Source organism: Thioflexithrix psekupsensis, assembly GCF_002149925.1.
In the GTDB taxonomy this organism is placed as follows: domain Bacteria; phylum Pseudomonadota; class Gammaproteobacteria; order Beggiatoales; family Beggiatoaceae; genus Thioflexithrix; species Thioflexithrix psekupsensis.
In genome coordinates this window covers 1-57,671 of the sequence record NZ_MSLT01000007.1, presented here as the reverse complement: position 1 = coordinate 57,671, position 57,671 = coordinate 1, and the positions used below count along the sequence as shown (strand labels likewise).

58 protein-coding genes and 1 pseudogene (1 of these 59 running past the window's edge) are annotated in these 57,671 nt (G+C 41.6%); 31 read left to right on the top strand and 28 right to left on the bottom strand.

Annotated features, from left to right (window positions below):
* Positions 1 to 252, top strand: partial view of a tetratricopeptide repeat protein gene (locus TPSD3_RS04665; RefSeq protein WP_217884382.1) — the 3' portion only. It extends 216 nt beyond the left edge of the window; the window shows 252 of its 468 coding nt (coding positions 217-468); its start codon lies beyond the left edge, outside the window; the stop codon is at positions 250 to 252.
* A 44-nt stretch (positions 253 to 296) separates the two neighbouring features.
* Entirely contained in the window at positions 297 to 1,424 is a 1,128-nt protein-coding gene (locus tag TPSD3_RS04660; RefSeq protein ID WP_086487432.1) for a CobW family GTP-binding protein, read from the top strand.
* Here TPSD3_RS04660 and dacB read toward each other — a convergent pair.
* The 4 genes from dacB to TPSD3_RS04640 form a co-directional block, all read right to left on the bottom strand.
* Positions 1,392 to 2,894, bottom strand: coding sequence for a D-alanyl-D-alanine carboxypeptidase/D-alanyl-D-alanine endopeptidase (dacB, locus tag TPSD3_RS04655; protein ID WP_086487431.1), 1,503 nt, complete (start codon positions 2,892 to 2,894; stop codon positions 1,392 to 1,394). The two genes, TPSD3_RS04660 and dacB, sit on opposite strands and share 33 nt — an antisense overlap.
* 93 nt (positions 2,895 to 2,987) lie before the next feature.
* The gene (locus tag TPSD3_RS04650) at positions 2,988 to 3,725 is read right to left on the bottom strand and encodes an HAD hydrolase family protein (protein WP_086487430.1); all 738 of its coding nucleotides are present in this window, start codon (positions 3,723 to 3,725) and stop codon (positions 2,988 to 2,990) included.
* Positions 3,726 to 3,732: 7 nt separating this feature from the next.
* Positions 3,733 to 4,578: a hypothetical protein gene (locus tag TPSD3_RS04645; RefSeq protein WP_086487429.1), complete on the bottom strand. Its 846-nt coding sequence runs from the start codon at positions 4,576 to 4,578 to the stop codon at positions 3,733 to 3,735.
* A 44-nt stretch (positions 4,579 to 4,622) separates the two neighbouring features.
* Positions 4,623 to 5,252: a biliverdin-producing heme oxygenase gene (locus TPSD3_RS04640; protein ID WP_086487428.1), complete on the bottom strand. Its 630-nt coding sequence runs from the start codon at positions 5,250 to 5,252 to the stop codon at positions 4,623 to 4,625.
* 125 nt (positions 5,253 to 5,377) lie between these two features.
* On the opposite strand from TPSD3_RS04640, the gene TPSD3_RS04635 reads away from it, so the two are divergent.
* The 10 genes from TPSD3_RS04635 to TPSD3_RS04590 all read left to right on the top strand — a co-directional run bounded on the left by TPSD3_RS04635 (position 5,378) and on the right by TPSD3_RS04590 (position 15,624).
* Positions 5,378 to 7,093, top strand: a complete 1,716-nt coding sequence (locus TPSD3_RS04635) for a GspE/PulE family protein (protein WP_086487427.1) — start codon at positions 5,378 to 5,380, stop codon at positions 7,091 to 7,093.
* A 147-nt stretch (positions 7,094 to 7,240) separates the two neighbouring features.
* Complete coding sequence (locus TPSD3_RS04630; protein WP_086487426.1) at positions 7,241 to 8,224, top strand: prohibitin family protein; 984 nt, start codon at positions 7,241 to 7,243, stop codon at positions 8,222 to 8,224.
* Positions 8,224 to 9,867 (top strand): ABC transporter substrate-binding protein, encoded by a 1,644-nt coding sequence (locus tag TPSD3_RS04625; protein ID WP_086487425.1) that lies wholly within the window; start codon positions 8,224 to 8,226, stop codon positions 9,865 to 9,867. The genes TPSD3_RS04630 and TPSD3_RS04625 overlap by 1 nt, the downstream gene beginning before the upstream one ends.
* 84 nt (positions 9,868 to 9,951) lie before the next feature.
* On the top strand, positions 9,952 to 10,845 hold the full coding sequence (locus tag TPSD3_RS04620) for an Rpn family recombination-promoting nuclease/putative transposase (protein WP_086487424.1): 894 nt from the start codon (positions 9,952 to 9,954) through the stop codon (positions 10,843 to 10,845).
* A complete protein-coding gene (locus TPSD3_RS04615) occupies positions 10,824 to 10,973 on the top strand; it encodes a DUF4351 domain-containing protein (RefSeq protein WP_086487423.1) in 150 nt (49 codons plus the stop codon). The genes TPSD3_RS04620 and TPSD3_RS04615 overlap by 22 nt, the downstream gene beginning before the upstream one ends.
* Before the next feature lie 84 nt (positions 10,974 to 11,057).
* On the top strand, positions 11,058 to 11,249 hold the full coding sequence (locus TPSD3_RS04610; RefSeq protein ID WP_086487422.1) for a hypothetical protein: 192 nt from the start codon (positions 11,058 to 11,060) through the stop codon (positions 11,247 to 11,249).
* Between the two features lie 146 nt (positions 11,250 to 11,395).
* Positions 11,396 to 11,917: a YcjF family protein gene (locus tag TPSD3_RS04605; protein ID WP_086487421.1), complete on the top strand. Its 522-nt coding sequence runs from the start codon at positions 11,396 to 11,398 to the stop codon at positions 11,915 to 11,917.
* 108 nt (positions 11,918 to 12,025) lie between these two features.
* On the top strand, positions 12,026 to 13,660 hold the full coding sequence (locus tag TPSD3_RS04600) for a cyclic peptide export ABC transporter (protein ID WP_176329732.1): 1,635 nt from the start codon (positions 12,026 to 12,028) through the stop codon (positions 13,658 to 13,660).
* Entirely contained in the window at positions 13,650 to 14,396 is a 747-nt protein-coding gene (locus TPSD3_RS04595; RefSeq protein ID WP_086487419.1) for a thioesterase II family protein, read from the top strand. Before TPSD3_RS04600 ends, TPSD3_RS04595 begins: the two co-directional genes overlap by 11 nt.
* A 13-nt stretch (positions 14,397 to 14,409) precedes the next feature.
* The gene (locus TPSD3_RS04590) at positions 14,410 to 15,624 is read left to right on the top strand and encodes a multifunctional CCA addition/repair protein (RefSeq protein WP_086487418.1); all 1,215 of its coding nucleotides are present in this window, start codon (positions 14,410 to 14,412) and stop codon (positions 15,622 to 15,624) included.
* On the opposite strand, the gene TPSD3_RS04585 is transcribed toward TPSD3_RS04590, so the two are convergent.
* Entirely contained in the window at positions 15,621 to 16,226 is a 606-nt protein-coding gene (locus TPSD3_RS04585) for a hypothetical protein (protein ID WP_086487417.1), read from the bottom strand. The genes TPSD3_RS04590 and TPSD3_RS04585 overlap by 4 nt on opposite strands.
* 233 nt (positions 16,227 to 16,459) lie before the next feature.
* Here TPSD3_RS04585 and lolA point away from each other — a divergent pair, with 233 nt between their 5' ends.
* The 3 genes from lolA (at position 16,460) to TPSD3_RS04570 (ending at position 20,156) form a co-directional block, all read left to right on the top strand.
* Positions 16,460 to 17,086, top strand: a complete 627-nt coding sequence (gene lolA, locus TPSD3_RS04580; RefSeq protein ID WP_140048482.1) for an outer membrane lipoprotein periplasmic chaperone LolA — start codon at positions 16,460 to 16,462, stop codon at positions 17,084 to 17,086.
* A gap of 95 nt (positions 17,087 to 17,181) precedes the next feature.
* On the top strand, positions 17,182 to 19,362 hold the full coding sequence (gene pbpC / locus TPSD3_RS04575; RefSeq protein ID WP_245391522.1) for a penicillin-binding protein 1C: 2,181 nt from the start codon (positions 17,182 to 17,184) through the stop codon (positions 19,360 to 19,362).
* Positions 19,363 to 19,397: 35 nt separating this feature from the next.
* Positions 19,398 to 20,156, top strand: a complete 759-nt coding sequence (locus tag TPSD3_RS04570; protein ID WP_086487414.1) for an MBL fold metallo-hydrolase — start codon at positions 19,398 to 19,400, stop codon at positions 20,154 to 20,156.
* A gap of 106 nt (positions 20,157 to 20,262) precedes the next feature.
* Here TPSD3_RS04570 and TPSD3_RS17875 read toward each other — a convergent pair.
* From TPSD3_RS17875 to TPSD3_RS04535, 6 genes and pseudogenes are all read right to left on the bottom strand, one after another.
* A pseudogene (locus TPSD3_RS17875) lies at positions 20,263 to 20,966 on the bottom strand (formate dehydrogenase subunit gamma).
* A 308-nt stretch (positions 20,967 to 21,274) separates the two neighbouring features.
* Positions 21,275 to 21,463, bottom strand: a complete 189-nt coding sequence (locus TPSD3_RS04555) for a hypothetical protein (protein WP_086487411.1) — start codon at positions 21,461 to 21,463, stop codon at positions 21,275 to 21,277.
* Complete coding sequence (gene fdh3B / locus TPSD3_RS04550) at positions 21,453 to 22,040, bottom strand: formate dehydrogenase FDH3 subunit beta (protein WP_086487410.1); 588 nt, start codon at positions 22,038 to 22,040, stop codon at positions 21,453 to 21,455. Before fdh3B ends, TPSD3_RS04555 begins: the two co-directional genes overlap by 11 nt.
* Positions 22,041 to 22,058: 18 nt before the next feature.
* Positions 22,059 to 24,929, bottom strand: coding sequence for a formate dehydrogenase subunit alpha (locus TPSD3_RS04545; protein WP_245391521.1), 2,871 nt, complete (start codon positions 24,927 to 24,929; stop codon positions 22,059 to 22,061).
* 24 nt (positions 24,930 to 24,953) lie between these two features.
* Entirely contained in the window at positions 24,954 to 25,145 is a 192-nt protein-coding gene (locus TPSD3_RS04540; protein ID WP_086487409.1) for a twin-arginine translocation signal domain-containing protein, read from the bottom strand.
* 61 nt (positions 25,146 to 25,206) lie between these two features.
* Positions 25,207 to 25,839, bottom strand: coding sequence for a TorD/DmsD family molecular chaperone (locus TPSD3_RS04535; RefSeq protein WP_086487408.1), 633 nt, complete (start codon positions 25,837 to 25,839; stop codon positions 25,207 to 25,209).
* A gap of 247 nt (positions 25,840 to 26,086) precedes the next feature.
* On the opposite strand from TPSD3_RS04535, the gene TPSD3_RS04530 reads away from it, so the two are divergent.
* Entirely contained in the window at positions 26,087 to 26,755 is a 669-nt protein-coding gene (locus tag TPSD3_RS04530) for a carbonic anhydrase (RefSeq protein ID WP_245391520.1), read from the top strand.
* 228 nt (positions 26,756 to 26,983) lie between these two features.
* On the top strand, positions 26,984 to 27,202 hold the full coding sequence (locus tag TPSD3_RS04525) for a hypothetical protein (RefSeq protein ID WP_086487406.1): 219 nt from the start codon (positions 26,984 to 26,986) through the stop codon (positions 27,200 to 27,202).
* A 76-nt stretch (positions 27,203 to 27,278) separates the two neighbouring features.
* Here TPSD3_RS04525 and TPSD3_RS04520 read toward each other — a convergent pair whose 3' ends face one another.
* The 11 genes from TPSD3_RS04520 to pap form a co-directional block, all read right to left on the bottom strand.
* Positions 27,279 to 27,614 carry a 4a-hydroxytetrahydrobiopterin dehydratase gene (locus tag TPSD3_RS04520; RefSeq protein ID WP_086487405.1) on the bottom strand — a complete coding sequence of 112 codons (336 nt, stop codon included), beginning with the start codon at positions 27,612 to 27,614 and terminating at the stop codon, positions 27,279 to 27,281.
* 25 nt (positions 27,615 to 27,639) lie between these two features.
* Positions 27,640 to 28,221, bottom strand: a complete 582-nt coding sequence (locus TPSD3_RS04515; RefSeq protein WP_086487404.1) for an anthranilate synthase component II — start codon at positions 28,219 to 28,221, stop codon at positions 27,640 to 27,642.
* Between the two features lie 4 nt (positions 28,222 to 28,225).
* Positions 28,226 to 29,707 (bottom strand): anthranilate synthase component I, encoded by a 1,482-nt coding sequence (trpE, locus tag TPSD3_RS04510; protein ID WP_086487507.1) that lies wholly within the window; start codon positions 29,705 to 29,707, stop codon positions 28,226 to 28,228.
* Positions 29,708 to 29,818: 111 nt separating this feature from the next.
* Positions 29,819 to 31,102, bottom strand: a complete 1,284-nt coding sequence (gene tolB, locus TPSD3_RS04505; RefSeq protein WP_086487403.1) for a Tol-Pal system beta propeller repeat protein TolB — start codon at positions 31,100 to 31,102, stop codon at positions 29,819 to 29,821.
* Between the two features lie 17 nt (positions 31,103 to 31,119).
* Positions 31,120 to 32,088: a cell envelope integrity protein TolA gene (gene tolA / locus TPSD3_RS04500; protein ID WP_086487402.1), complete on the bottom strand. Its 969-nt coding sequence runs from the start codon at positions 32,086 to 32,088 to the stop codon at positions 31,120 to 31,122.
* 140 nt (positions 32,089 to 32,228) lie between these two features.
* The gene (locus TPSD3_RS04495) at positions 32,229 to 33,122 is read right to left on the bottom strand and encodes a DUF4340 domain-containing protein (RefSeq protein WP_086487401.1); all 894 of its coding nucleotides are present in this window, start codon (positions 33,120 to 33,122) and stop codon (positions 32,229 to 32,231) included.
* 3 nt (positions 33,123 to 33,125) lie between these two features.
* Complete coding sequence (locus TPSD3_RS04490) at positions 33,126 to 34,499, bottom strand: GldG family protein (RefSeq protein WP_086487400.1); 1,374 nt, start codon at positions 34,497 to 34,499, stop codon at positions 33,126 to 33,128.
* Between the two features lie 10 nt (positions 34,500 to 34,509).
* Entirely contained in the window at positions 34,510 to 35,253 is a 744-nt protein-coding gene (locus TPSD3_RS04485) for an ABC transporter permease subunit (RefSeq protein WP_086487399.1), read from the bottom strand.
* Between the two features lie 6 nt (positions 35,254 to 35,259).
* Positions 35,260 to 36,183: an ABC transporter ATP-binding protein gene (locus tag TPSD3_RS04480; protein ID WP_086487398.1), complete on the bottom strand. Its 924-nt coding sequence runs from the start codon at positions 36,181 to 36,183 to the stop codon at positions 35,260 to 35,262.
* A gap of 20 nt (positions 36,184 to 36,203) precedes the next feature.
* Entirely contained in the window at positions 36,204 to 36,704 is a 501-nt protein-coding gene (gene sixA, locus TPSD3_RS04475; protein ID WP_086487397.1) for a phosphohistidine phosphatase SixA, read from the bottom strand.
* A 14-nt stretch (positions 36,705 to 36,718) separates the two neighbouring features.
* On the bottom strand, positions 36,719 to 38,278 hold the full coding sequence (pap, locus tag TPSD3_RS04470; protein ID WP_086487396.1) for a polyphosphate:AMP phosphotransferase: 1,560 nt from the start codon (positions 38,276 to 38,278) through the stop codon (positions 36,719 to 36,721).
* 170 nt (positions 38,279 to 38,448) lie between these two features.
* Between pap and gspK the strand changes: the two genes are divergently transcribed.
* Entirely contained in the window at positions 38,449 to 39,366 is a 918-nt protein-coding gene (gene gspK, locus TPSD3_RS04465; protein WP_176329730.1) for a type II secretion system minor pseudopilin GspK, read from the top strand.
* Between the two features lie 17 nt (positions 39,367 to 39,383).
* Here the strand turns inward: gspK and TPSD3_RS04460 are convergent, their stop codons facing one another.
* Entirely contained in the window at positions 39,384 to 39,881 is a 498-nt protein-coding gene (locus TPSD3_RS04460) for a hypothetical protein (protein ID WP_086487394.1), read from the bottom strand.
* Positions 39,882 to 39,969: 88 nt separating this feature from the next.
* Positions 39,970 to 41,109 (bottom strand): DNA-methyltransferase, encoded by a 1,140-nt coding sequence (locus TPSD3_RS04455; protein ID WP_086487393.1) that lies wholly within the window; start codon positions 41,107 to 41,109, stop codon positions 39,970 to 39,972.
* Between the two features lie 576 nt (positions 41,110 to 41,685).
* On the opposite strand from TPSD3_RS04455, the gene gyrB reads away from it, so the two are divergent.
* From gyrB to TPSD3_RS04410, 9 genes are all read left to right on the top strand, one after another.
* Positions 41,686 to 44,109, top strand: coding sequence for a DNA topoisomerase (ATP-hydrolyzing) subunit B (gene gyrB, locus TPSD3_RS04450; protein ID WP_086487392.1), 2,424 nt, complete (start codon positions 41,686 to 41,688; stop codon positions 44,107 to 44,109).
* Positions 44,110 to 44,130: 21 nt separating this feature from the next.
* Positions 44,131 to 44,502, top strand: coding sequence for a hypothetical protein (locus TPSD3_RS04445; protein ID WP_086487391.1), 372 nt, complete (start codon positions 44,131 to 44,133; stop codon positions 44,500 to 44,502).
* 19 nt (positions 44,503 to 44,521) lie between these two features.
* Positions 44,522 to 45,547, top strand: a complete 1,026-nt coding sequence (locus TPSD3_RS04440) for an aminopeptidase (RefSeq protein ID WP_176329729.1) — start codon at positions 44,522 to 44,524, stop codon at positions 45,545 to 45,547.
* A 149-nt stretch (positions 45,548 to 45,696) separates the two neighbouring features.
* A complete protein-coding gene (locus TPSD3_RS18110) occupies positions 45,697 to 46,527 on the top strand; it encodes a peptidylprolyl isomerase (RefSeq protein ID WP_086487389.1) in 831 nt (276 codons plus the stop codon).
* Between the two features lie 156 nt (positions 46,528 to 46,683).
* The gene (gene rlmB, locus TPSD3_RS04430) at positions 46,684 to 47,433 is read left to right on the top strand and encodes a 23S rRNA (guanosine(2251)-2'-O)-methyltransferase RlmB (protein WP_086487506.1); all 750 of its coding nucleotides are present in this window, start codon (positions 46,684 to 46,686) and stop codon (positions 47,431 to 47,433) included.
* A 58-nt stretch (positions 47,434 to 47,491) separates the two neighbouring features.
* Positions 47,492 to 48,430, top strand: coding sequence for an NAD-dependent epimerase/dehydratase family protein (locus TPSD3_RS04425; RefSeq protein WP_086487388.1), 939 nt, complete (start codon positions 47,492 to 47,494; stop codon positions 48,428 to 48,430).
* A complete protein-coding gene (locus TPSD3_RS04420; RefSeq protein ID WP_245391519.1) occupies positions 48,431 to 49,729 on the top strand; it encodes an NAD(P)/FAD-dependent oxidoreductase in 1,299 nt (432 codons plus the stop codon).
* Complete coding sequence (locus tag TPSD3_RS04415) at positions 49,726 to 50,142, top strand: GtrA family protein (protein ID WP_086487387.1); 417 nt, start codon at positions 49,726 to 49,728, stop codon at positions 50,140 to 50,142. Before TPSD3_RS04420 ends, TPSD3_RS04415 begins: the two co-directional genes overlap by 4 nt.
* On the top strand, positions 50,132 to 50,797 hold the full coding sequence (locus tag TPSD3_RS04410) for a class I SAM-dependent methyltransferase (RefSeq protein ID WP_086487386.1): 666 nt from the start codon (positions 50,132 to 50,134) through the stop codon (positions 50,795 to 50,797). The genes TPSD3_RS04415 and TPSD3_RS04410 overlap by 11 nt, the downstream gene beginning before the upstream one ends.
* A gap of 344 nt (positions 50,798 to 51,141) precedes the next feature.
* On the opposite strand, the gene TPSD3_RS04405 is transcribed toward TPSD3_RS04410, so the two are convergent.
* The gene (locus tag TPSD3_RS04405; protein ID WP_086487385.1) at positions 51,142 to 52,818 is read right to left on the bottom strand and encodes a hypothetical protein; all 1,677 of its coding nucleotides are present in this window, start codon (positions 52,816 to 52,818) and stop codon (positions 51,142 to 51,144) included.
* A 216-nt stretch (positions 52,819 to 53,034) separates the two neighbouring features.
* Between TPSD3_RS04405 and TPSD3_RS04400 the strand changes: the two genes are divergently transcribed.
* Together TPSD3_RS04400 and TPSD3_RS04395 are read left to right on the top strand one after the other, a co-directional pair.
* Positions 53,035 to 53,853, top strand: a complete 819-nt coding sequence (locus tag TPSD3_RS04400; protein WP_176329728.1) for a protein kinase domain-containing protein — start codon at positions 53,035 to 53,037, stop codon at positions 53,851 to 53,853.
* On the top strand, positions 53,846 to 54,031 hold the full coding sequence (locus tag TPSD3_RS04395; RefSeq protein ID WP_140048481.1) for a hypothetical protein: 186 nt from the start codon (positions 53,846 to 53,848) through the stop codon (positions 54,029 to 54,031). Before TPSD3_RS04400 ends, TPSD3_RS04395 begins: the two co-directional genes overlap by 8 nt.
* A gap of 56 nt (positions 54,032 to 54,087) precedes the next feature.
* On the opposite strand, the gene TPSD3_RS04390 is transcribed toward TPSD3_RS04395, so the two are convergent.
* The gene (locus TPSD3_RS04390; RefSeq protein ID WP_176329727.1) at positions 54,088 to 54,939 is read right to left on the bottom strand and encodes an IS630 family transposase; all 852 of its coding nucleotides are present in this window, start codon (positions 54,937 to 54,939) and stop codon (positions 54,088 to 54,090) included.
* 7 nt (positions 54,940 to 54,946) lie between these two features.
* Positions 54,947 to 55,117: a hypothetical protein gene (locus TPSD3_RS17445; RefSeq protein WP_176329726.1), complete on the bottom strand. Its 171-nt coding sequence runs from the start codon at positions 55,115 to 55,117 to the stop codon at positions 54,947 to 54,949.
* Positions 55,118 to 55,386: 269 nt separating this feature from the next.
* On the opposite strand from TPSD3_RS17445, the gene TPSD3_RS04385 reads away from it, so the two are divergent.
* Together TPSD3_RS04385 and TPSD3_RS04380 are read left to right on the top strand one after the other, a co-directional pair.
* Positions 55,387 to 55,875 (top strand): hypothetical protein, encoded by a 489-nt coding sequence (locus TPSD3_RS04385; RefSeq protein WP_086487381.1) that lies wholly within the window; start codon positions 55,387 to 55,389, stop codon positions 55,873 to 55,875.
* Positions 55,876 to 56,049: 174 nt separating this feature from the next.
* Positions 56,050 to 56,841: a hypothetical protein gene (locus TPSD3_RS04380; protein WP_140048479.1), complete on the top strand. Its 792-nt coding sequence runs from the start codon at positions 56,050 to 56,052 to the stop codon at positions 56,839 to 56,841.
* An 85-nt stretch (positions 56,842 to 56,926) separates the two neighbouring features.
* Here TPSD3_RS04380 and tatC read toward each other — a convergent pair whose 3' ends face one another.
* Positions 56,927 to 57,667, bottom strand: a complete 741-nt coding sequence (gene tatC / locus TPSD3_RS04375; RefSeq protein ID WP_086487504.1) for a twin-arginine translocase subunit TatC — start codon at positions 57,665 to 57,667, stop codon at positions 56,927 to 56,929.
* Positions 57,668 to 57,671: the final 4 nt, after the last annotated feature.

Below are 57,671 nucleotides of genomic sequence, written 5' to 3'. Positions count from 1 at the left end.
CAAGCCGCTGAACAAGGGCATGGCTTCGCCCAACATGGCTTGGGTTTTATGTATATGACGGGTGAGTGTGTAGAACAAAACGACGAGCAAGCCGCGTATTGGTTTCGTCAAGCCGCTGAACAAGATTTAGTCGGGGCGCAGGCCACATTGGCTTCGTTTTACGAACAAGGGCGCGGCGTACCACAAGACTTGGAAGAAGCCAAACGTTGGTATCAACGCGCTGGTTTTAGTGAAAGCGAAAGTGAAAATTAAAGTTAAAGTTAATAAATCCTTCTCAAATATCATGGTCTTAAAAAATGGCTGAATTACTGGAATTTAACGCTTATTCTCAACGCATTCCTTTAATGGTAATTACAGGTTTTTTAGGCAGTGGCAAAACCACGTTAATTAACCATTTATTACGACAAACTGCCTTGCAAGATACCGCAGTTATTGTCAATGAATTTGGGGAAATTGGCGTGGATCATTTGTTGGTACAAGCCGCAACGGAAGATGTGGTGGTGATTGACGGGGGGTGTGTGTGCTGTACCATTCGGGGGGATTTATTAGAAACATTAGTGCGTTTATTTGAACAACGCTGCACAGGAATTATTCCTATTTTTAAACGGGTCATTATCGAAACCACAGGCTTGGCTGATCCCGCTCCCGTGATTCATACTTTATTAAGAGATCAACAGCTCAATCGTTACTTTTATTTAGCGGGAGTCATTACCACTGTTGATGCGTTATATGGATTAGAACAATTAGATCAGCATTATGAAACCGTGAAACAAGCGGCTATGGCAGATCGTTTAGTTTTAACTAAAGTTGCTTTATCGCATTCGCTTTCTTTACAGCAATTACAGCAACGATTGCAACAATTAAATCCCGCCGCTGTACAATTATTGTCTGATGAAAAAATAGGCGTTAAAGCTGAGGAATTGTTAAATATTGGCTTTTATCATTCTGAAGATAAAAGTATCGATGTCGGCCAATGGCTACAAGCTGAATCGTATGCCGAAAATGGCATTGTTCCCCTAGATAACTTATACAAAAAAACGGAATCAACGGAAATTCGACATGATCGCTACATTCGCTCATTTTGCATTGAACGAACGCAGCCATTAAGTTGGAAGGTGTTAAATCGTTGGTTTCAGCAATTGGTGGCGTTGCGGGGGCGGGATTTATTACGGGTAAAAGGTCTGGTTTACACCGAAGAAACTCCCCTGCCCATCTTGGTGCAGGGAGTACAACATGTGTTTCAATCGCCCACCACTTTACCCGCTTGGCCGAAACAGCCGCCTGTGTCGCAAATTGTCTTTATTACCCGCAACATTGAACAACACATTGTCGATCAAATGCTGGATATATTAACCCACAGCCGCACGCCACAAGAAATGTGTCAAGCCGCTTTAATATTGCTGGGTTGCCAGCGGACTATTTAATGGCATTTGTTGCTGGGTAAAATTGTAAATAGCAGCAATCATTCGATCTTCAATTTTATCTGCACCCGCATAACCACAATCGTTACTATTTAAAAAAAATGCAAAGGCAAAAACTTGATTTTGCGGATTAGAAACGTAGCCCGCTAAGGTGCTGACACGGTTTAGCGTGCCTGTTTTAGCACGGACGCGAGCGCGAGCAGGCGAGTTATTTAAGCGTCTGGAATGTGTGCCATACGCGCCCATAACGCGCAATGAGGCAATAAAATCAGGTCCAATATCAAAGCGGCCAAACATGCGTTGCAATAAATCGGTCATGGCTTCGGCGGTGAATTGATTACGGCGCGATAATCCCGATCCATCCGCTAGCATAACTCCACGAGTATTTACGCCTATTTCGCGTAAAAATTGCGCGATCAATTCCAAACCATCTAAATGCGTGGCAGATTTGCCCGTGTAATGAAAGGCGGCAATGGTTTTTAATACTTGTTCGGCAATAAAGTTATTAGAAAAAGTATTGAGTTCTTTTAAAATAAGTGATAATGGTTGCGAAACATGTTCATATAATAATTGTCCTTGTACGCCCATAGGTACAATTTCGCTAGAACCCAATACGCGAATTCCTGCTTCGTTTAATAAACTGCGAAATGTTTCAATCGCATAGCGGGCGGGATTTTCGACATTAATAAAAATAACCCGCTCGCCACTGCCTACGGGCAATTGTCCTGTCACACGAATTTGTACGGTATCCTCTCCAGAAGTACGACGTGCGCTAATGGTGTCATTGCCGCGGTTGACGGTTTTGGCTTGGTTGGATAATTCAAAGTAATTCGGAGCGGGGTCTAACCACGCGTTCACCGCACTCCCAGCTCGTTGGCCGGGCAAAACGCGCACCGCGATGGTGTTAAAATTGACCGATAACGCGCCAATATTTGCGTCGTAAGCGCGCTGGCTGCGGTCAGTTTCCCATGAAGGCGCACTGATTTGTTGGTCGAAAAAACTGTTGTCGGCTAATAATCGTCCCTGAATTTCCGTGATACCACTAGCTTTAAGACGGCGAACTAAATTGGCCAGCGCATCGGTTGTCAACGTCGGATCGCCACGGCCGCGTAATACTAAATCACCAAAGATAGTATTTCCTTCGCGCTGTCCTGTATGTAACACTTCGGTGCGAAAACGGTATTCTGGACCCAAGTAATGGAGAGCTGCCGCCGTCGTGACAATTTTCATAATCGACGCAGGTAACAACGGCGTTGCCCCATTCAAGTCATACAGTGTTCGCCCATCGGACAATGAAGTAATATGAATCGAGGTTTCATTGCGATTTAAACAGCGACTGTTCAAAGCCGCATCAATTTCTTGACGTAAAGCCGCTAAATCCGCTTGTGCTTGCACGAATTGCGTCTGAAATAGGGTGGTTAATAATAAAAAAATAACGCCATAAATGACGGGAGATAACGCGAAAAACTTCATTGTGGTATTTCCGTTTTTATGTTTTGGGTGAATGAAAGGTTGAGTAGGTGAAAAATGGGTTGTCACCAGTAAACGTAACGCAAAAATCGTGCGCTAAAGGTTGGAGTTAAACAAAAGCGTGTCAATTTGCGTATTTTTTGGAATCAAGCGCACATCACATAATTGCATAAATGATAAATCATTTAAACTGTCTCCCATCGCTAAATGAAGATTTGCACCTTGTTTTTCTAATAAAAATTTAACCGCATAACGCTTATCAATAAACTTAGGCAATAACACTAAATTACGTCGTTGATAATGGTGTATATATTCACCACTCGATAAGCCAATCATTTCTTGAAATAAAGCCGCTTGATCTGAAGCAGGAGTTTTTGCATCAGCGCGTACGGTGAGATAATAACCATCGGTATTATTCAGGGTAAATTTTAATTGATGTACATGTAAAAATTGTTTAATCTCGCTACTTAATTGCTGAATGGATTGGGATAATTGTTGAAAAGAATGATACACGTGATGTTGCCAATCGGGATTGGGTTGATTTTCTTCCCAAATTAATCCACCAAAATATAACACGGCAATGTTAATGCGCGGTAAATGACTGAGAAAAGTATTGTGATATTGCCGCAAACTTCGTGCAGTGACGGGAATAATTGTGACATGATTTTGCTGATAAAATAACTCGAATAATAGCTGTTGAGAAACCGTCTGGTAAGAAATATGTTGTTGGGTCGGGGTATGCGTGGCCGGATAAATGCCCGCTGAACGATGTCGCTGTAATTGAAACAACGTATCGTCCAGATCGGTAAACAGCACAATAGTGGTATTAGACATGGCGCAATTAGCCAACCCATTTCCAAACTTCTTCTAATTCAGTTTCGATTAAATCATCGACTAAAATAGTGTCGTAATGGCGGAATAATATCCGTTTTTTCTCAGGTACAATGCCATAATTCCATGCCACGCTTTTTACGATATAATAAAACAAGGCTACACTGCTTAAAATATTCGGTGTTTCTAAACCGACATCAAACGGCGCAGGCGGATTTAATTGGCGTAACGCGATACGATAGAAAATAGGCATTATTTTGGCAAAAGGTAATGTTTTACCTTGTGATAAAAAATGGACAATTTCTTTTTCTGCTTTTACCAAACTGAAAAAGTTAGCATCTAATTCTGTTTCTTCTGAAGTAGGAAGGGGAGAATCACCGCGTTTTTTCTTACTGGTTTGGGGAGTGTGTTTAATTTTGGTTTCTGGCGCGTTTAAATAGTCCATTATGGCCTGCGGTGGAATCGCGCCCGCTTGCAATTTTAATTGTGCAGGAAATCGCAAAATCGCAATGCCATCACAACGACAAAAATCAATAATATCTATTAGTACCGCTTGTCCTGAAATGGAAGTAATAATAGTCTGTTCTCCCAAAGCATAAGGATGAGTATAATCAATTTTTGCCCATTGCCTTAAATGGCTTTCATTGACATTGCCTAAATAAAAACCAATGTCTTGAAAAGTAGAAGGAAAGAAACGACGATGATTGGATGCGGTAAAAACACGCAATAACACATCACCCGGTTGCACCAGTGTCATGATGTCTCGTGTATTTTTTCCATTCAAGGCGAAACGCGCCAATGGAAACAAACGAGAGAGTAGGGTCAATAAACCCTCTTGCCAATCATTTTGTCGCATAAAAAAATCCCGTAATAACTTGGAATCTACTTGTGATTAGATTACTATTGGCTTTTCCATAAAGCCACTAATAGCGCATGAACATGGTGAAATGTTTTTATGGCGGCTTCAAGCACACTATTTTGTTGATGGGCATCGGTAATGGTGGCATTCATGCGTTGAGAAAATTGTTTCCAATGTTCTAACGTTTCTTCTTGATAAGCTTGATAATAACGCACACCTTTATCGCTTAATTGATAGGCAGATTGCAAACGCGGTGTAATTAATCTCGCACCTAAAGTAGAACCTTCAAATACGTAGAGAATGCCCAATAATCCCACCGAATTTTTTAAGGCCATGTCTTCGATAAAATGCACAAAATTAGTTGTGGCTAATTGTACGGCTGCGGTGGGCATTTCTGCATTGAATTGGGCTAAATCGTCCATTAATAATGGCACGCGACACATGTTGTCTTGCCATACGGCACGAATGGCTGAATCGCTGTGCGTTTTTCCGTGTTTTTCTAAAGCGCGGTGAATCGGTAAATAAGCCTCTAATTGTCCCACGTAAAGCGATAACGGCAAGGTTTCAGCCAATAAAGCCTTACTAAACGGTAATGTTTCTAACTGCTCGTGTGCAGAACGGGTTTCTGCCCGCAAACGCGCCATAATATCCGAATGATGAGAATTAGACATAATTTATTCCTAAAAAATTTTTTTATCCAACAATCCCGCCTGAAAAGCCAAGCCTCGCCCTTGTTTTAGAAAGGCATTTTTATAAACTATAACAGAATTGCGCGATTAACTGCCAGTGAGCCTTTATGACAGACAGCATTGTTTCCCCTCATTTTACTCCACGCATCGGCGAATTGCTGATGGCACAAGGACTTATTTCAGAAGGTGAATTGCAACGGGCTTTAGAATTTCAGCAACGTTTGGGGGGGCGTTTGGGTGCAATTTTGGTGCGAATTGGGTCGATTTCTGAAGATGTGCTGTTGACTCATTTGGCAAAACAACTTGACTTACCGGTATTTGACCCGCAACAAATTCCTTTAGATGCCCATGTGTTCTTAGAAACCATTGAAAAAACAAAAATTGATCGAGAATGGTGGTTAGATCAAGAAATTGTCGCTTGGACGGATGAACAAAACCCCCAACAGATTTATTGTCTGGCACGTGATCCCTTATCGGATTTTATTCGAGAAGTGTTGTATCGCGTTTTTCCTGAACAGACATTGGTTTGGTATTTGGCGCGTAATCAAGATTTGGATCGGGCGTTAGACAGTTTGTCACGGGTGGCGAGCCGCGATGAGTCGTTGTATGGGGATGATGTCAGTTTACTGCGCGAACTGGCTGAAGGCGCGCCTGTGGTGGAATTTGTCAATAATATGTTGTCGCAAGCGATGGATCAACGGGCTTCAGACGTGCATCTTGAGCCTGAAGAACATACGTTTTTCGTGCGTTATCGCATTGATGGGATTTTGTATGAACATTTAAATTTGCCACGTGAGCGGTTTAATCCGATTGCTTCGCGTATTAAATTAATCTCTGGATTAGACATTGCTGAACGACGTTTGCCGCAAGATGGACGCTTGAATGCGCGGGTCAGTGGACAGGAATTGGACATTCGGGTATCGTGTTTGCCCGGTGTGCATGGGGAATCGATTGTGATGCGTTTGTTGCCCAAAGAACGCCAAACCAGTCGCTTAGATCGTTTGGGATTTGCGCAAGATCATTTGCGTTTATTTTACAAATGGATTCAAGAGCCGCATGGGATCATTCTGGTCACGGGGCCAACGGGGTCGGGAAAATCCACCACTTTGTATGCCGCTTTGGATCACATTAATAACCGCACGCAGAAAATTATCACGGTAGAAGACCCTGTGGAATACCAGCTAAAAGGAATTACACAAGTTCAAGTTCACAGCGATATTGGTTATACATTTGCTCATGCTTTGCGTTCTATTTTGCGCCAAGACCCGGATATTGTAATGATTGGGGAAATTCGGGATTTGGAAACGGCAGAGATTGCGATTCAGGCTTCTTTGACGGGTCACATGGTGTTATCGACGCTGCACACGAATGATGCAGTGAGTACGTTTAACCGTTTGATTGATATGGGTGTGGAGCCGTTTTTAGTGGCGACATCGGTGCGAGCGGTACAAGCGCAACGTTTAGTACGGCGATTGTGTGCGTCGTGTGCGGAAACGTCGGCAACACCGAGTAGTGCAATTTTGGCGGAAATTGAGCGCGTTTTACCCGAAGAATGGCGTGCTACTACGCCCAGTTGGCGGACTCCTGTGGGTTGTGCGGCGTGTCAAGGAACGGGTTATCAGGGGCGAATTGGCATTTATGAGTTGGTTTATCTTACGCCCGAATTACAAGCCCAAGTTTTAGCCCGTGCGCCAATCAGTGCCATGCGTCAATTGGCGATCAGTCAAGGTTTTCGTAATTTGCGCCAAGATGGTTTTTTAAAAGCGTGGCAAGGTTTAACCAGTATTGAAGAAGTGTTACGAGTAACCGAATCGGGGGCTTAATTTCTGTTATTGGTGTTGCCCAGTGCCGAAAATTGGCGACTTGGGTGATATTCTCAACTTAATTTGGACATTTCAACAAAAGACTGATGACATGATACAACCCATGACTTAGAATAGCAGTCAACATCACGTGATTTTTCCAACTAAATGATTATGACGACGGTCGGCACGCCTACAGAACCCTCTACGCTTTCCCATGCCCAATCTTGGTTTACTCGCCTCACCGGGTTACTCGGCACGATGTGGCGATGGACAATCAAGATTGTGCGCGCTATTTTGGCCATTCCGCGCTATATTCTTCGCAAGATAGCTGATTTTATTTTGGATAAATTGCCCTATTTTATCCTGCTATTTTTACTGTTATTCTTACTGATTGCTTTCTTTTGGCCGCGGATTTTTGTTTCAATCCACGCGGGGGAAGCGGGAGTTTTATACGATAGATTTGGCATTGGTACTGTGGTTGATTACGTTTATCCTGAGGGATTTCATGTGGTAAACCCATTTAACCAAATGAATATCTACAATACCCGCGTCCAAATTATTTTACACGATTTCACCGTGTTGACTAAAACCGGCTTGCCCATTGAATTAAAAATTGCTGTACGTTTTCAACCCATTTACGAATTAGTTGGCGTGTTGCATCAAGAAGTAGGGCCGGATTATCCGGATAAAATTATTTTGCCCCAAATTGAATCTGTTTTGCGGCGCAATATCGGACAATATACCCCAGAAGATATTTATACCAATAAACGCGGTATTTTGACGAACATTATCACTTTGGCGTTGGAAGAAGTGGGACGAAAATATGTTGTCGTTGATGACATCATCATTCGTACCGTACAATTGCCACGAACAGTGGAAACATCCATCGAACAAAAATTAATCGAAGAGCAGCGTTATAAAACCTACGAATTTATTATCGCCCGCGAAAAAGAAGAAGCACAACGCAAACTCATTGAAGCACAAGGAATTCGAGACTACCAAGCTGTCATTTCCGAAACGTTGTCTCCTGATTTGCTGCGTTGGCAGGGCATTCAAGCCACACGCGCCATTGCCGAATCAGAAAACGCCAAAGTGGTGGTGATTGGGAATGGAGAGCAAGGTTTGCCCATCATTTTGGGAGCGCAGTAATGCAACGGAGTATTACCGTTGTTATCCTATTGCTGGGAATCTCGCTGCTGTTCACGGGGTGTGGCGATGTACAATATGAAGTGTCAAAACAGCAACGGGCGGCTTTGGCAGAAGAAAATCGTTACAATCCGGATGTGGATATTGTCATTGGGGTGGCATGGCCGTTTGATCGTCATTCCTATCTGCGCGGCGCACGGTTGGCAGGCGATGAAATCAATGCCAAAGGCGGATTGAACGGGCGCAAAGTTCGTTTGGTCTTCAAAGATGAAAGTGTTTACCGACAAGCAGCAGGGTTGGGGACAAATCGTATCACTCGAAGTTCCGCCCAAGAGGCAGCGGTGGCGGTGGCGCGTGAGTTTGCGGCGGATTCAAATGTAGTTGCCGTAGTCGGACATCAAGGTTCAGCCGCTGCGGTTCCAGCCGCTACCGCTTATAATTATCATGGTATTTTGTACATTGCATCCACATCAACCAGTCCTACATTAACCGTCGCCGGTGGCCAAACCACATTTCAATTGCTACCCGATGATCGTGAAATGGTAAGACAAGTGGCAGGTTATGCGGCTTTCCCCGGTTACAATAATAAAATCTCTTACGAGCGCATTGTTATTTTAAACGAACGCACTAAATACGGTAATGACATTGCCTCATTTTTTGACGAAGCGGCCAACGAATTTAACCTTAGAATTATCTCACGGGCTTCTTTTTTCAGAGGTACGGTTGAGAAGCGGTTAGATTATCGTTCGGTGTTGTTTCCTTTGCGTTCGTTAGAATTTGATGCGATTTTTCTCATAGCCAGCCGCGAAGATGCCGGAAGAATCATTGCCCAAGCGCGTGAAATTGGTTTAAAACAACCTTTTTTAGGCATGGATACTATGGAACATGCGGAGTTTCTACGCATCACCGGCAAAAAAGCCGCCGAAGGAACAGTAGTACCTTCATCATTTAATGAAAATTTTAACTTAGCACAGCCTTTTATCCAAAATTTTCGCCAAATATATGGACAAAATCCAGACACTTGGGCAGCCTTAGCTTATGACAGTATTTATCTGGTGGCGCATGGGATAACGCTTTCGCACTATTCCACGGTGCCTGTCGTGGTGGCCAATAGTATACGTTACATGGACACGTGGTTTGGGGTTACGGGGGCTTATCGGTTCAAGTTAGACGGTACGAATTTGGGACGGGCTTACATAATGAAAGCGGTAAAAGAGGGGGAATTTCGTTCTTTGCCGGGGGGACATGTGCCGTATATGTTGCATCGTCACAAACAGCGTCAACGTTTAGAACGCCATCGTTCGGCGGTGGAGGATGGTATGCGGAGTGCGGCTTCCCAGACGACGACAACACCTTCCGTCGCAACGATAGTTCCCACTTTGCCTGATCCTCCTGCGCCAGAACAGACGGCTGCTGCGTTGTTGGAGTTAGCAGATGAAGAGGTAGCAGAGACAGTGGGCTTGCTTGATGCGTTGGGTCATGCGAGCAGTCGCGGATCGCTTCGTATAGGGGTTGAAGAAAAGTACGGTGAGAGCCATATAAAGCTGCCGTCTCCTCCGCTGCGCGGAAGCGGTGAACTTCCTCCGCACAGTCTTTCAAACTATCGTTTGCAACAATTACAAGAACTGCAAAAAGAATCTCAATAAGAGATTAAATCAAGCTGTCATTATTGGTGTTTAGAATGGTCTTTTACCTCATTGAATAATTGTTACAGAATTCAGAATTGACTCATGAGCCAAGACCACGACCATAGTTATAAAAACCTATTTTCTCATGTTGAATTGATTAAAGACTTATTACGAGGTTTTATTCATGAGCCGTGGATAAGTGAGCTTGATTTTGACAGTTTAGAGCGAGTTAATAGCCATTTTGTTACCGATAAATTGGATCGTCGGGAAGAGGATGTGGTTTGGCGGATAAAATGGCAAGATCGTTACTTGTATCTTTACTTGTTAATTGCTTTTCAATCCACAGATGATATTTATATGGCTTTACGGGTCATGGTTTATGTGGGTTTATTGTATCAATATTTAATCCGTGAAAAGCAGATTAAACATGGCGAGTTATTACCTCCTGTTTTTCCGATTGTCCTTTACAACGGACAGACCACTTGGAAAAGTACGTTACAGGTGCAAGACTTAATTCAATCGGTGGCAGGATTTGAAAAATATAAGCCTCAATTGTCTTATTTTTTATTAGACGAACGCCATTATCAATTTTCAGGTCAATGGGACGAGTTAAAAAATCTGGTTGCTGCTATTTTTGAATTAGAGAGAAGCAAAACGCCACAAGATATACAAAAAGTGGTATTGGAACTTTTAAAATGGTTAAATCAGCCAGAGCAAGAAAGTTTGCGTCGTGCTTTTGCGGCATGGTTGAATTACGTGCTATTACCGAGACGATTACAAGTTCATGTTCCAATAGTTCATTCCTTAAAGGAGGTTAATGCCATGTTAGCCGAAACAGTACAAGGTTGGTATGCCGAAGCCGAAGCTAAGGGCATAGCCATAGGTGAGGCTAAAGGCGAAGCCTTAGGCCAAGCCAGAGGTGAGGCCAGAGGTGAAGCCAGAGGTGAGCCAGAGGTGAAATTAGAGGACAACGTATGGTGCTTATTCGCCTTTTAAAAAAGCGTTTTGGGGAATTATCTCAACCCATTCAAAACAAAATTGATAACGCCACAGGCGACCAATTGGAACAGTGGGCTTTAAATGTATTGGATGCAAAGCATTTAAATGAGGTTTTTGAAGATTAAGCAGTTAATTATCTAAAATTATTTTAATATTTTGCGTCTATTTGCTATAGTTATTTAACTTTAATATGCTTATAGGAGAATGCTGTGTTTTTACCAATTGCTTTGTGGATTCTTGCGTGTTTATTGATTGGCTATTTTGGTCGCCATAAAAAATTGGGATTTTGGGGATATTTTTTTGGTTCAATTGTGTTGACTCCCATTATTGGTTTAATTCTTTTATTTGCGTCCGATTCCAAAAAAATTGAGAAAAACACGGAAAAAACCAGTGTTGCTTAGAATTTAAAAAATCCGTCCTTAACGGAAAACGTATGTCTGCTCAGTACACGCCAACTCGTTGCCAAGCAGACCTCAGCCAAACTACGATTCATGCTGGCTTTGGCGTTCCTTAACTTTGTATAATTAAACTAAAAGGAGTTCCATTTATGGAAGCTGTTGCAGAAAAACCTGTTGATTTACAAGCACGTACCGAAGAAGCAGGCCGTACCGTTAGAAACTACACTTTGGGTGCAATGGGTGCGAGTTTGGTGCCAATGCCCGTCGTTGATTTGGCCGCTATTACCGCGATCCAATTAAAAATGTTGCATAGCCTGTCTAAATTATATGGCGTGCAATTTAGAAAGGATTTGGGTAAATCTTTGATTGCCTCGTTAATTGGGGGTTATATTCCCTACATTACTGCCACGACATTAGCCAGCAGTTTTATTAAATTTGTGCCATTTATTGGCCATGGTTTAGCGTTGGTGAGTATGCCGATTTTAGCGGGCGCAACCAGCTATGCAGTGGGTAAAGTGTTTATTCAACATTTTGAAGCGGGCGGCACTTTCTTAGATTTTGATCCTGAAGAAGTGCGTGAATATTTTGCGCAACAATTCAAAGAAGGTGAAAAACTTGCGGCTGAATTGCAAGCTAATGGTGCTGTAAAAGGCAATGATGCGGCTGCCTAATTCCGTGTTTTTGCGACCGATGATTTATCAGGTTTAGAATTTACTAATAGTAACGCAATGGATGTTAAATTCATTGCGTTATTCTTTTACCTCTTTCATGGATATGTTGTGAATTTACTCAACTTTATTAATCGAGAGTCGGAACATCCTAAAACGCGAATTATTATTTTTGCCAGTGTAGCGGGTATTTCCAGCAGTTTATTATTAGCCACAATTAACACTGCGGCACATGTGATTGCGGAGGATGATTTTCAAATTCAATACTTGTTTATTTATCTGATTTGTTTGAGCTTATTTGTGTATGCAAAACGCTACACATTAAGCCAAGCCACCATTGCGATTGAGGGCATGGTGCGGCGTGTGCGAATGCGCATCACGGATAAAATTCGCCATACTGAACTGCGTTATGTGGAAGATACGGGATATTCCGAAATATATAACCGACTTTCTCAAGATACCATTACCGTTTCTCAATCAGCAACATTACTGGTTTCTGCGGCGCAATCTGCAATTATGTTATTGTTTTGTTTGATTTATATTGCGTGGCTTTCGGTTTCTGGTTTTTTAATCATTGTGGTTGCGGTGATTTCTGGCATTATTATTTTTTTAGGGCGACAACGGGTCATTGCCGATGATTTGCAACAAGCAGCCAGAACAGAGCGTTATTTCTTTGATCGTTTAGGGCATTTATTGCGTGGTTTTAAAGAGGTAAAATTAAATGGACGTAAAAGTCACGATTTATATCATCATTTAGAAAAAGTTTCGCGTGAAACCGAGCAACATAAAATTAATGCAGGTTTAAAATCTGTATTGATTTTAATGTTTTCTCAAATCTTTTTTTACACTTTGCTGGCAATTATTATTTTTGTTTTGCCCAAATTTTCTCCCACTTCTACCCATGAAGTCATTAAATTAACCACCGCAATTTTATTTATTGTGGGACCTTTAGAATCTATTGTGGGAAACATTCAAGTTTATATTAATTCTAACGTTGCCATTGGCAATATTTATCAATTGGAAGCCACCATTGATGCAGCCACTAAAGGCATTCGCGTAGGAGAAACGCAATTAGCCGAACAGCCCGCACCCTTTGAGCGTTTAGAATTGCAAGAGGTGAATTTTTATTATTCGGATCGAGAAGGCAAAGCCTTATTTTCCGTGGGTCCCATTAATTTAACTTTGCGCATGGGAGAAATTTTATTTCTAGTGGGTGGAAATGGTAGCGGTAAATCCACATTATTGAAAATTTTAACAGGATTATATTATCCTCATTCGGGAAAAATTCTTTTAGATGGCGTGGAAATTACGCAACATGATTATCCCAGTTATCGGGAATTATTTACGACAATTTTTACTGATTTTCATTTATTTGATCGTTTCTATGGCTTAGATGATGTCAATGCCAACGAGGTGATAAGTTTAATTAAATTAATGGAATTAGAAAAGAAAACTCGTTTTATTGACGGTCATTTCAGCAATATTAATTTGTCCACAGGGCAACGCAAACGTTTGGCTTATATCATTTCTTTAATGGAAAATAAGCAAATTTATATTTTTGACGAATGGGCAGCGGATCAAGACCCTGAATTTCGTCGTTATTTTTATGAAGTTTTATTGCAAGATTTGCGTAATCAAGGTAAAACCATTATTGCGGTCACTCATGATGATCATTATTTTGACAATGCAGATCGAGTTTTAAAAATGGATTATGGTCAATTAAAGGAATATCGCCATGTCACCTGATATAAATACTAAAATTCGTTTATATTGTCTGCATTTTGCGGGCGGCAATAGTTATTCTTTTCGGGCTTTTAAAGGGCAATTTCCAAATTTTATTGAGCCTGTTTTTTTAGAATTACCGGGGCGTGGTTTGCGTTTGCGTGAACCATTATTACATGATGTCAATCAGGCAATTAAAGATTTATTACCCCGTTTGCAAACACAACAGCCTTATGCAATTTATGGCCATAGTATGGGAGGGTTATTGGCTTATCAATTAACCCAACAATTAATGGTAAAAAAACAAAATTTACCCTTATATTTAATGATCAGTGGTTGTCGTGCGCCGCGTTTTATTCCGCGAAGTGATGCCCGTCATCTTTTATCTAAAGCTCAATTTTTCAATATGTTACAAGCACTAGGTGGGCTACCTAGAGATATTTTAGCGCATCAAGAATTAATGGAATTCTTTGAGCCAATGTTACGCGCTGATTTTCAGATTGTGGACACTTATCATTATCGCGCTTCTCCCATTCGTTTATCGATGCCTGTGAGCATTTTAGGTGGGCAACAAGATAAAGAGGTGAGTTATGCTGAATTAAATCATTGGCAAGAAGAATGCGAATTGCCTATTCGTTTGCATCATTGGGCAGGAGACCACTTTTTTATTTTTGAAAAAATAAATGAAATGATGCAAGAATTAAAACAACTTTCTCAAGCCACTTGGATGCCGACATTAGCCCATCAATTGGCTTCTTAAAAAGAGAAAAATAATGGATATTTATCGAGTCGGTGGCGCGGTGCGGGATCGACTGTTGGGACGGGACAGTCAAGATAATGATTGGGTAATCGTTGGTGCAACCGCAGAACAGTTGTTAAATCAAGGATTTACCCAAGTGGGTAAAGATTTTCCTGTATTTTTACATCCAAAAACTCAAGAAGAATATGCGTTAGCCCGCACCGAACGTAAGACTCATAAAGGCTACAAAGGTTTTGCCGTCACCGCTGATAATAGTGTGACATTAGAACAGGATTTGCAACGCCGCGATCTCACGATTAACGCCATGGCGGAAACAACAGACGGGCAACTGATTGATCCTTATGGGGGTTATCAGGATTTGCAAGCAGGAATTTTACGGCATGTGTCGCCTGCGTTTGCGGAAGACCCCGTACGTATTCTTAGAGTGGCACGCTTTGCGGCGCGTTACAATTTTACGATTGCCCGTGAAACGCACGCCTTAATGTGTGACATGGTGCAGCAAGGGGAAGTGAATGCGCTTGTGCCTGAGCGTGTGTGGCAAGAAACGGAGAAGGCTTTATCAGAGCCTTATTGTTGGCGATTTGTCACCGTGTTGCGGGATTGCGGCGCGTTGGCGGTGCTTTTTCCTGAATTGGATCGTTTATTTGGTGTGCCACAGCCTGCGACTTATCACCCTGAAATTGACACGGGAGAACATATTTTATTGGCTTTGCAACAAGCGCGGCAATTAACTGAAGATTCCGTCATTATTTTCGCGGTATTAACCCACGATTTAGGCAAAGGAATAACCGATCCAACACAATGGCCACATCATTACGGTCATGAGCAATTAGGGGTGAATTTAATTATTCAATTATGCAAACGTTTTAAGATACCTAAAGCCCATGAAGAACTCGCTAAATTAGTCGCAGAATATCACACACATTGTCATCAATTATTACAACTTAATCCTAAAACAATTTTAAAAACATTATTGGCGGTGGATGCTATCCGTCGGCCGCATCGATTTGAGCAATTTTTGCAGGCATGTGAAGCAGATGCCCGTGGACGCACGGGATTTGAGGCGCGAGACTACCCCCAAGCGCGTTTATTTGCCAGTGCATTGAAAACGTTACAAACAGTTGATTATCACGATTTGCTTGAGAAAGAATTGCAAGGAAAATTATTTGCCGAAGCCTTGCATAAAAAACGTTTACAAGCATTGGTTGATTGGCGCAATTCGGTTTAATGCTTGGTTTTTGTTTCGTCAAAAACGCGCTCTTGTTGTTCTCGAAAGATACGCAATTGTCCCCCTTCATCGCGCAACCAAAATTTATTGCTGGCTTTTAATTTTTTTACACTGGATTTAGACGCATCATAAGCAGAAAAATCAATATTAAAAATAACCAACTTTTCCTTGTCCACATTAGTATCTACAATACTGATGTAGCTGTCAATTTTATTAACAGGCCGTTTCCATTTTTTAAAATAGTTTTTTTTATCTAAAAGAATATCTTTATGCTTAACATTTCCTGATGTGAAATAATCCACTTGTTCACTATAATAGCCTAAAATTTTCTCTATATTTTCTTGATGCACTGCATAAAAAAATGACATCAAGAAAAAGCGCACATTTTCTTGAGAAAAAATATCTTTTGAAGCGATTGACGGGGAAATCGGTAATGGCTGCTCTAAAGTAGTCCAGGGTTCAGATAAATCTGTTTTTATTTGCAGCGGCTGAGATCGTTCTTTATAAAAACGATCCAAAAATATTAAACTCAACAAAACCAATATCATTGACAAAATAATGATCACAATTTCGACGATAATAAGCGGTTTTACGGGTTGCATGTTTTGAAGTGTTGACACCAAACTTTTTTAGTTGCGCCATTCTCAGCGAGGAAGTTTCCATGTGAGAAGGAAGAGAGTCACATGATGTGCTATTATAGTGGTTAGTTTCGTAAACACAATTGTTTCGTTTTTCTTTTTACGGATTATAAAAAATAACTGATTGATTTATTCGGAAAATTTTCGCGGTGAGCATTAAAACACAAGCCCACCTATTTTTTCTCAACGCAGAGGATATGATGAAACATTATATTATTTTAGGCTTATTATTTGGAATATTGGGTTTGAATCAAGCCGTATTGGCGAATGAAACGGCTTTATTAAACCAATTCTTAGATCAATTAAACACATTACAGGCGCAATTTCAACAGAAATTGTACAATGAACAAGGCGAATTATTAGAAACTTCTGCGGGGCAATTGTCTTTAAAACGTCCCAATCGATTCCGTTGGCATTATCAAAATCCTTACGAACAATTAATTGTTGCCGATGGCGAATATGTGTGGATTTATGACACTGATTTAGAGCAAGTGACGCAACGCGAATTAGCCCAAGCATTAGGCAACACTCCTGCTTTTTTAATTAGTCCTGTGCATCAGGTGGATCAGGATTTTACGGTGGCTTTATTAGAGAATAGCGAAGTGGTTACTCGTTTTTTATTAAAACCAAAAAACAGTGAAGCACAATTTTCTAGCATTGAAATCTGGTTAAAAGATATGCAATTGCAAGGCTTGCGTTTACAAGATAATTTGGGGCAATTCACGGCGATTGATTTTTCTAATCAAGTTTTAAATCAGGCATTAGATGAAAAATTATTTATTTTTACGCCGCCGCCTCATGTTGATGTGATCCAAGATATGTGATTTTTTTAATGGGCTGGTCTATGGATTGAGTATTTATCATGAAACGGTTTGTGTGGCGAAGTTTATTTTTTTCAGTGTTAGCAATAGGCCTATTCATGTTTTTGACTTGGCAAGATTTGCAACCATTTCCTGATGATTTAATGCTGCGGGATTCGGAAGTTAAAAAGGTGCAAATTCTGGATCGCGCTAATCATCCATTAACGGTGACTTATCAAAATGATTGGAATCTGCATGATAGGGTTTCTTTACACCAAATTCCAGAAACATTACAGCACATTATTATCCTATCTGAAGATCAACGTTTTTATGAACATTCGGGGGTAGATTGGTCGGCGCGATGGCACGCTTTATTGCAGAATATAAAAGCAGGGAGAATTGTGCGCGGTGCCAGCACCATTACCGAACAAGCGGTGCGAATGCTGCACCCGCGCCCGCGCACGTTTTGGTCGCGTTGGGTGGAGGGATTTGAGGCTTATCGTTTAGAGCAGCAATTTTCTAAAGCGGATATTTTAGAATTCTATTTAAATCAAGTGCCTTACGCCAGTAATCGGCGCGGCGTGGTGCAAGCGGCACGACATTATTTTGACCGCGATTTGGAAACTTTAAATTTAAAAGAAATGGTGGTTTTAGCGGTTTTAGTGCGCTCGCCAAGTCGTTTAGATTTGCGATATGGTAATAAAGACATTAGACCTTCGTTAAAAGGATTAACCGAACGTTTATTGGCTCAGAAATTAATCACTGAAATAGAATATCAAGCCATTCTTAATTCCCCGCTGCAATTAAATGATCCACCATTACCTGTTCAAGCCACTCATTTTGCTAATCATTTATATCGCCATTCATCCGATTTTATCACAGAAAATCAAGCTAAGTTACACTCGACTTTAGACGGCCAATTACAACAAAAATTACAAGCTATTCTGGATCAACGTTTACGCAATCTTGTTAATCGTCAAGTAAAGCATGGGGCAATTTTGGTGGTAGATCATGCGCAAAATAATGAAATATTGACATGGGTGAATTCGGGAATCTTTTCTGCAAATGGGCGCGCCGCCAGTCAAATCGATGCGATTACCACGCCTAGACAGCCCGGATCGACTTTAAAACCGTTTTTATATGCGATGGCATTGGAGCGCGGCTGGCACGCGGCAACGTTAATTGACGATGCGCCTTTGGCTGAAGCGGTGGGGACAGGGTTGCATCATTATCGCAATTATAGCCGTACTTATTATGGTTTGTTACGTTTGCGGGATGCGTTGGGGAATTCTTTAAATACACCCGCTGTTCGCACAGTACAATATGTGGGTACTTCTGCTTTTTTAATGCAGTTGCGCGAATTGGGTTTTAATAGTTTAGGTGCGGATGTAGATTTTTATGGCGATGGTTTGGCATTAGGCAATGGTGAAGTGACTTTATTAGAATTAGTTCAGGCTTACACTGTGCTGGCGAAACAAGGTATTTTTACGCCATTAAAATGGTTGAAAAACGCGGATAATTCTAAAAATAATCGCTTTTTATTTACGCCAGAAGTGAGCAGTTTAATTGCGGATATTTTATCAGACCCTGATGCGCGTCGTTTAGAATTTGGTCAAGGGGGATTATTGCATTTTCCCGTACAAACGGCAATAAAAACAGGAACTTCAACAGATTATAGAGATGCGTGGGCAATTGGTTTTAATTATCGTTATACGGTAGGAATTTGGTTAGGAAATTTGGATCAGCAGCCGATGTTAAGCGTATCGGGCGCGAGTAGTCCTGCATTAATTTTGCGGGCAGTATTTGCGGAATTAAATCGCCATCAAGATACGCAAGCCTTGCCATTAAGTCCGCAATTAAGTGCGGTTGAAATTTGTCGAGAAACGGGACTTATTAAAAAGGGTCATGATGATTGTAATAGTCGTTTAGAATGGTTCACAACGGATCATTTAATTGCTTTACAAGAAACGTCGAATAATCACGTTAATCAAGCCGAAATAAAACAAATTCATTTAAAGCAACCTGCTGAATATGTGCAATTGGCTCTTGATCCTAGGATTCCTGAGCAGCAAGAGGCTTTTGCTTTAATATTAGCCGAGCCATTGCCGAAAGGAAAAGGCAAAATTGAGTGGTTAATTAATCAACAAATTGTCGGGGTAACGGATTTAAATACGCCGCGTTTTTTATGGCCTTTACAACGCGGTTCTCACCACGCCCAAGCCCGCGTTATTGCGCTGTCAGATTCTCATGGAGACAGCAAAGAATGGCTTACGCCTGCGGTGGGGTTTTTGGTGAAATAGGGGGGTTGGTATATTAATAACCGTGAGTGGATAACATGATTTTTAAACAATTATTTGAACCTGAATCTTGCACTTATACCTATTTAATTGGCTGCGAAGAAACAGGGGAATGTGCATTAATTGATCCCGTTTTAGAAACCGCAGAACGAGATTTAACGTTAATTCAACAATTAGGCTTAAAATTACACTATACCATTGAAACGCATATTCATGCCGATCATTTAACAGGCGCACGCAAATTACGCCAATTGGCAGGCAGTCAAATTGCGGTTGCTGCAATGGATAATTTACCGTGTGCTGATATTGGTATTGAAGATGGTAAAGTGATTCATGTGGGTCATTTGTCTTTATTGCCGCTTTACACGCCCGGACACACCGACACGCATCATGCTTATTTATTCACTAGCAATGCCCATCAGTTATTATTCACGGGCGACGCGCTGTTAATAGAAGCCTGTGGCCGCACGGATTTCCAATCAGGCGATGCCAGCCAATTGTATCAAAGCATTCACAATCGATTTTTTAGCTTACCTGATGAAACGCTAGTTTATCCCGGACATGATTATGAAGGGCGTTGTGTCAGTACGATTTTGCAAGAAAAACAACGCAATCCACGGTTAGGAAATAATAAATCATTAGCCGAATTCGTCGCCATAATGAACGGGTTAAAACTGAGTTATCCGCGTAAAATTGATTTTGCCGTACCGGGCAATCGCTTATGTGGTGAATGTCCGCCTAATGTACCAGAAGAATTGCGCACCCGTTGCGATGTGCAAGATCATCAACAGGGATAAGGTTATTTTTTAGAATAAACCAGTTTTTATAACTTCTGATTCCCCCAAAAAAAAGGGACAATCTCCAACCGAGATTATCCCTTTTTCCACTCGCAAATTGATTTGCTTAAAAGCGAGAATGTTTCACTTCTTCAAACCACAGATCATGGTGTTGTTTCGCCCAACTTTCATCGACATCACCGCTGACCATGCCTTCTAACGCGCCTTCTGTGCCGAGGGTGGCAATGTAAATATGCCCTAAGGTAAACGCCATCCACAGAATGCCCACGCCCGCATGAAGTAAATGAGCCAATTGCATATCACCACGAGATTGACCGAAAATCGGTAAATATAAAATCAGTCCCGTGATCGCCACCGTCAAACCCGCAAAAAACACCACCCAATACCACACCTTTTCCCACCGTTCATAAATTCGGCTGAAGGGTGTCCCTTGCCAATGATGCCACCACCACGCGCAAACCAACGCACGTCAATATGGGTAAAAAAGTTATTTTTTAACCACACCAACAGCATAATCACCAAGAAAAATACGAAAAACGGCCCCACCCAATGATGCACTTGATGCGCCACTTGCGCATAGGCCGCAAACGCTTCTTTACCCAATAACGGAATCAGTACCGCTCGCCCAAATAACAAACTTAATCCCGTCACCGCCAGTAGGAAAAATCCCACCGTCACAATCCAATGCAACCAACGTTCTAACACATGCCAACGTTGAATTTTTACGCCCGTGCGCGGATGTTCTAGCTTAATTTTGCCGCGAATCAGGTAAAACAATAAAATACCCACAAATGCCGCTATTAAACCCATTGCGCCATAAGTCGCTAAAGGGCCATTACGCAACTGTCGCCAATTCTGACCGCTAGAATTGATCAGAACCGTACCCGCTTCATGCGCATTTAACGCCGTATAAGCCGACTCAGATTGACCTTGACGCACATCACGCCAATAATCTGACCGCGGATTGCTTGACGTTTCAGCGGTAGCAACAGGCATCCACGCAGACAGCGCGTAAAAACCACTCGGCAGTAACACCGATAAAGCCAATATGCTCCATAAAGCCCAAGCCATAATTCGCCGAGCGCGTGGATTCGATCTCAATGCCATTTTTTCACTCCTTAACGATCCGTTTGCACCTGATGAAAACGGTCTTGTAACATAACTGCACGTTCAGAGACGGAAGCCAAATCATCCGTTTTTCCACGATATTGACCCGCATCGTGTAGAACCATTTCCTGAGGGTCTTCATAACAAGCGGTCAGTAACACACTGGCAGCAATAAGGATTAATGATGGATTAACCTTCATAAGCAGTATTCCATCCCCACACCTGAGGACGGCCTCCGCGTCGCGCAATCCGTTCCCGATAGACCTTAGACACCAAATCGCCATCGCCCGCTAACAAAGCTTTGGTAGAACACATTTCTGCACATAAAGGCAATTTGCCTTCAGCAAGGCGATTGCGGCCGTATTTTTCCCATTCGGTTTGAGAATGGTTTTCTTCGGGTCCGCCGGCGCAGAACGTACATTTATCCATTTTGCCGCGTGCGCCGTATTGACTGGTTTGCGGGTATTGTGGCGCGCCAAATGGGCAAGCGTAAAAACAATAACCACAACCAATACATAAATCTTTGTCGTGTAAAACAACACCATCTTCTGTCGTATAAAAACAATCGACAGGACACACCGCCGCACAAGGCGCATCACTACAGTGCATACAGGCGACGGATAACGACCGCTCACCGGGTTGTCCATCGTCTAAGGTCACAACCCGCCGACGGTTAATGCCCCAAGGCACTTCATGCTCATTTTTGCACGCAGTGACACACGCATTACATTCAATACAACGTTCGACATCACATAAAAACTTCATTCTAGCCGTCATAGTAAACCGTCCTTAAACTCAAGCGGAGTGAATTTGACAAATGGAAACTTTAGTTTCCTGCATTGCGGTGACTGCATCGTAGCCATAGGTAAATGCAATATTACAGGATTCGCCAGAAACGTAAGGCTCTGAACCTGTGGGATATTTATGACGGCGATTTTCTCCTTGGAAATGACCCGCAAAATGGAACGGCATAAAAACCACACCCGGTGCCACGCGCCGCGTCACCAAAGCCATCACTTTGACTTTTCCGCCTTCGGGACTGTGCAACCACACCATATTGCCATCTCGAACACCACGGTCTGTGGCATCTTTCGGATTGATTTCGACGAACATGTGCTGTTGCAATTCGGCTAACCACGGATTAGAGCGGGTTTCATCGCCACCGCCTTCGTATTCGACCAAACGACCGCTGGTCATGATCAAGGGAAAATCTTTTGAATAATCCTTAGCTTGCACGGAACTGTATCGCGTTGGCAAACGATAGAATGATTTGCGATCTTCGTAAGTCGGGTATTTTTCCACCAAATCCCGCCGAGTAGTGTATAACGGTTCACGATGCAACGGCACTGGATCAGGGAAATTCCACACCACACAACGCGCTTTACCATTACCAAAAGGCGCGCAATTGTGATCAATCACCACCCGTTGAATACCACCCGATAAATCCGTTTTCCAATTTCGGCCTTCAGCGGCTTTTTGTTCTTCCGCAGTTAAATCTGACCACCAGCCCAGTTGTTTTAACAAATCAGCCGTGAATTCGGGATAACCGTCTTTGATGGCAGAATCTTTACTGTAAGAATTTTCAGCCAGCAAATTCACACCATTGCGTTCTACACCAAACGCCGCACGGAACGGTAAACCCCCACGCGCCACCACTTCACTGGTGTCATATAATACATGGGTGCCGGGATGTTTCATTTCCGGCGTTCCCCAACACGGCCACGGTAATCCGTAAACTTCACCATCCAATGTGCCGCCTTCGGCCAAGAGTGACGTGGTATTGAAATCACCCCAATGTTGTTGATGGGCTTTTAAGCGTTCGGGACTTTGTCCTGTATAACCAATAGTCCACATGCCGCGATTAAATTCGCGGGTAATGTCTTCGATCAGCGGCTCATCTTGATTCACCGCGATGTGTTTACATAATTCGTCGGCAAAACCGAACTTTTTAGCAAATTTGTAAATGATCGTGTGATCGGGTAAAGATTCAAACAGCGGCTCCATGACTTTGTCGCGCCACTGAATGGAACGATTAGAAGCGGTTACAGAACCATAGGTTTCAAATTGCGTACAAGCAGGCAGCAAATATAAATTATCCGTGCGATCTTGCATGACCGCGGTGGCTGTGGGATAAGGATCGACAACCACCAGTAATTCTAATTTTTCCATCGCCTCTTTCATTTCAGGGCCGCGAGTTTGGCTATTGGGCGCGTGTCCCCAGAAAATCATGGCTTTTAACTGATCTTTTTGCGCAATATTCTCCGCGCTCTCTAATACCCCATCAATCCAACGTGATACAGTAATTCCATCAGAATTCATAGGCGACAATTCGCCTTCATAACGTGCGCTGTCAAAACGCGCTTTGAGCCATTCGTAATCCAAATCCCACACTTCAGCCCAATGTTTCCACGCGCCTTCGTTCAAACCGTAATAACCCGGTAAACTGTTAGACAACACGCCCACATCGGTTGCGCCTTGCACGTTGTCGTGACCGCGGAAAATATTCGTTCCGCCACCAGCCACACCCATGTTGCCTAAAGCCAATTGAAGAATACAATAAGCGCGGGTATTGTTACTGCCTGTCGTATGTTGTGTTCCTCCCATACACCAGACTAATGTTCCCGGCCGGTGTTCAGCCATGATTTTAGTGGCTTCATACACTTGTTTTTCGGGAACACCCGTGACACGCTCCACTTCGGCCGGTGGCCATTTCTCGACCTCGGTGCGAATCTCGTCCATACCGTAAACGCGCTGTTGTAAGAAACTTTCATCTTCCCACTTGTTAGCAAATACGTGCCATAACATGCCCCAAATCAAAGCCACATCACTGCCCGGCCGCAAACGCAAGTAATAATCCGCATGAGCCGCTGTGCGAGTAAAACGCGGATCAACCACGATCATTTTCGCACCCCGCTCTTTGGCACGGAAAATATGCAAAAGTGATACAGGATGCGCTTCTGCGGGATTCCCCCCGATAATCAAAATCGCCTTACTGTTGTGCATGTCGTTGTAAGAATTGGTCATGGCCCCATATCCCCACGTACTGGCAACGCCTGATACGGTGGTGGAATGGCAAATGCGCGCTTGATGATCGACGTTATTCGTTCCCCACAAGGCAGCAAATTTACGGAATAAATAAGCTTGTTCGTTACTGTGTTTGGCTGATCCGAGCCAGTACACGGAATCAGGGCCTGATTTTTCTCGAATGGCTAATAATTTTTCGCTTAATTCATCAATGGCTTGTTCCCATGTTAAGCGTTTCCATTGGCCATTTTCCATTTTCATGGGATATTTTAAGCGGCGGTCGCCATGTCCATGTTCTCGAATGGCCGTGCCTTTGGCACAGTGCGCACCGAGATTAAACGGATGATCAAATGCGGGTTCTTGTCCTGTCCATACGCCCTCTTGGACTTCGGCAATAATGCCGCAACCGACTGAACAATGGGTGCAAATGGTACGGACTTCTTTGACAGGAGATGTGCTGGCAGGATTGGCGGCGGGGGTCGCGTCGGCTTTTTTCATCACCACTTGTGATCCAGCCAACACCGCAGCTATCCCTCCCACCGCTAATCCTGAACGTTGTAAAAAAGTACGGCGATCAATGGCTTCGACGTGAGGCGTGTCGTTGGTTTTTTCGCTCGATTGGCGTTTGACTAATTTCATCATCACTGAATTTACCTTTTAATAGAATTAATCTTGTAAGGTGCGATAATAAGCCCGAATATGCGGCGTTTCGTGATAGCCCGTTGGCTCCGCGGCGGGTACGACGGCGGTGGCTGTATCGGATTCTGCTAAGGCAGGCAATGCCGCACTGACCGCAGTGACTCCGCTCAAGGCGGCGATATTTTTAAGAAAATCCCGACGATTAACAGTTGAATTCATAAGAAATTCTCCAATGGAGTGGTGAAATAATGCGTTTTTAACAGGCTTCGCGTCGTTTCACTCACTGATGTAACATTGAAAACGCTTGGCGTTCCAGATTAAAAAATTGTTCGCCCAAATGGCCGACACTGCGATAAAAACGGGCATGTTGTGCGTGTTGCAATTCGTTGAAAAAACGCCCAACCCATGAGGCTAAATAATGCTCAAAAAATTGTTGTTGGGTGTCGTAGGTGTAATCTTCTGAGTGTTGAATTAATACACTCATGGTTTGACACAATAAAGCAATGTGATCTTCGGGTTCGCGTAAGGTTTCGCTGCGCGTCAGTCCCAATTGTGCCAAGTCACTGCGTAAACGCGCTAAGGGTTTATCCATTAACATGCCCGTCAAATACCAACAGGCATACGGGATCAATTCTCCGCGTCCTAACCCGATGAATAAGCCGTTATATTCCAACTCAATATCACTGGCTTTGGCACGCAACGCAGCCAGTTTTAACTGCGCCCAAGCCAATTGCATGGGTTTGATGGCGTTGTGATCGAGTTGTAATTGACTCAACTGCTCCAATCTATCGGCATCGGGGGGAGACAGCAGCAGCGTAGAAAGCAGCAAGTATACGTCAGCACGTTGCCACTCTGGGTTATTATCTTCGGGAAGGTGCAATGGTTCGGTGGTGCGCAGGGTGATGGCGATCATGGTCAGGTTTCCTCACTCATTATTCTGTCTGAACATTCTGAAATTCTTGATTCAGACAAAGGTATCCTTTGGCAGTTTTTTTTAATCATTGCCTGAGCTAAACGGCAATGCCGATAAACGAAGGCAATTTTGAGTCCGTATCTTTTTGAAAAAAAAGCAAGGAATCGCGTTAATGAGCGCGCAACATGGAAAGTGTTTACAATAACTGGGTTATTTTAACCCTCTTATTAACCCACATAGGGTCATTTTGACTCACCAACACCATTTCACCGCGGAGGGACGAGGTGTGGATTTAGAACAGATTTTTAAGAATAACGAGGCATGGATTGCTAAAAAGTTGGAAGTCGATCCCGACTATTTCCAGCGACTGGCACAACCGCAAACGCCTGAGATTTTGTATATCGGCTGTTCAGACAGTCGCGTGTCGGCGGAAGAGTTGATGGGTTTGGAGCCGGGACAGGCGTTTGTGCATCGTAATATTGCCAATATGGTGGTGAGCATTGATGTCAACTTGATGTCGGTGTTGAAATTTGCAATACGTCATTTGCATGTTAAACACGTGATTGTTTGTGGGCATTATGGCTGTGGGGGTGTGCGTGCGGCGATGCGGCAGGAAGATTTAGGGATTTTAAACCCGTGGTTGCGCAATATTCGTGATGTTTATCGCTTACATAAACTTGAATTAAATGCGATTAGCGACGAAACCGCCCGTTATAACCGCTTGATCGAATTGAATGTGCAGGAACAGTGCATTAATTTGATCAAAACCGCAGCAGTACAACAAGCCTATAAACAGCGTTTGTTAAAAGTACATGGCTGGGTATTTGATATTTATACGGGAAAATTGATCGACTTAAAGATTCCCTTTGACGATATTTTAAAGCAGATTATGGAAATCTATGATCTAGGCGTGTAAAAAAGAGGGTTGAATCAGAAACTAAGGCCTATCAGATTCAACCCTCTGTCGATTAAAAGCCGCAATAAAAATGTAACAAAAATGTCATGAAATTGACATAAAACTATTTTGCTAATAAATTCTTAATGTTAAAGCTAAAAAATCATTTTCTGACACAGAACCAATGTTGCATTGCGATAAGAAATGTTTTATTTTAAGGACGTGTTTAACATGACAGGAGAACACGTGATGACAAATGTAAAATTAATTAATATTTATCTGGATGGTTTTCGCGCCAGTCATTATGGCAAATTGACTTCTTGCGCTTGTCCTTTTCCAGAGAATACCGAGATGGCGACCCATTGGCTGCGTGGTTTTGATTGTGGCTGTAAGGTCGATGATGTGCTTGATGTGGCTTTAAGAAAACTCATTACCCCCTCCTCTTCTAGCGTTGCCCAGTTGAATTAGTGCAAGGCAACACGCGATGGATGCGCGTAGGCGAACGTGCCTAGCGCATCCTACAGTAATACCTAAACTAAAACAATTAAGCCACTAGCGCATCTATTTTAGCCGCACAAATAAAATCATTCTCAGACAAACCGTTTAACGCATGAGTGCTGTAGTGAATGACACAGGTTTTATAGCCGACGGTTAATTCAGGATGATGATCTTCGCGGTGCGCGATCCACGCCACGGCATTGACAAAAGCCATTGTCTCGTAAAAATTTTTAAACTGAAACGTGCGCATAATCTCGCGTCCGTCATCGCTTAACTGCCATTGTTGGGCTAATTTGTTCAGCAAACGGCTGGCTTCTTGTGGCGTTAAAGGAGACACTCCGCCTTCGCATACCTTGCAATGTTGACTGGCTAAATCGCTCATATTGTTATCCTGTGCTTTGGTGATCTCAATGACGGCGCAAAAAGTTTTGTAATAACTGATGACCGTGTTCTGTTAAAATCGATTCGGGGTGAAACTGTACACCTTCTACGGGCAGCGTTTTGTGTTTCACGCCCATAATTTCATCACGCTGTCCTGCGTCATTTTGCGTCCATGCCGTGACTTCCAAACAATCTGGAACTTGTTGTGGATCAATCACTAAAGAATGATAGCGCGTGGCTCTAAACGGATTGGGCAGCCCTGAAAATACGCCGACATTGGCATGATAAACCAAAGATGTCTTACCGTGCATCAATTGCCGCGCATGAACAATTGCCCCGCCATACGCCTGCCCAATACTCTGATGTCCCAAACACACGCCTAAAATGGGAATTTTCCCTGCAAAGGTGCTGATTGCCGCAAGCGAAATACCTGCTTCTGTGGGCGTGCAAGGGCCGGGTGAAATCACTAAATATGTCGGTTGTTTGGCTTCAATTTGCGCGATATTAATCTGATCATTACGGAAAACTTCAACCGTTTCTCCCAATTCACCAAAATACTGCACTAAATTATACGTAAAAGAATCATAATTATCGATCATCAGTAACATGCTGTTATCCTTGATGTAAACCTGCCGCAGCGAGAGCTAAGGCGCGAAACATAGCGCGTCCTTTATTCATGGTTTCTTGCCATTCATTTTCAGGAATCGAATCCGCTACAATTCCCGCACCTGCTTGAATGTGCAATTGCTGATCTTTAATAATTGCCGTGCGAATGGCAATGGCTAAATCCATATCTCCTTGCCACGATAAATAACCCACTGCTCCGCCATAAATTCCGCGTTTTACGGGTTCTAATTCGTCAATAATTTCCATCGCCCGAATTTTAGGTGCGCCGCTTAATGTGCCAGCGGGAAACGTGGCACGCAACACATCCATCGCGGTCAAATTATCGCGCAATTGCCCCGTCACATTAGACACAATGTGCATGACATGGGAATAACGTTCAATTAACATTTTCTCAGACAAATGCACACTGCCAATTTCCGCCACTCTTCCCACATCATTTCGTCCCAAATCAATTAACATTAAATGTTCGGCTAATTCTTTGGGATCGTTTAATAAATCTTGTTCATACTGCACATCTTCCTCTGGCGTTTTCCCTCGCGGGCGCGTGCCAGCAATAGGGCGCACGGTGACATGATTACCTTGCAAACGCACTAATATTTCTGGCGAAGAACCCACAATGTGAAACGCATCTAAATTGAAAAAATATAAATAAGGCGAAGGATTTAATCCGCGTAAAATTCGATACACATCCAACGGCGGCACATCGCAAGGAATAGATAAACGCTGCGATAAAACCACCTGCATAATGTCGCCTTCAACAATATAGGCTTTGGCACGATTCACCGCTTGTTCAAATTTTTCTTGTGTAAATCCTGAAATAAAATCCGTTTCTGCGATATGTTGTGGTGTGGTTTCAACCAAAGGTAAAACTAAAGGTTGTCGTAATTGCTGAATTAATTGGGTCAAACGCGCTTGGGCATGAGCAAATGCGTCTTTCTCATGGGGATCGGCATGAACAATGACGTGCAAACGCCCTGTTAAATTATCAAAAACTAAAACTTCATCAGAAAGCATCAGTAAAATATCAGGCGTTTTTAATAGATCAGGTAACTGATTCTGCGCTAATTTTGGTTCAATATAACGCACCGTATCATAACCAAAATATCCCACTAATCCTCCCGTAAAGCGAGGTTGATCCATTAATACAGGAACACGGAATTGTTGCTGATAATGTTCAATCCAATGTAGCGGGTCTGTGACAGTGAATTGTTCCACACATTGTTTATCTAAGAAAATCGCAATATCATACCCTGAAATGTGGATAATGCGCCGCGCAGGTAAACCGATAATGGAATAACGCCCCCATTGTTCGCCGCCTTGCACCGATTCTAATAGATAAGAATAAGGGGCATTCGCCACTTTTAAATAAGCACTTAATGGTGTATCTAAGTCAGCTAATATTTCTCGACACACAGGAATACGATTATATCCTTGTTGAGACAATCGCTGGAATTGTTCAAAATTCATCATGTCACATTATCCATAAAATTCGTATTAATTCATGTGATTTTTTTCACAAATCCCATGACTTTTAAAAGGACAGTATTAATCTGTCCTTTTTTATCCTGCCTTTATTTTTTAATCGGCAAAAGGCGACCATGCGGGTTCGCGCACCTCCTGACCCGCACCGACCGCTAAACGTTGATGCACACGTCCATCGCTGGAAACCGCAGCCAAATCGCGTCCTGAACCGTATAAAATCATACTGCCATTGGGAGCGAAGGTGGGCGATTCGTCAGAAGAACTACGAGATAAGGTGGTAAATTGCCGTATTTGTAGATCGTATAAGGCGATACGATAGCCATTTCCGCCGTTATGTAAAACAGCCAATTGTGTGCCGTCGGGAGAAAAACGCGGACGGGCATTGTAGTTACCTGTAAAAGTAAGACGCTGCGGCGTACCACCAGAGGCAGACATTTGATAAATTTGTGGATTACCACCGCGATCTGAAGTGAATACGATAGAGCTGCCATCAGGAGACCAATCCGGTTCCGTATCAATCGCAGGATGATTGGTTAAGCGGGTAAATTGGCTAGAACGGAGACTTAACACATAAATTTCTGGATTACCGTCCTTAGACAAACTCATGGCAAGACGAGAACCATCTGGCGACCACGCGGGCGCACTGTTCAATCCCGCACTGGATGAAACAATATTACGCCGTCCCGTGCGCACATTCTGCACATAAATCGCAGTGCGTTTGCCTTCAAAAGAGACATAAGCCACGCTTTGCCCATCGGGAGACCATGAGGGGGACAAGATGGGTTCTCTGGATTCGAGCATAATTTGTGGATTGCCGCCGTCGGCATCGGCTACATTGAGACGATAAATTCTGCCTCCTGATCCGCGAGTCATGGTGACATAGACAATGCGGGTAGAAAATACGCCACGTTCGCCCGTGATGGCTTGGTAAATGGCATCGCTGATTTGGTGGGCGACTTGGCGTAAAGTGCTACTGGTGGCACTGTAGCGTAAACCTAATAATTGCACTTCTCGGAAAACGTCGAATAATTGAAATTCAACCGTATAACCTTGCGTGGCACTTCCAGAAATACGTCCAATCACCAAATGTGGCATACTGACCTGTTGCCACACGGGAAACTGCACTTGGCTGTTATCAACGGGTAAAGCAGGTAAACGTGCCGTAGGCATGGGATCGAAGCGGCCGCTACGGTGCAAATTGCTGCTAATGATACCTGCCATGTCAATGGGAGAAGTAGCCATTCCCGCTTGTATCCCAAACGGCACAATGGCAATGGGTAATCCACCTTGTCGTCCGCCCGTGATTTCAATGGTGAGCATATCTTGAGCAAATGCAGGGCTGGTTAAGTAAAACAGTAAAAAAATAATGAATTTTCTCATCTTGGTTTCCTAAAAATTTATTGGCTTGCGTCAAATTTAAAACGAAATTGGCGAAATTTATCAAAGACATCTGCATTTTGCGAAATGGAAACGGGTAAAGGCGATGCACTGCGAATGGCTTGTTCGGCAGAGCGGTCAAAAACAGTATTGCCGCTGCTTTTCACCACCGAAGCAGAACCCACTGTGCCATCAGGCAATAAACGTACTTCAATAATGCAACTCAGTGCGTTAGTTGTATTAGGAGGGCGAATCCAGCGTTGTTTGACGCGCTGTTGGATTAACGCCATGACTTGGCCGACTCTTTGCGTCATTCGCGCCTGATCGGCCGCACCTCTGGCCGCGGCGGCATCGGCTTGGGCTTTAGCGGCGGCGGCTTCTTTGCGTTTACGCTCGGCTTCTTCTTTTTCCTTGCGTTTTTGCTCTTCGGCGCGTTTACGTTCGGCGGCTTCTTTGCGTTTACGCTCGGCTTCTTCTTTTTCCTTGCGTTGTTGCGCTTCGGTGCGCTTGCGTTCGGCGGCTTCTTTGCGTTCTTGTTCTTTGATGCGTTTGCGTTCGGCTTCTTCTTTTTCCTTGCGTTTTTGTTCTTCGGCGCGTTTGCGTTCGGCGGCTTCTTTGCGTTTTTGTTCTTCGATGCGTTTGCGTTCGGTTTCGGCTTCGATTTTAGCCTGTTCTTGTTTTTTCAACTCTAATAAGGCTAATTGTGCCGATTCGTCGGGTTCTTCTACAATTGGTTCTGGTTCTGGCTCTGGTATAACAACAGGTTCCGGTATAGGTTCTACAACAGGCGTTTCCACCACGGGCAGCGGTGGCGGTGGTTCTTCCAAGTCAAGCTCTGGATCAATCAGTAATTCTGCCTCAATCACTTGATAATTTTGCGAAGCAGGCAAAACAAACACTAGGGTATTTTTTGAAAAAAGCCAGTATGAAACCGCTAACATCAAGTGAAATAATACCGCAAAAAATACGGCAAAAAAATCGTCACGCATTTAAAATGACTCAAGGCATCAGGAAAATAAAATGGTTTAGGCCAATCGACAAAAGACAGGGATAATACCGCTCACGATGGCGATGTTATCCCTGCCTAAAGATCATGAATGAGGCATTATAAGGCGAGTCGCGCTGATTTTCAGCGATTCAAGGCCAATATATCTGCCTGCGTTGCTGAAAAATGATAGCGAACCCCACGCTCAGGTGCCGCAAGAATCAGTTCAGGATGGGTGCTGACCTGATAAAGCAACCATGGCGACTCTTCCCCTGTGGATTTCTCCAAATAAATTTGTACCATAGGAAAAGTTGACCATTCCACCTCATTTTCCGTCTGAAGGGAAACATTCAAAGCCTGCAAACTTTGCCAGCGGGTGGCTAATGCCGTGAGATCGTGGGTTTTAAGGGCTTGGGTGTGGTCTTTGGTTTCAGTCAGTTGCCATTGTCCATCAATCTTTTCTAAGGTGAATTGCGGTAAAACCAATTTCTTAAAAGAAGCCTGTTGTCCGAATGGAAAAAGACTAGAAAAATCTGCCGCAGACTGACCCAATATCATATCAAAATGATCGTCTAATAAATAAACCATTCTACCAATTAATACATAACGTTGTTGGGTGTTAATTGGCGTGCTATCTCCCAAACTGATATTAAAATCATCAAACCAAATTCTCGCTATCGGCGGATTTAATTTTAAAGCGGCTAAATCAGGAATTTCTTCATTCAAGGCCACATAGCGGTGAGTGGTTAAAATGTCTAATAACTTATTCACCCGAAAAGTGCGGGCGGGTAAGTTAAGCGGTTTCAACAATTGCCATTCATCGGCATTCAGGCGGGTTAAATGAAGTTCATCATGTCCATGGCGTTGAATGCGGATATTTTGTATCTCATTGGGTTTTCGATGGGTTAGGGGAGGAGTTTCACACGGCTCACCTTTTTCACATCGCCCACCATTACCGCGGGCAATCACCACCGCAATCACCAAAAGAAAGATGATCAGTAATAGGACGAAATTAACCCACCAGCGGTGTGACAACATAAGTTATACACTCCTTTTACGATAAGCATAAATAATAAATCCCGTGCTAAATAAAGCAATCGGTAAAATAACCAAGAAAAATAAACCCAATAAACTGGCTTGTAATGAATGTAAAGATAAGGTTTTATCTAAATCCATTCGTGCGGGAATCGTAATAAATTGCTCATCGCGCACCAGCCAATTTACCAAACGCAGTCCCAAGTCCAAATTGCCGCCGTTATTTAAATAGGTATTGGACAAGAAATCACCATCGCCAATCAATACCACACGTTGTTCTAATAATTCCGTGCTGTCATCGGCTAATGTCACTTCATAATGACGTGTTAGCACTAAACCCAGCGCGAGGGGGCCAGAAATGTCTTGGTCTGCATCAAATTGCGGTGGTTTTTGTTGCGGGGACTGCTCTAACCACGTTTGTGCAGGGGTTAATAAAAAAGGAGATTGTGACCAATTTTCGGGCGGATTGGCAGTCAATCCAATCGACTCAGGAAATAAAGTGGTATAAGCAAAATCAGCCACAATAGCATGTCTTGTATAGCGATTTAATGTAATTAATGTTGGGTTATTCACACCCAATATCTGGCTATTTAAATCAACCATTATTCCTGATTGTTTCTCCACGCCCAAATAAGCCAATAATTCAGCCGAATCTCCATGACTGTCTGGGTCTAATAACCACAGTAAATTGCCACCTTGCTGCAAATAATCCTTAATCGCCGCCATTTCGCCCGCCAATAAAGATGAGCGAATACTGGCTAAAACCAATAAACCCGTTTCTTCAGGCAAATCACCTTGCTGCGCAAAATGATGGGTATCGACAACAAAACCCCGTGAGCGCAAATGATCCGCAAAATCAGTGACATCATGATGACCAAACTGCTCTGGGCTGCGTTCGCCGTGTCCAGTGAGAAAGGTTAAATAACGATTCTCAGGGCGAATTAAACGTTGCAAGGCATTGGTAATTGTCTCTTCGCTAATCTCACGCAATTGTTCATAACGACCTTGATAATGAATAAATAATTCACCATCATTTTGAATCTCTAATTCTCTGACTTCCATTGGCATGGTGTGGGGATTAACCCATTCCGTTATCAGCGGCGAATAAGCCCGTTGATAGGGTGCAATAATTTCTTGCATCAATGTTTTTAAAGATTCGTTTTCAGTGACATAGATACGAAATAATAATTCTTCTTTAAATTGCGCTAATATCGCTTGGCTGGCCGCTGATAAAGTATGACGCTGGGGTTTCGTCCAATCACTTTTAATCGAATAATGCACACTTAACCAAGCCAATAATCCAATGAGTATTGTGAATATTATCACAAAAATCCAGCCACTGAATCGAATAAACCAGCGATTTTTATTATTAATAAACATAAGAAAATTTTTAATTGGCGCGTTCGCTGTCTAATTGATGATAACTCAGTCCTAAAAAAAATAAACTCACCCAAATATAATAAAGAATATGGGTGCTATCCACTAAACCTGTAATTAAAACTTGATAATGGGTTTGTAAGGATAGGTAATGAAATAAAGCCGATTCATCGCCCCCCGCCCAATCCAATATCCATAATAACAGTAAAACAACTAGAGTCGTCATGGCCGCGACCAACGGTTGATGATTTCGGATAGATAAGTACAAACCCACCGCAATCAACGCCGCCGACAACAACCACGCCGCTAAAAAAGCCGCAGCCAATTGTCCCATATCTAACGTTGTCCCAAATAATAAAGATAAAGGCATGAGCATGGCGATTAATAACAATAATGTGATAAATCCCCATATTCCAATAAATTTACCTAAAACAATTTGCCACGTCGATAATGGTGCCGATAACAGTAAAATTAAGCTGTGTTGTCGCCGTTCTTCTGCAATTAAACGCATGGTTAAAAACGGCGTAATAAACACCAAAATAAAACCCAGCCAATTAAACCACGGCGTTAAAATTAATTCACTCATACCGGGCATTCCTTCCTGTTGCAACAATTGCGCTTGCACGTCGGATTGAGTAAAAACATAAACCAATACCGCAAAAACCCACGCTAAAATAAACTGTACTAAGGCTAAAATACTCCAACCCAATAAACCAGTTAATAAACTGCACCATTCACGTCCAGCAATAATCCACATAACGACCTACGATAACTGGGTTAATTCGATAAATAATTGTTCTAATGTGCGATATTCGGGAGTTAATTCAAATAATCCCCATCGTTCTGCCGCGGCGGCTTGCACAATCGCATCTGTGGGCAATTGGCCGGGGGAACAGTGTAAACGCCACTTGTTGGGCGTTATGCTTTCGACTTGTTGCACATTTGGTAATATTTTCAAGCGGGCAAGACTGGGCGCGTGATGTAAACCTAAGGTGAGGGTGGTCACGGGTTGATGCAATAAATCGCGTAGCGCACCTTGTAAAACACAACGCCCCGCTTGTAAAATTTGCACATGGGTACAAATGCTTTGTACTTCGTTTAATAAATGCGTCGATACAATCACAGCCCGTTGTTGTCCCAATTTTTGGATCAACTCGCGTACACTGTGACTTTGCACCGGGTCAAGTCCCACCGTCGGCTCGTCTAATACCACCACCGAAGGCGAATGAACAATAGCCTGTGCAATACCGACGCGCTGTTGATAACCCTTTGATAAGTTAGCAATTAAACGACGATAAACGCCTGTCAATCCACAAGTATTCAGCACTTCATCTACGGCTTGATGGGTTTCTGTTTTCGATAAACCATGTAAACGCGCACAAAAACGCAAATATTCGTCCACACGACATTCAGGATACAACGGGGGATGCTCCGGTAAATAGCCCAATTGGGACTTTGCGGCTAAGGGCGAATCCAACAAATCAAACCCCGCCAAACGAATTTGTCCCGACGTAGGAGCTAAATTCCCAGTGAGCATTTGCATGGTGGTGGTTTTTCCCGCGCCATTGGTGCCGAGAAATCCCACCACTTGCCCCCGTTTCACTTCAAAACTCAGTGCATCCACCGCACAAAAATGACCGTAAAAACGAGACAATTCCACCGCAGAAATTAAAGGCAATTCGTCCATATTTTACTGTTCAATTCGCCTTATAATTCTTGTAATTGTGATGCGGTTAATAACCACGCCAATTTGCCTTGTCCCACGATCACTTGTTCATCCCATTTTAATAAACACGCGCCACCTTTCTTTAAAGGCAACCATAATCCCACATTCCCTGTTAATAACCAACTGGCCAACGCTCCCAAATCAGGCGCATGACCAATTAAAGCTAAACATTCTTGACGCGGATGTTGTTGCAACCATTCTAAAACATCTTCGCGTTCTCCCCGCGGCGATAAAGCCGGTAACAAAACGCGAGAAGATTGACCATAAACATCCATGACAATATCAGCCGTCTGCACCGCTCGCACCAACGGACTGCTGGCCAAAGCGTGCAATGACGGCACTAATTTTTTTAAGCCCAACGCCACATCGCGCATTTTTCGCTTACCCTTGGGGGTTAATTCGCGCAATTCGTCGGCTTGTCCGCGCAAGGCAAAATCTTCACGGTCTTGCGCAATGCCATGTCGTATTAATAAAATATCCATCCTTATTTATCCTACTATTTGGACTTGGATTTAGGCTTTAATTTACTCTCTGGACAAGGTTTTTCTTCTTGATGCAAACCCAGTTCTTTTTCCAAATGCAAGCACACTGTTTGCAGCACTTTTAACCGCGCAAAACGTTTGTCATTTCCCGCGACTAAAATCCATGGCGCAAATTCCGTACTGGTTCTGGCCACCATGTCATCAATTGCCGTGACATAATCATCCCATTTTTCCCGATTACGCCAATCTTCTTCAGTAATTTTATGGCGTTTATAAGGAACGGCTTCGCGCTCTTTAAAGCGTTTTAGCTGCTCATCGGGATCGATGTGTAACCAGAATTTTAAGACAATAATTCCGTGTTTAGCCAGATTTTCTTCAAAACCGTTAATTTCTAAATAAGCGCGTTTCCATTCCATTTCCGTTGCAAAACCTTCTACCCGCTCCACCAGAACACGCCCATACCATGAACGGTCATAAATGGTGACTCTGCCTGCTCGTGGAATATGTCGCCAAAAACGCCACAAATAATGATGATTACGCTCTTCATCGGTGGGCGCGGAGGTAGAAATAACGCGATACAAACGCGCATCCATCGCTTGCGTCATGCGGCGAATACTGCCGCCTTTTCCTGCGGCATCCCAGCCTTCTAGCACCAGCAAAGTAGAACGTTGTTGCCGGTGTGCTTCCCACGCCAAGCGGTGCAATTGTCCTTGATACAGGCTTAATTGTTTTTCATATTCTTTATCGGCAATGGTTTGGCTGAGATCAACGGTGTCTAATACGGTACGGGTTTTTTTACCCGCATTAAAATTGCTAATGGCAGCGGTTGCGGGTCGATTTTTTCTTGAGAATTCATCGGCTTGTTGTTGTGCTAAGACTTGATTTAGATTGTCTAACACACTTTGCGCAACGGTTAAATCTCGATAGCGGGCGTTGGTGGATTCGACAATTTGCCACGGGGCGTTGCCTGAATCAGTATGACGAATGGCGCGCTCGGCAGCTCGCATAAAAGATTCGTATAAGTTCACATGTTGCCAATCTCGCTCAGAAACACTACGGCGCGTGTTGGGATCGTCGGCGAGTTTTTGTAAACGCTGCTGTTGTTCATCTTTCGGCAAATGAAGCCAGTATTTTAAAATTAACGCCCCATCTTCCACTAACATCGTTTCAAAACGACGAATTTGAATCAACATTTCATCCATTTGCGCCGGTTCAATATCGCCATAAGCCAGCGACTGAATCGGATCAACGTACCAGCCGCCAAAAAAAATACCAATCCGTCCCCGTGCCGGTAATTGTCGCCAATATCGCCAAAAGTGAGGGCGTGATTGTTCTTCGTCGGTTGGGGTGTCAATGGCGATGGTTTCGATGCCGCGTGGATCGAGCCACTCATTTAGGGCATTCACCACATCTCCGCGCCCTGCGCCATCCACACCCGAAATAATAATGATCACCGGCGTTTTGGTTTGGCTGAGGGCAAATTGGGCTTGTAACAATTGCGCTCGTAATTCAGGCACTTGGGCTTTGTAAGTTTCTTTACTGATTTTACGTCCTACTTCGGCGGCTTCAAACATGCTGTTATCCTTTTTTTTATTTATAAGACCTGATCGTTTTTTTAAAATAAACACGTGTCGTGACTGTTCATTATAGAATGATTCCACATAGAATGGCATTTTAATGAAAAAAGCGGCCGATTTTATGGGTTATTCGGTCATCATTGGGGAAAACAGGGGCAGCGATGCGCATGCAACAACAACGTGGAGTGGCTTTATTAATTGCTTTGTTGATCATGGCGACGGTGACGGTGATCGCGGTGGCCGCGTCGAATCGGCAGCAAACGGATATTTATCGAACGGCTTATGATTTAAACCAACAGCAAGCCTTGCATTATGTCATAGGGGCTGAGTTGTGGGCGAAACAAATTTTATGGCGCGACCGTCAAGCCAGTGCGGTTGATCATTGGCAGGAAGTGTGGGCGATGCAGTTGCCGCCGACTGTGGTAGAAGGGGGTTATTTATCGGGTTATTTAGTGGATTTGCAAGGGCGTTTTAATATTAATAATTTAATGCCTAAAGAGGGTGAAGTTAATTCAGTGGCTAAGGAACGATTTCAACGTTTATTAGCCCAATTAGATTTATCCGAATATTTATTAGATGCGATAATTGATTGGTTGGATGCGGATCAAAATGTGACCTTACACGGTGGTGCGGAGGACAATACTTATTTGTTAAAAAATCCGCCTTATCGTGCGGCGAATCAGCAATTATTTAGTGTTTCTGAACTGCGGTTACTTCATGGTTTTACTGCTGAAATGGTGGAAAAGTTAGAACCTTATGTGACAGTTTTACCTTATGTGACGGCGATTAATATTAATACGGCATCAGAAGAAGTTTTAATGACATTATCGCCTACATTAGAACGAGAAAAAATTAAACAATTAATAGTAGAACGGGAACGGCGTTTTTTTCCCAGTGTCACTGAATTTTTACAACATTCTGCTTTTGCGGGCATTGAATTAAATCCCGATCAATTAACAGTGCAATCCGATTTTTTCTTACTCCACGCCGAAGCGCATATTGACCATAGCCAAGTGCGTCGTTTGAGTTTATTGCGACGGGGGGAGAATGGCGTGTGGGTAGTGGGGCGGGGAGCTAATATGTGAATTGGATACTTACCTCTTTAACCCTCCCTCTTAATTTCCCCATTCACTTTTAAATCAATAATTTCTAAACTTTCTAAGCCGTCATTATCCACGACTTTAACGGCGATTTGAAAAGAACCTGTTTTAAATTTATGGCTTTGTTTGCCGTCTTTATCAATCATGATGGTGGCTTTAAAACCATTTTCCGCTTGATACGCAAAATCCCACGCATAAAATTCAATACCTGCATCCGATTCGCCAGTGGCAATAAATTCGATTTCGCGTAATTCTTTATTGTCCAATCCTAAATCGTTAAATGTAACGGTTAGTTTTGGTTTTTTCGCAATAGGAATAATTTGCTCAACGGTGATTAATTCGATAATTAAATTATCTTGGTTTTTTAACCGCGCCACTTCTTGAATTGCGCCTTTATTGAAACTAAACGCAATAATAATTCCTACAGATTTTTTAGCGGCTTGATTTTCTTCAAATTTTTTACCATCAAATCGCTTACATACCAAAAAGATATGATTCATAGAATCCTTAATTTGTCATAATCAGAATTTACAGACACAAAAATTTTCAAAATTTATTCTTGTAAGTCGTTTATTTTAAACAGATTTTTTATTCTTTAATTCTGAAAATCTTAAAATTCTGTAAATTCTGATTCTGACAGAAAAATTTTATGAATGACTTAATTTTGGTACAGGCAGATTGAAAATTATCAACCACATTACGCCCAATATTATCCGAACGTTTCACTTGAATAGGCACGCCGTCGCGGGTTTTGCCGTCAATACCTAAATCGCTGCGTTGTTTAATATTAGAAACACCGCCGTATTGTTGAATAATCCAGCTTTCAAATTCAAAGGCATTAGAATAACGCAAGGTATCATAATCGTATTTATGTAATTGTACGGTGAATGGTTTTGAGAGTAAATCTTGTTGTTTTTGCAAGCGCAATTCGGAAACTTTAATGGCTTGCACGGATTGATCAATACCTATCCATTGGCGTTTTAATTTATCGGCTACTGCCACGGTTGTTCCGCCGCCGACAAAGGGGTCTAATATCACATCATTTTCGTTAGAGGCGCATAAAATAATGCGTTCTAATAAGGCTTCTGGTTTTTGTGTGGGGTAGCCGATGCGCTGAGTTTTGTCAGCAGGTTGCAACATAGAAATACGCCAAACATCATCAACAGTTTTTTCTTCTGTTTCAATATATTGAACCTTTCCAAATTCGTCTTTGGCATTGACTATTTTGCCTTTTTCTTTGTCCCATACTCGCTTAATCTGTTTAATTTTTGCATCTCTTTTTTCTCGTTGCTTATAAAATGTAAATTTCTTACCTTTTGCATACCAGTAAATTACATCGTGATTGGCTGCTAACTTATTAATATTTCCTTGAAATTTATTATAATAATACCAAATAATTTCATTAACATATCCAGACTGTCCAAAAATTTTATCCAAAATAAACACCCGAATATACGCATCCGCGTGCCAATCGCAATGCAGAAAAATAGAACCCGTTGATTTTAAAATGCGGTGCATTTCTTCAACCCGTTCTTTTAACCACGCAATATAATGATCAATTCCACCCGACCAGCGATCTTCAAAACTGCGAATTTCTCCCTTATCACCCCAAATCACCTCATAATTACGATTCGAGAAAAAAGGCGGGTCTAAATAAATTAAATCCACCGATTCGGATTCTAAAGTTTTTAAGATTTCTAAATTATCGCCTAATAAAAGTTTGTTCATGATATTATCCAAAAATTTAAGCAATTAACGGAATTGGGAGCTTCGGGAATATTCTGCACTAAGTACCTAAAGGAAAATAATCTGGCATATCAACATTTCTACCGCCCCCCAGCCCCCTCCTGCTAGGAGGGGGAGAAAGAGGTTATTTTTATGGTTAAAATTTAACAAGATAACCTCATCTCTTCTTTTCTTCTTTCCCCCTCCTAGCAGGAGGGGGGTAGGGGGGCGGTAGAAATGTGAAAATTCTGAACGCTTTTAATACCTTAATATTTTTATTTAACGACTTATAAGTATTTCTATCGTTTTTTCTTCTACTATACCAAAAAGATGTGGTTTATAGAATCTTTATTTTGTCAGAATCAGAATTGACAGAATGAAAGAATTTTCAAAATTGATTCTTGCCAGTGGTTTATTTTTAGCAGATTTTTTATTTTTTAATTCTGAAAATCCTGAAATTCTGTCAATTCTGATTCTGACAGAAAAGTTTTATATCGGTTTATACAAACAATTCAACTAAGGTCATAAAAATGTTAGAATAGTACCAAGACTTAACTCCAAAATTTATGGATGGACACAATGACAGAAATAACAGAATCCACATCACCAACATCAACTTACGATTCAAGCAATATCCAAGTTCTCAAAGGCTTAGAAGCAGTGAGAGTGCGGCCAGGGATGTATGTAGGAAATACAGATGACGGCACAGGGTTGCATCATTTGGTGTTTGAATTGGTTGACAACGCCATTGACGAAGCCTTAGCCGGCTATTGCAGTGCGATTCAAGTGATTATTCACAGCGACAATTCCATCACCGTCAACGACAATGGGCGCGGAATTCCCGTTGATTTTCATCAAGGCGAAGGGCGATCAGCGGCTGAAGTGGTCATGACTGTATTGCACGCGGGCGGGAAATTTGACGAAAATTCTTACAAAGTCTCAGGAGGCTTGCATGGCGTAGGGGTCTCTGTGGTCAATGCCTTATCCGAACATTTGCGCCTCACCATCTACCGAGACGGCAAAATTCACCAACAAGAATATTGTCACGGTGTACCACAAATGCCTTTAACCGTTGTGGGCGATACGGAAAAAACAGGCACAGAAATCCGTTTTAAACCCAGCATAGAGACGTTTAAACTCATCGAATTTCACTATGATATTTTGGCCAAACGTTTGCGCGAATTATCTTTTTTAAATCCTGGCGTGCGCATTTTCTTACAAGAAGAAAGCACCACGAAAGAAGATTTATTTGAATATCAAGGGGGCATTCGTTCATTTGTTGAGTTATTAAATGAAAAGAAAACGCCCTTACATCCTTCCGTGTTATATTTTAATAGCAAGCAAGAAAAAATTGCTATTGAAGTGGCGATGCAATGGAACGATTCTTATCAAGAAAATATTTTTTGTTTCACCAATAATATTCCCCAGCGAGATGGTGGCACACATTTAACGGGATTTCGTGCGGCATTAACGCGGACGTTCAACACCTATTTACAACAAGAAGGCTTATTAAAAAAAGCCAAAGTTGAGACCAGTGGTGATGATATTCGAGAGGGATTAACGGCTGTTATTTCGGTTAAAGTGCATGATCCAAAATTCTCCTCACAAACCAAAGAAAAATTAGTATCCAGCGAAGTAAAAACCGCGGTAGAAAGTGCTGTGGGCGATTATTTAGAACATTTTTTACAAGAACATCCCCAAGAAACCAAATCTATCGCCAGCAAGATTATTGATGCAGCCAGAGCGCGAGAAGCCGCACGCCGAGCGCGAGAAGTCACGCGGCGTAAAACTGCACTGGATGTTGCGGGTTTACCGGGGAAATTAGCCGATTGTCAAGAAAAAGACCCTGCGTTATCCGAATTATTTATTGTGGAAGGGGATTCAGCGGGCGGCTCGGCTAAACAAGGACGCGACCGTAAATATCAGGCCATTCTTCCGTTAAAAGGGAAGATATTAAACGTAGAAAAAGCCCGATTTGATAAGATGCTCAGTTCTGCTGAAGTAGGGACATTAATTACTGCATTAGGTTGTGGGATTGGCAAAGAGGAATATAACCCTGATAAATTGCGTTATCATCGCATTATTATCATGAGTGATGCGGACGTTGATGGCGCGCATATTCGGACGTTATTATTAACCTTTTTTTATCGTCAAATGCCAGAGTTAATTGAGCGCGGTTATATTTATATAGCCCAGCCGCCTTTGTACAAAGTCAGTAAAGGCAAACAAGAGCGTTATGTCAAAGATGATCGGGCATTAAATGATTATTTATTAAATCTGGCTTTGCAAGGGGCTGAATTGCATTTAGACGCAGATTCTCCTGCCTTATCGCACACGGCATTAACGGAATTAGCCGAGCAGTATTTGCGCGTAATGGAAATGATACAACGCTTGTCGCGTCGTTTGCCGGCGGCGATTTTGGAATTAATGATTGATTTACCGCCGTTATTAGAGGTGGAATTAATGCAATCGGCTAAAGTGCAAGCGTGGTTTGCGCAATTAAAACAAGCGACATTGGCTTTACCTGCCGAATATGAATTAGATTTAACGATTCAAGATGTTGAATTTTCCATTGGCATGACCAGCGTGCAGCATGGAATTAGCAATACTCATTTATTACAGCACCATTTCTTTAAATCCGCAGAATATCGACATTTGCTTGATTTAGGCAGTAAATTGCGTGATTTATTGCAGGCGGGAGCTTACGTGCAACGGGGAGAGAAACGGCAAACCGTGAGCCATTTTCGCCAAGTCATCACGTGGCTAATGGACGAAGGCAAACGTGGGCTGCATATTCAACGTTACAAAGGTTTAGGGGAAATGAATCCCAGCCAATTGTGGGAAACCACCATGAATGCTGAAACGCGCAATTTATTGCAAGTGCGTATTGAAGATGCGATTAAAACCGATGAGATTTTTACAACATTGATGGGCGATCAAGTTGAACCTCGTCGAGAATTTATTGAGAAAAATGCCTTATTGGTCTCTAATTTAGACACGTAATAAAAGCGAAAATGAGGGTTAATGATCATGACATTATTACCGATGTTTAGCCTAATGTTAAGTGGCTTATGTGTTTCTTTGTCGTTGCCTGCGCACGCTTTAATGGTGAATAATGAGCAAACGCCTATTCCTTTAAGCGAAGTGATTGCCGAAAGTGAGGAAACCTTGCATTTTAACGGTAAAATCACGTATGTCGATGTTGAAGGTGGATTTTACGGCATTACCGCGGATGATGGGCGTAGATTTATGCCCACAAATTTGCCAGATAAATTTAAACAAGCAGAATTAGCCGTTGCCGTACAAGCGGTGATCGCGGAAGATGTCATCGGCATTCACATGTGGGGGCAATCTATTGAATTGCTGCAAATTGACGTGTTATCGGTGGTTTATTAAGTTTTTTGGTATGCTGTTAATGGTGTCGTTATTAACGGGATTATTAAATGGATGTAGTGGCGTACATTATTATAGCCAAGCGGTGGGAGGTCAATGGGATATTTGGCAACGTACCCAAGCCATTTCTCACTTGTTATTAGACGAGTCCATTGATGACACATTAAAGCAGCGTTTTAATGATATTTTAGCGATGCGGGCGTTTGCCAGCCGCGAATTGCACCTGCCTGATAATGACAGTTATCGCCATTATGCGGATTTGCAACGCCCTTATGTGGTGTGGTCGGTGTTTGCCACGCCTGAGTTTTCTTTAACGCCTAAACAATGGTGTTTTTGGTTTGTGGGTTGTGTCACTTATCGCGGTTATTTTTCTCAAACCGAAGCTGAAACATTTGCCGATTCATTAAGCGCAGAAGGGAATGATGTTTATGTGGCAGGCATTGCGGCTTATTCCACGTTAGGTTGGTTTGCTGATCCTGTGTTAAATACCATGTTGCATTGGTCAGATTGGCGATTGGCGGGTTTAATTTTTCACGAATTAGCCCATCAACAATTATATATTGCCAATGATACGGCTTTTAACGAAGCCTTTGCCATGACGGTAGAATATGAAGGGATTAAACGTTGGTTATTATTTCGTCGTGATGAGGCGCAATGGCAAGAGTATCAACGGTGGTTAAATTACCAACACGATTTTAATCAACTCATTCTTGATTTTCGTCAAGAATTAGACGCATTATATCAAGAATCTTTAGAACCCTCATTGATGGCATTCGCCAAACAAAATAAATTCGCACAATTACAACAACGTTATCAAGAATTAAAAACGCAACGTTGGGATAATTTTTCAGGTTATGATCGTTGGTTTAATGAGGTGAATAATGCCAAATTAAATTCCGTCATGACTTATCAGCAATATGTCCCCGCATTACAAACCTTATTAGCCCAGCAAGAAGGGGATTTATTGGCGTTTTATCAAGCGGCGGCGCAATTGGGAGCATTATCATTTGCCCAACGGCAGGCTTATTTAGCGCAATTGAGCGAGTAATTTTTTTTATCATTGCGATTTTGCGCAATTTTATCTGCCATGGGGCTTGTGTTAGACTACTGTTTTCTGGCTGTTGGTTTTGTCTTTAATTAGGGTCAATTCAAGCCATCTTTAATTTACATTGAAAACAACGCAGGCTTTAACTCACTATGAAACATGTTATCACTTTATTTTTTCTCTTTTCGCTATTTTACAACAGCGTCGCCGATGAAGCACGCATAGAAGCCACGCTCATCACGCAGCATGGGCAGATAGTGTTAGAACTTTTTCCCAATGAAGCTCCTATTACGGTGGCTAATTTTCTTAATTACAGCCAGCAAGGATTTTACGACAATACCTTATTTCATCGGGTTATTCCTGATTTTATGGTGCAAGGGGGTGGTTTTTCTGCGACTTTTGAGAAAAAGGAAACTGCCGATCCGATTAAAAACGAAGCGGACAATGGTTTATTGAACGTGCGGGGTACAGTGGCGATGTCTCGCGCTTCTGAACCCGATTCAGCCACGTCGCAATTTTTTATTAATATCAATAACAATACTTTTCTCGATCACAAGGCAAAAACGCCCACTGATTGGGGTTATGCGGTATTCGGGCGCGTGGTGGCGGGAATGGAGGTGGTGGATAAAATTCAATCCGTGCCTGTTGGGGCTGTTCCGCCGCATTTTGCCCGTCACGCGCCTTTGAATCCTGTGGTTTTGGAAAAAGTGGTGTTGAACGAAACGGCAATACGTTGGCTCGCGTCACCAGAAACTGTGACTATTGTATCACCAAAACCTGACGATACGTTGGAAAAATTAGCCGAAGCAGAAAAACAAGAAAAAGAAGCCGCTAAAGTGGCTGAATCCGTTGAACAAGTGGAAACTGCTCCAGCCACTACCCCCCCAAATCCCCCTGCTGTCGAAACCGCAGAAAGCACAATGACTGCTTCTGACGCGCCCACGCCCTCTGATGTTCCAGAAGCGCATCCTGCGCGGAATTGAGGGAATGGGACTGTTTTTTTTACCGCTCCTCAACCCTCGCTTGTGCGGGAGCGGTTAAATACTCATTCTGATTTGGGTAAAATAAGTGTTTTATCATCGTGTTATTTTGCCATTTCTTTTGCCATTTCAATTTTCACCCCAACGAATCAATTAATAATGACCCAATCTCATTCGGATTATATTTTTGGATTGCATCCAGCGCGCCACGCATTAACAGAAGACATTGATCGCGTATTAGAAATTTGGATTCAACAAGGACGCACTGATCAACGTATTGAATCTTTACTGGAATTAGCCAAACAACAACAATTAGCGGTGCAAATTGTGCCGCGTAAAACTTTGGATAAACTCAGTGAAAATGGGCATCATCAAGGGATTGTGATTCGTTGTCGGGCAGCGGTGGTTTTAGACCAAGCCGATTTAGCCGAATTATTAGCGGCAAAAACGACGGGTGCGCCTTTGCTTTTGGTTTTAGACGGCATACAAGACCCGCATAATTTAGGTGCGTGCCTACGCACTGCTGATGCGGCGGGCGTTGATGCGGTGATTATTCCGAAAAATCGCGCTTGTGGTTTATCGGCGACGGTGCGTAAAGTTGCCAGTGGCGCGGCTGTTCCAGTTATACAAGTTACCAATTTGGCGCAAACTTTACAATGGTTACAAACGCAAGGTATTTGGTTAATTGGTACGACAGATCAAGCGGAGCAAAGCGTATATGATTTGTCTTTGACGGGTGCGATAGCGTGGGTTTTAGGTGCAGAAGGCGATGGTTTACGCACTTTAACGCAAAATCGTTGCGATTATTTAGCCCATCTTCCCATGTTAGGACGGGTGGAAAGCCTTAATGTTTCCGTGGCAACAGGAATTTGCCTGTATGAGACGGTAAGACAGCGGCGGAATCATTAACCCATCCATTACCGATTTCCCCCATCATTCAATGACGATTTTTTCAGACGAGATATAAATGAATTCAAAAAAAATCATTTTGCCCGGTGGAGCGGGTTTAGTGGGACAAAATGTGGTCGTTTATTTAAAACAACAAGGCTATCATCACATTGTTGTGTTGGATAAGCATCGCAATAATTTGGAGATAATGCGCCGTTTGCACCCGGATATTGTCATTGAATATGCGGATTTAGCCGAATCGGGCGCGTGGGAACAGCATTTTGCTGATGCTGCCGCCGTCGTCATGTTACAAGCACAAATTGGCGGATTAGAATCTGAAGTATTTTTTAGAAACAATGTCACCAGCACCGAATGCGTGTTGGCCGCCATGCACCAGTATCACGTGCCTTTTTTGGTTCATATTAGCTCTTCAGTGGTGATGTCGCTGGCGTGTGACGATTATACAGAAACCAAGAAAATTCAAGAAGATAGAGTTAAATCCAGCGGTATTGAACACGTGATTTTACGTCCAACGCTGATGTTTGGTTGGTTTGATCGCAAACATTTAGGCTGGTTATCTCGTTTTATGCAGAAAGTGCCACTATTTCCCATTCCCGGTAACGGTAAATATATGCGGCAACCGCTTTATGTGGGAGATTTCGCACATATTATTATCCGTTGTTTAGAAAATCCTATTAAAAATGAAACGTTTAATATTTCTGGTTTAGAACGGATTGATTATATAGACATGATCCGTGTGATTAAAAAAACCATTCATGCCAAAAGTCACATTATTAAAATTCCCTATTCTTTATTTTATTTTCTGCTTTATACGTGGGGATTATTTGATAAAGACCCGCCTTTTACCGTGAAACAATTAAAAGCTTTAGTCACTCATGATGAATTTGAAGTCATTGATTGGCCAAGTATTTTTAATGTTACTCCGACACCATTTGCACAAGCCGTTGCGCAAACTTTTTGTCACCCTGAATTTAGTCATGTTATTTTGGAGTTTTAGGTGACCATTGATTCAAAAAGAATTGCGGTATTAGGCGCAGGCCCGATGGGATTAGCAGTGGCTTATCAATTGGCACTGGATGGATATATTCCTGTTGTTTTTGAAGCGGATGATCGAGTGGGCGGAATGACGGCTTGTTTTGATTTTTCTGGGGTAAAAATTGAGCGTTATTATCACTTTCATTGCACTTCAGATAATGCGCTTTTTACGCTATTAGAAGAATTGGATTTAGCCGATCACCTGTGTTGGACATCAACGCGCATGGGCTATTATTTTCAAGGTCGCTTGCAAAACTGGGGCGATCCGTGGGCTTTGCTGACATTTTCGGGTTTAAGTCTGTTGGCAAAAATTCGCTATGGATTACATGCGTTTTTCGCGGCTAAACGCAATCATTGGCAGGATTTAGACAAAAAAGATGCTGTGACTTGGATTCGCAGTTGGGTGGGGGAGGAGGCTTATCGCACCTTGTGGCAGCCTTTATTTCAGTATAAATTTTACCATTACACCGATCAATTGTCCGCGGCATGGATTTGGAGCCGCATCCGACGCATTGGCCGCTCTCGTTATCATTTATTTAAAGAAAAATTAGGCTATTTAACAGGTGGATCAAACACTTTATTAGACGCACTAAAAAATAAAATTGAAGCCTTAAATGGAGAAATTTTGTTAAAAACGCCCGTGCAAAAAGTCGTAATAAGTCATGGAAAAGTGCAAGGTATTCAAACAAATGAGCAATTTTATCCTTTTGAACGGGTCATTAGTACCATTCCATTGCCTTATGTGCCGCAATTAATGCCTGATTTACCCGAAACCATTTTACAACAATTTAAAGCCATTCATAATATTGCTGTGGTTTGTGTGATTGTAAAGTTAAAAAGAGCATTAACGGATTATTTTTGGTTGAATATTAATAATGAAACAATGGATATTCCGGGCTTAGTTGAATACACTAATTTGCAGCCGATTGAGGGATGCCATATTGTTTACATTCCTTTTTATATGCCGGGGGATCATCCTCATTATCGAGACGATAATGCAGTTTTTTTACATAAAGTGAAGCGTTATTTAATGACCATTAATCCTGATTTAATAGAAGAAGATTTTATTGAGCTTCGTGCCAGTCGTTATCGTTTTGCGCAGCCGATTTGTTCACCTGAATTTTTAAAAACATTACCGCCTGTGGCTTTACCAATTAAAGGCTTATGGGTAGCGGATACTTCTTATTATTATCCTGAAGATCGTGGCATTTCAGAAAGCGTTGCTTTTGGGAGAAAAATGGCTAAGGACGCAATATTGTGATTCGTTATTTTTTTAGTATGCAATTTTTAGGATTTATTATGGTGGGAGGGACTGCGGCTTTATTGCATTGGTTAGCGCGAATTATTTTAAATCATTGGATGTCTTTTGCATGGGCGGTATTATTGGCTTATGGCATTGGAATGATGGTTGCGTTTCTTCTCAATAGTATTTTTGTTTTTCCTCATGCTCAAAAACCAAAATGGCAGCAAGCCCGTGATTTTGTGGGGGTTAATTTGGCTTTTTTACCTTTAGTTTGGGGAGCGGCTGTTTTTTTGGAATATTTATTTCAAATTTTTGGAATGTTGTTTTATCCGCAAGCTATTGCGCATGGTATTGCGGTGGCTATTCCGATGTTAGCGACGTTTTTAATTTACAAATTTTTTACCTTTAAAGATACCGAATATGGACGCTGATCATTTAGCAGAATTATATAAAATTCGTTTCGCCGATAACCAATTGCCAAGAAAAAATGCCATTTGGCAGGTAATTTGTCAGGATTATTTACAAGCATTTATTCCCCCACAAGCCACTGTGGTGGATGTGGCTTGTGGTTATGGTGAATTTATTAATCATATTCAAGCCCAGCGAAAAATTGCCCTAGATTTAAATCCAGACAGTGTGCATTTCTTACAACCCAATATTGAATTTAAACAATGCGCCGCATCCGAAATGGGATCAATTATTCAAGAAAGTGCAGATGTGGTATTTACTTCTAATTTTTTAGAACATTTACCCCATAAACAGGCATTAGAACATTTTTTAGATCAAGTGTGGTGTGCGCTTAAACCGGGTGGACGTTATTTTATTCTGGGGCCGAATTTGCGTTATTTAGCGGGCGAATATTGGGATTTTTATGATCATCATTTGGGTTTAACGGATCGTTCATTAAGTGAAGTTTTGCAGCTAAAAAACTTTACGATTCAGCTAAAAATTGCGCGTTTCTTACCTTATACCACGCAAGGTCGTTTGCCGACTCATCCCTTGTTAGTGAAATGGTATTTAAAAATGCCCTGGGCGTGGCCATTTTTTGGAAAACAATTTTTTATTATTGCGCAAAAACCTTATTAAAACTTTTGTCCGTTTTTATATTTTGTTTGAATCAGAATTTTCAGAATTAATTTTGTACCTATACCAAAATTAAGTCATTCATAAAATTTTTCTGTCAGAATCAGAATTTACAGAATTTTCGGATTTTCAGAATTAAAGAATTAAAAATCGATTAAAAATAAACGACTTGCAAGAGTCAATTTTGAAAATTCTTTAATTCTGTAAATTCTGATTCTGACAAAATAAGGATTCTATGAATCATATCTTTTTGGTATATCATTTATTTTTTTATTTTTCAAAGCGCGTTGATTTTGTCAATTCTTTAATTTTGAAAATTCTGATTCTAACAAAAGAAGCATCTTTTTTTATCTCATATCGTTTGTTGATTTACAGGTTAAACGGTAGTATTTCTGTTCAATTCGCAGTAATCGCCTTAATCCCATTTCTGTTAAACCCAGCGGCAATTCCACACCTTTGCGAAAACGATCATCCAGTCGTTTGTCTTCGCTGTAGGCTAAGTCGTGTTGTTGGATGTGGACGATGTCGGCGGCGAGGTCTTTTGTAATTTCTACACAAGGGCTGTTGAAAGCGCAAATAGTAGCTAAAGGGGTAGTGACGGCCGCACTGTGAACTTGGATACGGTATTTTTGGTTTTCTACCAGCGGAGTTAAGGTAAAATTAAAGTTGGCTTCATCAAAGAAAATGCAGTTGGGTTGTACGGTTAAATGAAAATAATGATCGGCAAAAACTTCAATTAATGGCAAATGAACAATTTTTAGTTGATTGGCAAGGGTTTTTAATTCAGCATTCATTTTTGGATCAGTAGTTTTTAACCAACCATATTCTAATACGTTTAATTGGCTATGGCAGGTGTGTAAAGAAAAACCCCGCGCCGCTGCACCTAATAACCAAAGTAATTGGCATTGTAATAAAGTTAATTCAAGTTGTTTATAAGGCTTTTCTTTGCCATTAATTCCTTTGCGTAAAGGGGTTTGATTGGTTAAAGGTAGCGTGATGCGATCACTGTCTTTTGTAAATAAATAATGTCGCGTAAAACTCGCAGGTAATGCGGTTAATTGTGTTAAAAAATCCTGTTCATTGTAGGCTAAATGATGTTTGAAAATGTGCATATTTGTTTTATGACCTGCCACTTGTTTTCCTGCCCATAATTCTTCTTGAGTAAAACGGGTAAAGTGATAAGGATTGTTTTGTTCTTTTTGTACTAATTTTAAAAATCCTGTTAAGGTTAATTGGATTTCAAAATAGTGTACGGTATATTCGGTGTAAGAATAATCTGCGGCAGTCCCTGCTAACCAGCAACAAGGTTTTAAGGCTTGCCAATGGGTAAATTCATAATCTTCTTCATATTCTAAGTCTGTTTCTTCAGTAATTTCCCTTTTTAAAGCCATTTCAAATGCGGCCAACGGCAATTGTTGCAGTTGGTTCAGTCGCGTCATGACGGCGGCGGGTGCAATGTCGCAAGCCGCGACATCTTCATAACACACTCGTCCTCCAATTAAGACATATTCGCCGTGATTATCCCGAATTTTGCTCATTTCGCGGCGATGTAATAAAAAATGTTGTCCCAATTTGAACCACGCCGCCGCAATAGCAACAAAGCGAATCGGGGCGGGTTTTTCACCACGATGTTGTTGTACGCGGCGAGTTTCTAAAGCAGCAAGTAATTCATGTTGTTGATCCACAGTATGCGAATGTTCGTAGCGATCACTGCGCCAAAAAGTGGCAGGCAATAGTTGTACGTCAGAATCAAGTAAGGTTTGTAGCAGGGAAAGGACAAATAAACGCGCAGGAAATGAGATAAATTGCCACTGCTGTTGGGCTAATACAGCAGGTTCGAGGGTGGCTGTGCTGCTGAGTAGGCGTTCAATCAGGTCAAGTAAAACAGCAACCGCTTGGGGATCATTGCCTGTATTTTGTAAAGCATGTTGTAGTTGTTCTCGACTGACAGAAGTATGGTGTCCGCCTTCTTGACTGTATTGGGGAAGGTGTGTTATTAGGCTGTGCAACAGTTGAGCAAACATGTATTATTATTCCTTATTCGGTTAATTTTTCTGTCCGACTGGTTGTCAGAAAAAATGCAGTCGATAAACGGGATTAAAACTATAGTAAAATGCTTGGTTTTTTAATTAAACAGTTGTTTTCTAAAATAATAAAAAATACTTGTTATTTTTTTATCCGAATTGTTATTATTTTTCTAAGTTTTTTATTATATTCTTCTAATGACTATGGTAAATTTTATGTTAATGATTTATCACACTGCTGATCATGGTGACTTCCAAGTCATTCGTCAATTAGGCGAAGGGGGAAGTGGTTCTTTGGTGTATGAAGTCAGTGCGGTTGCTGATTCGCATCAGCGTTTTGCGTTAAAGCATTTGTGTAAATTAAAACGCAGTGAGCATGAAATGCAGTTTAGACGCTTTGAGAATGAAATGCGTTTTGCCGCAAAGCACACGCATGACCATCTGTTGCGAGCGGTAACGACCGATTTTGTCACCGTTGATGGTGAGGCACAGCCGTTTTATGTGATGCCATTGTATCCAAAAACCTTGAAGGATTTGATCGCCGAAGATTTGGCACATGATCGCGTGTTACCGTTATTTCATCAATTATTGGATGGGGTTGAGTATTTAAATCAGTTTGCCTTTGTGCATCGAGATTTGAAACCCGAAAATATTTTTTATGATGCAGTAAATGATCGGTTAATCATTGCAGATTTTGGCATCACGGATTTTACAGCGAGTGCTGATTTTGCTTTGGTGGAAACGGAAGTGGGTGTGCGTTTGATGAGTGCGCGTTATGGTTCGCCAGAGCAGGTACACATGGGATATAAGCCACATCCGTTTTTTCGAGATTCGGGAGAAATTGGGTTAGCGGCGGATATTTATGCGTTGGGGGCGATTTTACATGAGATGTTTACGCGAGAAATGATGTCGTCGCCTAATGCGTATGACTCAATTGTGGAATATGTGATTTATCAGATGTACCGCTCTATTTTTGGGGATTTGCCGTATTTGGATTTGGACGGGGTTGATTATGGATTTTACGGTGATGCGTAAGCGGTTGACGATTAAAGGTAAATATGTGCGGGTGTTTGATTGGATTGAGCAGGTTAAGGCGAATTATGGTTATTTAGACGAGTTGTGTCGTTTGATGACGATTAAAAATGTACATCGACGAATTGCAACAATTAAGGATATTCGGTGTTTTTTGGAAACGCGGGATCGGTTTTGTTAGGTTTTATATACCAAAATTATGTGAGATATAAAAACAAATTAAGTTCTAATATCTAGCTAGATATTAGGTATAAGATACTGTTTAATTTTATTAAACTTAAACACTTTACCTGACAAAAAGGTCTCAAACATACTAGTGACTTCTTCAAAGCTTGATAGACGATGAAAATTCTTTCTGACCCAATTCTTACCTTGAAGCCAAATATCCTCGACTGGATTTTGCTCTGGTGCATTGGGCGCAAATCTTAATAAACGAACTTTCCATTCTGATTCTGGAAGTCCCCCATTTAATTTCTCTAAATAAGTTCTTAAACCTTCAGAACGATGATAACTTGCACCATCCCAAATAATCACATGACGGGCTTCTTTATATCTGTAAATGAGCCAGTTAATAAAGTCTATCGTATATTTTGTATCAGCTTTCTTTGCCCTATCTAAAATAAATTCTCCCGTATAAATATTCACCGCTCCATACCACGTTTGAGAAGTGCGATAATTACTCATCTTTATTGACGTTCTTTCTCCTTTTTTCGACCAAACATAAGCACAAATATCTCCCCACAACTGATGGCTTTCGTCTTGCATCCAGTACATTACCTCTCCACTTTCTATCTGTTCACGCTCCTTATCTATTAAATCCTTAATCTCTTTTTTTTTAGCTTCTACTTTTACCTCATCTTTTGCCGAATTCTCTTTGTGTGTCTTCTTATAACTTAAATTCGCTTCTTCTAATAATTTAGTATAAGAAGTATTTGAAGAATAGAAAACATCATACTCCTCTTTTAAGTATCTCTTTAGTTCCTCTATTGTTATTGTCTTCTTTTCTTGTATCCAATTAATCACATCTTCTCGTTCACGCGGCTTTAAATACCCTGGCGAGCCTTTATACGCTAACTTTAATCCTTCCACCCTGACGCTAAATAAATGGCTTCCATTTATCCACAAATTGCACACTGACACAATACGCTAAAGCCGCTTCCGCACGCACAAAACCAAGCAAAGACATTCTTACTGCCATCGCTCGCTTCACTTCTCTCGCTTCACCTGTTGACATTAACTCTTCTAAATCTTCATATCTTTTGTTCATTATTCTCTCCTATTTGAAAAGTATTATTATACGACTCTGAAAAAATTGGTATATCTGCCAAAAGTTTTACCAAACATTTGCCAAACCATTGCTCTATACTTTGCTGCTTTAATTGTTGGAGTGTTCGACATGCCTACAGACAAACAAAATAATTCAAGAATAAAAATTTCTAATTTAAAAAGAAAAAATTAATCTTTATTAGACAATAATGTAAATAGAATAAGCAGCCAAAAAACACTTCAATTAGAATTGGATGTGGCGGGTGGTTTGTGTCTCGATTGAAAGAGAGTATCTCCGAAGAAACTTTCTTGAAATTGCAAACCATTTACAAGGCAAGTCCTGCTGCAATTCCTGAACAGCTTTGGTATCAACCCTATGAAGTTTTTAATCAAGATTTAATTAATCGAGGAATCATTAAGGGAGCATTAAGCACAGAAGTGGCTTTATTTCCAGAGAAAGGAAGTATTTCTCTAAAGTTACTGGGCAACTTAACAGATCGCATTGATAGTGCGGAAAAATTGCTTCAGATTATGAGTGGATATTGGGAGTTATTTACTTACTCAACGAGCTTTATCGATAAACAAACAATTAGTTATGATCTGTTGGAATGCAATGGCATTAATGAATCAGGTAATATAAAATGCTTAATTATAAATAATCATTCAAAATTTGAAGGCTTTTGTATTAGAGTGGGAACTAAGCTATATTTTACCTTTGAGGATGTTTTATATGGTAATGAAATGGTTTATTATTTCTAATATTCCAGAAAGATTAGATCGGCTTGAATTTACTGGAGTCACCAGCTTTTTATCTTATAAAATGGCTGAACCAAGTGCCATGAAAATCTTATTTCGCAAACTTAATTCAATCCAAGATTTGGAGAAAAATATGCTATTCCTTTAACCGAAAACTTAGCACAAATGGCGTTTAATGTGGAGCAAGTCATTAATGCCAATAAAAGCAGATTTTCTGAAATATTAGATTCTATTGATAATTACATTCCTTTACATGCCATTCCCTATGGATTAACGACCACAAATCATCACACTAAGTTACAAAGAGATAAGTTAGTTTTTGAGGAGTTAGCTCATTTAATTAATGGGTTGAGTCATATTGGTGCAATAGAAAGAGATTGTTTAGAAGATTATTTTTCTCTACTTAAAAATGCAATTCTTAACCAAAGCTATCATTTTATAAAACCTGCTCAATATTATAAACGGATTTCTTATTTAGCAGAAAATACACAAAAAAATATCATTGCAACTTATCTACATGATACTCACCATTATCAAAATGGAGAAATTAGTTCATTTAGCCAATATTATTTTTCTATTCAGAAAAAGTTAATTATAGAAAAAAATATTTCTGTAAAACGACTTTTTATTACTCGGAAAGAACAACCTGATGAACGTCTACTGATGCGAATGTACCAAGAGCAACAGGCAGGCATTGAGGTTTTATATTTACGTGAGCAAGATTGGGTTGAGCCTAGCTTATTAGAAAAAACAGGAGTTTTAGATTTAGCTATTTTTGACGAAAAAATAGCTATTATTCTTACTGGCAGAGAGTGTTTTTCTCAGGCACAATCAACAACAATGGTTTCCAATCTTTCCAAGATTCAACAATACATCGAATTATTCAACGCCAATTGGGATATTGCCCGCCCGCTGACTACTGAACAAATCAATTCTATTCATCCCACTCGGATGCAATATAAGCAATAATCACTTGCCTTTTTCATCTTGTTCTAAGCGTGCTAATTCGGCATCCATTTGTTCTGGAGTTAAGGGTTTATATTCATCGTTATTGTCATTGGTTTCTTTTGGTACGAAACGTCTGGAGAAAAAACACACCTGCTTCAAATAATATCCAAATAGGAACTGCCAATAGCGTTTGTGAAATCACATCAGGCGGAGTCATTAACATCCCAATAATAAACGCCGCAACAATAATGTAAGGCCGCTTTTCAATCAATTCATCAGGCGTAACCATCCCCATACGCACCAGCAAAATCGTCGCAATCGGCACCTCAAAAGCAATTCCAAACGCAAAAAACATCTTTAACACAAAATCTAAATAACGACTAATATCCGTCATCATAGAAACCCCATCAGGTGTCATGCTGATCATGAAACTAAACACCAATGGAAACACCACAAAATACGCAAATGCCATTCCTAAATAAAATAACAATGTGCTAGAAATAAGCAGGGGATACATGAGTTGTTTTTCATGATCATAAAGCCCCGGTGCCACAAATCCCCACACATGATAAAAAATATAAGGAATGGCAATAAAAATCGCTAACACCAATGTTAATTTAAACGGAGTAAAAAAAGGTGAAGCCACATCAATCGCAATCATTTGTGTGCCTTCAGGCATAAAACGCAATAACGGATCAGCGAGTAGAGAAAATAAACTATTCGCAAAAGGCATTAATGCCAATAAAATAACCAACACCACCAATACAATTTGTAATAAACGATTACGAATTTCAACGAGGTGTTCAACAAACGACATACTGCCGTCTTGAGAGGAATGTTCAGTCATACTG

Bases quoted from the DNA above. Each gene is read 5' to 3' on its own strand.
- TPSD3_RS04490 (WP_086487400.1), bottom strand. From the start codon at position 34,499: ATGTTTATTAATAATAAAAATCGCTGGTTTATTCGATTCAGTGGCTGG.
- TPSD3_RS04545 (WP_245391521.1), bottom strand. From the start codon at position 24,929: ATGATGAAATTAGTCAAACGCCAATCGAGCGAAAAAACCAACGACACG.
- fdh3B (WP_086487410.1), bottom strand. From the start codon at position 22,040: ATGACGGCTAGAATGAAGTTTTTATGTGATGTCGAACGTTGTATTGAA.
- TPSD3_RS04515 (WP_086487404.1), bottom strand. From the start codon at position 28,221: ATGTTACTGATGATCGATAATTATGATTCTTTTACGTATAATTTAGTG.
- TPSD3_RS04425 (WP_086487388.1), top strand. From the start codon at position 47,492: ATGAATTCAAAAAAAATCATTTTGCCCGGTGGAGCGGGTTTAGTGGGA.
- gspK (WP_176329730.1), top strand. From the start codon at position 38,449: ATGCAACAACAACGTGGAGTGGCTTTATTAATTGCTTTGTTGATCATG.
- TPSD3_RS04625 (WP_086487425.1), top strand. From the start codon at position 8,224: ATGCAACGGAGTATTACCGTTGTTATCCTATTGCTGGGAATCTCGCTG.
- TPSD3_RS04495 (WP_086487401.1), bottom strand. From the start codon at position 33,122: ATGTTGTCACACCGCTGGTGGGTTAATTTCGTCCTATTACTGATCATC.
- TPSD3_RS04645 (WP_086487429.1), bottom strand. From the start codon at position 4,578: ATGCGACAAAATGATTGGCAAGAGGGTTTATTGACCCTACTCTCTCGT.
- TPSD3_RS04440 (WP_176329729.1), top strand. From the start codon at position 44,522: ATGGTGTCGTTATTAACGGGATTATTAAATGGATGTAGTGGCGTACAT.
- TPSD3_RS04485 (WP_086487399.1), bottom strand. From the start codon at position 35,253: ATGTGGATTATTGCTGGACGTGAATGGTGCAGTTTATTAACTGGTTTA.
- TPSD3_RS04410 (WP_086487386.1), top strand. From the start codon at position 50,132: ATGGACGCTGATCATTTAGCAGAATTATATAAAATTCGTTTCGCCGAT.
- TPSD3_RS04535 (WP_086487408.1), bottom strand. From the start codon at position 25,839: ATGATCGCCATCACCCTGCGCACCACCGAACCATTGCACCTTCCCGAA.
- TPSD3_RS04660 (WP_086487432.1), top strand. From the start codon at position 297: ATGGCTGAATTACTGGAATTTAACGCTTATTCTCAACGCATTCCTTTA.
- TPSD3_RS04540 (WP_086487409.1), bottom strand. From the start codon at position 25,145: ATGAATTCAACTGTTAATCGTCGGGATTTTCTTAAAAATATCGCCGCC.
- TPSD3_RS04525 (WP_086487406.1), top strand. From the start codon at position 26,984: ATGACAAATGTAAAATTAATTAATATTTATCTGGATGGTTTTCGCGCC.
- tatC (WP_086487504.1), bottom strand. From the start codon at position 57,667: ATGACTGAACATTCCTCTCAAGACGGCAGTATGTCGTTTGTTGAACAC.
- TPSD3_RS04455 (WP_086487393.1), bottom strand. From the start codon at position 41,109: ATGAACAAACTTTTATTAGGCGATAATTTAGAAATCTTAAAAACTTTA.
- TPSD3_RS04640 (WP_086487428.1), bottom strand. From the start codon at position 5,252: ATGTCTAATTCTCATCATTCGGATATTATGGCGCGTTTGCGGGCAGAA.
- TPSD3_RS04615 (WP_086487423.1), top strand. From the start codon at position 10,824: ATGGTGCTTATTCGCCTTTTAAAAAAGCGTTTTGGGGAATTATCTCAA.
- rlmB (WP_086487506.1), top strand. From the start codon at position 46,684: ATGACCCAATCTCATTCGGATTATATTTTTGGATTGCATCCAGCGCGC.
- TPSD3_RS04650 (WP_086487430.1), bottom strand. From the start codon at position 3,725: ATGTCTAATACCACTATTGTGCTGTTTACCGATCTGGACGATACGTTG.
- gyrB (WP_086487392.1), top strand. From the start codon at position 41,686: ATGACAGAAATAACAGAATCCACATCACCAACATCAACTTACGATTCA.
- TPSD3_RS04400 (WP_176329728.1), top strand. From the start codon at position 53,035: ATGTTAATGATTTATCACACTGCTGATCATGGTGACTTCCAAGTCATT.
- TPSD3_RS04605 (WP_086487421.1), top strand. From the start codon at position 11,396: ATGGAAGCTGTTGCAGAAAAACCTGTTGATTTACAAGCACGTACCGAA.
- TPSD3_RS04585 (WP_086487417.1), bottom strand. From the start codon at position 16,226: ATGCAACCCGTAAAACCGCTTATTATCGTCGAAATTGTGATCATTATT.
- TPSD3_RS04595 (WP_086487419.1), top strand. From the start codon at position 13,650: ATGTCACCTGATATAAATACTAAAATTCGTTTATATTGTCTGCATTTT.
- TPSD3_RS04405 (WP_086487385.1), bottom strand. From the start codon at position 52,818: ATGTTTGCTCAACTGTTGCACAGCCTAATAACACACCTTCCCCAATAC.
- TPSD3_RS18110 (WP_086487389.1), top strand. From the start codon at position 45,697: ATGAAACATGTTATCACTTTATTTTTTCTCTTTTCGCTATTTTACAAC.
- TPSD3_RS04590 (WP_086487418.1), top strand. From the start codon at position 14,410: ATGGATATTTATCGAGTCGGTGGCGCGGTGCGGGATCGACTGTTGGGA.
- tolB (WP_086487403.1), bottom strand. From the start codon at position 31,102: ATGAGAAAATTCATTATTTTTTTACTGTTTTACTTAACCAGCCCTGCA.
- dacB (WP_086487431.1), bottom strand. From the start codon at position 2,894: ATGAAGTTTTTCGCGTTATCTCCCGTCATTTATGGCGTTATTTTTTTA.
- TPSD3_RS04460 (WP_086487394.1), bottom strand. From the start codon at position 39,881: ATGAATCATATCTTTTTGGTATGTAAGCGATTTGATGGTAAAAAATTT.
- TPSD3_RS04635 (WP_086487427.1), top strand. From the start codon at position 5,378: ATGACAGACAGCATTGTTTCCCCTCATTTTACTCCACGCATCGGCGAA.
- TPSD3_RS04620 (WP_086487424.1), top strand. From the start codon at position 9,952: ATGAGCCAAGACCACGACCATAGTTATAAAAACCTATTTTCTCATGTT.
- TPSD3_RS04570 (WP_086487414.1), top strand. From the start codon at position 19,398: ATGATTTTTAAACAATTATTTGAACCTGAATCTTGCACTTATACCTAT.
- trpE (WP_086487507.1), bottom strand. From the start codon at position 29,707: ATGAATTTTGAACAATTCCAGCGATTGTCTCAACAAGGATATAATCGT.
- pbpC (WP_245391522.1), top strand. From the start codon at position 17,182: ATGTTTTTGACTTGGCAAGATTTGCAACCATTTCCTGATGATTTAATG.
- TPSD3_RS04630 (WP_086487426.1), top strand. From the start codon at position 7,241: ATGATTATGACGACGGTCGGCACGCCTACAGAACCCTCTACGCTTTCC.
- TPSD3_RS04395 (WP_140048481.1), top strand. From the start codon at position 53,846: ATGCGTAAGCGGTTGACGATTAAAGGTAAATATGTGCGGGTGTTTGAT.
- sixA (WP_086487397.1), bottom strand. From the start codon at position 36,704: ATGGATATTTTATTAATACGACATGGCATTGCGCAAGACCGTGAAGAT.
- TPSD3_RS04555 (WP_086487411.1), bottom strand. From the start codon at position 21,463: ATGAAGGTTAATCCATCATTAATCCTTATTGCTGCCAGTGTGTTACTG.
- pap (WP_086487396.1), bottom strand. From the start codon at position 38,278: ATGTTTGAAGCCGCCGAAGTAGGACGTAAAATCAGTAAAGAAACTTAC.
- TPSD3_RS17445 (WP_176329726.1), bottom strand. From the start codon at position 55,117: ATGAACAAAAGATATGAAGATTTAGAAGAGTTAATGTCAACAGGTGAA.
- TPSD3_RS04445 (WP_086487391.1), top strand. From the start codon at position 44,131: ATGATCATGACATTATTACCGATGTTTAGCCTAATGTTAAGTGGCTTA.
- tolA (WP_086487402.1), bottom strand. From the start codon at position 32,088: ATGCGTGACGATTTTTTTGCCGTATTTTTTGCGGTATTATTTCACTTG.
- TPSD3_RS04520 (WP_086487405.1), bottom strand. From the start codon at position 27,614: ATGAGCGATTTAGCCAGTCAACATTGCAAGGTATGCGAAGGCGGAGTG.
- TPSD3_RS04480 (WP_086487398.1), bottom strand. From the start codon at position 36,183: ATGGACGAATTGCCTTTAATTTCTGCGGTGGAATTGTCTCGTTTTTAC.
- lolA (WP_140048482.1), top strand. From the start codon at position 16,460: ATGATGAAACATTATATTATTTTAGGCTTATTATTTGGAATATTGGGT.